Origin of the sequence: Eubacterium ruminantium, assembly GCF_900167085.1 — a bacterium.
GTDB classification, from domain to species: domain Bacteria; phylum Bacillota; class Clostridia; order Lachnospirales; family Lachnospiraceae; genus Eubacterium_Q; species Eubacterium_Q ruminantium.
Genome location: NZ_FUXA01000003.1, coordinates 57,672 through 115,342, shown reverse-complemented (window position 1 = coordinate 115,342; position 57,671 = coordinate 57,672). Strand labels below are relative to the sequence as shown.

53 protein-coding genes, 1 tRNA gene and 1 riboswitch (2 of these 55 cut by a window edge) are annotated in these 57,671 nt (G+C 37.2%); of the genes, 47 read left to right on the top strand and 7 right to left on the bottom strand.

From position 1 onward, the window contains the following. From leuS to B5D25_RS00485, 8 genes are all read left to right on the top strand, one after another. On the top strand, positions 1 to 1,181 hold the final stretch of the coding sequence (gene leuS / locus B5D25_RS00515; protein WP_078785795.1) for a leucine--tRNA ligase. Its footprint begins 1,249 nt before the window's first position; the window shows 1,181 of its 2,430 coding nt (coding positions 1,250–2,430); the start codon falls outside the window, past its left edge; its stop codon occupies positions 1,179 to 1,181. Positions 1,182 to 1,232: 51 nt separating this feature from the next. Next, complete coding sequence (locus B5D25_RS13175) at positions 1,233 to 1,355, top strand: hypothetical protein (RefSeq protein ID WP_278286073.1); 123 nt, start codon at positions 1,233 to 1,235, stop codon at positions 1,353 to 1,355. A 31-nt stretch (positions 1,356 to 1,386) separates the two neighbouring features. After that, on the top strand, positions 1,387 to 1,848 hold the full coding sequence (locus B5D25_RS00510; protein WP_159444040.1) for a phosphatase PAP2 family protein: 462 nt from the start codon (positions 1,387 to 1,389) through the stop codon (positions 1,846 to 1,848). Beyond that, positions 1,845 to 2,237: a hypothetical protein gene (locus tag B5D25_RS00505; RefSeq protein WP_078785793.1), complete on the top strand. Its 393-nt coding sequence runs from the start codon at positions 1,845 to 1,847 to the stop codon at positions 2,235 to 2,237. The genes B5D25_RS00510 and B5D25_RS00505 overlap by 4 nt, the downstream gene beginning before the upstream one ends. A gap of 11 nt (positions 2,238 to 2,248) precedes the next feature. Next, positions 2,249 to 3,910, top strand: coding sequence for an NAD(P)H-hydrate dehydratase (locus tag B5D25_RS00500; protein ID WP_078785792.1), 1,662 nt, complete (start codon positions 2,249 to 2,251; stop codon positions 3,908 to 3,910). A 10-nt stretch (positions 3,911 to 3,920) separates the two neighbouring features. Continuing rightward, complete coding sequence (gene alr, locus B5D25_RS00495; protein WP_078785791.1) at positions 3,921 to 5,096, top strand: alanine racemase; 1,176 nt, start codon at positions 3,921 to 3,923, stop codon at positions 5,094 to 5,096. Next, entirely contained in the window at positions 5,097 to 5,897 is an 801-nt protein-coding gene (locus tag B5D25_RS00490; protein ID WP_078785790.1) for a hemolysin family protein, read from the top strand. It begins immediately after the preceding gene. A gap of 66 nt (positions 5,898 to 5,963) precedes the next feature. Next, positions 5,964 to 6,698: a YebC/PmpR family DNA-binding transcriptional regulator gene (locus B5D25_RS00485; RefSeq protein WP_078785789.1), complete on the top strand. Its 735-nt coding sequence runs from the start codon at positions 5,964 to 5,966 to the stop codon at positions 6,696 to 6,698. 146 nt (positions 6,699 to 6,844) lie between these two features. On the opposite strand, the gene B5D25_RS00480 is transcribed toward B5D25_RS00485, so the two are convergent. Beyond that, a complete protein-coding gene (locus B5D25_RS00480) occupies positions 6,845 to 7,279 on the bottom strand; it encodes a hypothetical protein (protein ID WP_078785788.1) in 435 nt (144 codons plus the stop codon). 131 nt (positions 7,280 to 7,410) lie between these two features. On the opposite strand from B5D25_RS00480, the gene B5D25_RS00475 reads away from it, so the two are divergent. Both B5D25_RS00475 and B5D25_RS00470 read left to right on the top strand, forming a co-directional pair. After that, positions 7,411 to 9,204: a MutS-related protein gene (locus B5D25_RS00475; RefSeq protein ID WP_078785787.1), complete on the top strand. Its 1,794-nt coding sequence runs from the start codon at positions 7,411 to 7,413 to the stop codon at positions 9,202 to 9,204. Between the two features lie 166 nt (positions 9,205 to 9,370). Beyond that, a complete protein-coding gene (locus B5D25_RS00470; protein ID WP_078785786.1) occupies positions 9,371 to 11,464 on the top strand; it encodes a hypothetical protein in 2,094 nt (697 codons plus the stop codon). A 77-nt stretch (positions 11,465 to 11,541) separates the two neighbouring features. Here the strand turns inward: B5D25_RS00470 and B5D25_RS00465 are convergent, their stop codons facing one another. Together B5D25_RS00465 and uvrC are read right to left on the bottom strand one after the other, a co-directional pair. Beyond that, the gene (locus B5D25_RS00465; protein WP_078785785.1) at positions 11,542 to 12,057 is read right to left on the bottom strand and encodes a YqeG family HAD IIIA-type phosphatase; all 516 of its coding nucleotides are present in this window, start codon (positions 12,055 to 12,057) and stop codon (positions 11,542 to 11,544) included. A gap of 82 nt (positions 12,058 to 12,139) precedes the next feature. Then, positions 12,140 to 13,978, bottom strand: coding sequence for an excinuclease ABC subunit UvrC (uvrC, locus tag B5D25_RS00460; protein ID WP_242870150.1), 1,839 nt, complete (start codon positions 13,976 to 13,978; stop codon positions 12,140 to 12,142). Positions 13,979 to 14,445: 467 nt separating this feature from the next. On the opposite strand from uvrC, the gene B5D25_RS00455 reads away from it, so the two are divergent. The 15 genes from B5D25_RS00455 (at position 14,446) to B5D25_RS00385 (ending at position 29,819) form a co-directional block, all read left to right on the top strand. Continuing rightward, on the top strand, positions 14,446 to 14,634 hold the full coding sequence (locus tag B5D25_RS00455) for a DUF4250 domain-containing protein (RefSeq protein WP_078785784.1): 189 nt from the start codon (positions 14,446 to 14,448) through the stop codon (positions 14,632 to 14,634). Between the two features lie 58 nt (positions 14,635 to 14,692). Further along, positions 14,693 to 16,288: a 2,3-bisphosphoglycerate-independent phosphoglycerate mutase gene (gpmI, locus tag B5D25_RS00450; RefSeq protein WP_078785783.1), complete on the top strand. Its 1,596-nt coding sequence runs from the start codon at positions 14,693 to 14,695 to the stop codon at positions 16,286 to 16,288. 192 nt (positions 16,289 to 16,480) lie between these two features. Further along, entirely contained in the window at positions 16,481 to 17,422 is a 942-nt protein-coding gene (hprK, locus tag B5D25_RS00445; protein WP_078785782.1) for an HPr(Ser) kinase/phosphatase, read from the top strand. 70 nt (positions 17,423 to 17,492) lie between these two features. Next, complete coding sequence (locus B5D25_RS00440; protein ID WP_078785781.1) at positions 17,493 to 18,431, top strand: ROK family glucokinase; 939 nt, start codon at positions 17,493 to 17,495, stop codon at positions 18,429 to 18,431. A gap of 19 nt (positions 18,432 to 18,450) precedes the next feature. Beyond that, a complete protein-coding gene (gene murB / locus B5D25_RS00435) occupies positions 18,451 to 19,314 on the top strand; it encodes a UDP-N-acetylmuramate dehydrogenase (RefSeq protein WP_078785780.1) in 864 nt (287 codons plus the stop codon). Between the two features lie 24 nt (positions 19,315 to 19,338). After that, a complete protein-coding gene (rapZ, locus tag B5D25_RS00430; RefSeq protein ID WP_078785779.1) occupies positions 19,339 to 20,220 on the top strand; it encodes an RNase adapter RapZ in 882 nt (293 codons plus the stop codon). Then, complete coding sequence (gene whiA, locus B5D25_RS00425; RefSeq protein ID WP_078785778.1) at positions 20,221 to 21,126, top strand: DNA-binding protein WhiA; 906 nt, start codon at positions 20,221 to 20,223, stop codon at positions 21,124 to 21,126. It begins immediately after the preceding gene. Then, positions 21,123 to 21,416, top strand: a complete 294-nt coding sequence (locus tag B5D25_RS00420) for an HPr family phosphocarrier protein (RefSeq protein ID WP_423230106.1) — start codon at positions 21,123 to 21,125, stop codon at positions 21,414 to 21,416. The genes whiA and B5D25_RS00420 overlap by 4 nt, the downstream gene beginning before the upstream one ends. Positions 21,417 to 21,569: 153 nt before the next feature. Next, positions 21,570 to 24,287 (top strand): tetratricopeptide repeat protein, encoded by a 2,718-nt coding sequence (locus B5D25_RS00415; RefSeq protein ID WP_078785776.1) that lies wholly within the window; start codon positions 21,570 to 21,572, stop codon positions 24,285 to 24,287. A gap of 4 nt (positions 24,288 to 24,291) precedes the next feature. After that, positions 24,292 to 24,437: riboswitch (FMN riboswitch) on the top strand. Between the two features lie 110 nt (positions 24,438 to 24,547). Then, a complete protein-coding gene (ribD, locus tag B5D25_RS00410) occupies positions 24,548 to 25,657 on the top strand; it encodes a bifunctional diaminohydroxyphosphoribosylaminopyrimidine deaminase/5-amino-6-(5-phosphoribosylamino)uracil reductase RibD (protein WP_078785775.1) in 1,110 nt (369 codons plus the stop codon). A 2-nt stretch (positions 25,658 to 25,659) separates the two neighbouring features. After that, positions 25,660 to 26,328, top strand: coding sequence for a riboflavin synthase (locus tag B5D25_RS00405; protein WP_078785774.1), 669 nt, complete (start codon positions 25,660 to 25,662; stop codon positions 26,326 to 26,328). Positions 26,329 to 26,340: 12 nt separating this feature from the next. After that, positions 26,341 to 27,543, top strand: coding sequence for a bifunctional 3,4-dihydroxy-2-butanone-4-phosphate synthase/GTP cyclohydrolase II (locus B5D25_RS00400; protein ID WP_078785773.1), 1,203 nt, complete (start codon positions 26,341 to 26,343; stop codon positions 27,541 to 27,543). 106 nt (positions 27,544 to 27,649) lie between these two features. Further along, a complete protein-coding gene (gene ribH / locus B5D25_RS00395) occupies positions 27,650 to 28,114 on the top strand; it encodes a 6,7-dimethyl-8-ribityllumazine synthase (protein ID WP_078785772.1) in 465 nt (154 codons plus the stop codon). 2 nt (positions 28,115 to 28,116) lie between these two features. Beyond that, positions 28,117 to 28,938: an HAD hydrolase family protein gene (locus tag B5D25_RS00390; RefSeq protein ID WP_078785771.1), complete on the top strand. Its 822-nt coding sequence runs from the start codon at positions 28,117 to 28,119 to the stop codon at positions 28,936 to 28,938. A 14-nt stretch (positions 28,939 to 28,952) separates the two neighbouring features. Continuing rightward, entirely contained in the window at positions 28,953 to 29,819 is an 867-nt protein-coding gene (locus B5D25_RS00385) for a DUF1189 family protein (protein ID WP_078785770.1), read from the top strand. A 3-nt stretch (positions 29,820 to 29,822) separates the two neighbouring features. On the opposite strand, the gene B5D25_RS00380 is transcribed toward B5D25_RS00385, so the two are convergent. Next, a complete protein-coding gene (locus B5D25_RS00380; RefSeq protein ID WP_078785769.1) occupies positions 29,823 to 30,302 on the bottom strand; it encodes a CYTH domain-containing protein in 480 nt (159 codons plus the stop codon). 346 nt (positions 30,303 to 30,648) lie between these two features. Here B5D25_RS00380 and B5D25_RS00375 point away from each other — a divergent pair, with 346 nt between their 5' ends. The 7 genes from B5D25_RS00375 to B5D25_RS00345 all read left to right on the top strand — a co-directional run bounded on the left by B5D25_RS00375 (position 30,649) and on the right by B5D25_RS00345 (position 40,833). Then, positions 30,649 to 31,212 (top strand): DJ-1 family glyoxalase III, encoded by a 564-nt coding sequence (locus B5D25_RS00375; RefSeq protein WP_078785768.1) that lies wholly within the window; start codon positions 30,649 to 30,651, stop codon positions 31,210 to 31,212. Between the two features lie 251 nt (positions 31,213 to 31,463). Further along, positions 31,464 to 32,855, top strand: a complete 1,392-nt coding sequence (locus B5D25_RS00370) for a UDP-N-acetylmuramoyl-tripeptide--D-alanyl-D-alanine ligase (RefSeq protein WP_078785767.1) — start codon at positions 31,464 to 31,466, stop codon at positions 32,853 to 32,855. 189 nt (positions 32,856 to 33,044) lie between these two features. Continuing rightward, entirely contained in the window at positions 33,045 to 33,722 is a 678-nt protein-coding gene (locus B5D25_RS12795; RefSeq protein WP_159444039.1) for a DUF6465 family protein, read from the top strand. A 117-nt stretch (positions 33,723 to 33,839) separates the two neighbouring features. Further along, positions 33,840 to 35,051 (top strand): GH25 family lysozyme, encoded by a 1,212-nt coding sequence (locus tag B5D25_RS00360; RefSeq protein WP_078785766.1) that lies wholly within the window; start codon positions 33,840 to 33,842, stop codon positions 35,049 to 35,051. A gap of 152 nt (positions 35,052 to 35,203) precedes the next feature. Next, positions 35,204 to 37,489 carry a ring-infected erythrocyte surface antigen domain-containing protein gene (locus tag B5D25_RS00355; protein ID WP_078785765.1) on the top strand — a complete coding sequence of 762 codons (2,286 nt, stop codon included), beginning with the start codon at positions 35,204 to 35,206 and terminating at the stop codon, positions 37,487 to 37,489. A gap of 172 nt (positions 37,490 to 37,661) precedes the next feature. Continuing rightward, positions 37,662 to 39,239, top strand: a complete 1,578-nt coding sequence (locus B5D25_RS00350; RefSeq protein ID WP_078785764.1) for a hypothetical protein — start codon at positions 37,662 to 37,664, stop codon at positions 39,237 to 39,239. Positions 39,240 to 39,264: 25 nt separating this feature from the next. Further along, positions 39,265 to 40,833, top strand: coding sequence for an immunoglobulin domain-containing protein (locus B5D25_RS00345; RefSeq protein WP_078785763.1), 1,569 nt, complete (start codon positions 39,265 to 39,267; stop codon positions 40,831 to 40,833). Between the two features lie 87 nt (positions 40,834 to 40,920). Here B5D25_RS00345 and clpX read toward each other — a convergent pair whose 3' ends face one another. Next, on the bottom strand, positions 40,921 to 42,315 hold the full coding sequence (clpX, locus tag B5D25_RS00340; protein WP_078785762.1) for an ATP-dependent Clp protease ATP-binding subunit ClpX: 1,395 nt from the start codon (positions 42,313 to 42,315) through the stop codon (positions 40,921 to 40,923). A 312-nt stretch (positions 42,316 to 42,627) separates the two neighbouring features. Here clpX and B5D25_RS00335 point away from each other — a divergent pair, with 312 nt between their 5' ends. From B5D25_RS00335 to folK, 7 genes are all read left to right on the top strand, one after another. After that, entirely contained in the window at positions 42,628 to 43,374 is a 747-nt protein-coding gene (locus B5D25_RS00335) for a glycerophosphodiester phosphodiesterase (protein WP_078785761.1), read from the top strand. A gap of 13 nt (positions 43,375 to 43,387) precedes the next feature. Further along, positions 43,388 to 43,759, top strand: coding sequence for a hypothetical protein (locus tag B5D25_RS00330; RefSeq protein WP_078785760.1), 372 nt, complete (start codon positions 43,388 to 43,390; stop codon positions 43,757 to 43,759). 156 nt (positions 43,760 to 43,915) lie between these two features. Beyond that, positions 43,916 to 45,397 carry a polysaccharide deacetylase family protein gene (locus B5D25_RS00325; RefSeq protein ID WP_078785759.1) on the top strand — a complete coding sequence of 494 codons (1,482 nt, stop codon included), beginning with the start codon at positions 43,916 to 43,918 and terminating at the stop codon, positions 45,395 to 45,397. A 69-nt stretch (positions 45,398 to 45,466) separates the two neighbouring features. Beyond that, positions 45,467 to 46,891: a bifunctional folylpolyglutamate synthase/dihydrofolate synthase gene (locus tag B5D25_RS00320; protein ID WP_078785758.1), complete on the top strand. Its 1,425-nt coding sequence runs from the start codon at positions 45,467 to 45,469 to the stop codon at positions 46,889 to 46,891. Beyond that, entirely contained in the window at positions 46,884 to 47,366 is a 483-nt protein-coding gene (locus tag B5D25_RS00315) for an HD domain-containing protein (protein ID WP_078785757.1), read from the top strand. Before B5D25_RS00320 ends, B5D25_RS00315 begins: the two co-directional genes overlap by 8 nt. A gap of 32 nt (positions 47,367 to 47,398) precedes the next feature. Further along, positions 47,399 to 48,223: a dihydropteroate synthase gene (folP, locus tag B5D25_RS00310; protein WP_078785756.1), complete on the top strand. Its 825-nt coding sequence runs from the start codon at positions 47,399 to 47,401 to the stop codon at positions 48,221 to 48,223. A gap of 48 nt (positions 48,224 to 48,271) precedes the next feature. After that, entirely contained in the window at positions 48,272 to 49,960 is a 1,689-nt protein-coding gene (gene folK / locus B5D25_RS00305; RefSeq protein ID WP_078785755.1) for a 2-amino-4-hydroxy-6-hydroxymethyldihydropteridine diphosphokinase, read from the top strand. 40 nt (positions 49,961 to 50,000) lie between these two features. On the opposite strand, the gene B5D25_RS00300 is transcribed toward folK, so the two are convergent. After that, positions 50,001 to 50,660 (bottom strand): hypothetical protein, encoded by a 660-nt coding sequence (locus B5D25_RS00300; protein ID WP_078785754.1) that lies wholly within the window; start codon positions 50,658 to 50,660, stop codon positions 50,001 to 50,003. Between the two features lie 275 nt (positions 50,661 to 50,935). Between B5D25_RS00300 and infC the strand changes: the two genes are divergently transcribed. From infC to rplT, 3 genes are all read left to right on the top strand, one after another. Then, the gene (gene infC / locus B5D25_RS00295; RefSeq protein ID WP_078785753.1) at positions 50,936 to 51,484 is read left to right on the top strand and encodes a translation initiation factor IF-3; all 549 of its coding nucleotides are present in this window, start codon (positions 50,936 to 50,938) and stop codon (positions 51,482 to 51,484) included. A 32-nt stretch (positions 51,485 to 51,516) separates the two neighbouring features. Then, positions 51,517 to 51,714, top strand: a complete 198-nt coding sequence (gene rpmI / locus B5D25_RS00290) for a 50S ribosomal protein L35 (protein WP_078785752.1) — start codon at positions 51,517 to 51,519, stop codon at positions 51,712 to 51,714. 93 nt (positions 51,715 to 51,807) lie between these two features. Then, positions 51,808 to 52,164 carry a 50S ribosomal protein L20 gene (gene rplT / locus B5D25_RS00285; protein WP_078785751.1) on the top strand — a complete coding sequence of 119 codons (357 nt, stop codon included), beginning with the start codon at positions 51,808 to 51,810 and terminating at the stop codon, positions 52,162 to 52,164. Between the two features lie 70 nt (positions 52,165 to 52,234). Here rplT and B5D25_RS00280 read toward each other — a convergent pair whose 3' ends face one another. Further along, positions 52,235 to 53,590: an NCS2 family permease gene (locus tag B5D25_RS00280; RefSeq protein WP_078785750.1), complete on the bottom strand. Its 1,356-nt coding sequence runs from the start codon at positions 53,588 to 53,590 to the stop codon at positions 52,235 to 52,237. 245 nt (positions 53,591 to 53,835) lie between these two features. Here B5D25_RS00280 and B5D25_RS00275 point away from each other — a divergent pair, with 245 nt between their 5' ends. The 5 genes from B5D25_RS00275 to B5D25_RS00255 form a co-directional block, all read left to right on the top strand. Further along, a complete protein-coding gene (locus B5D25_RS00275) occupies positions 53,836 to 55,512 on the top strand; it encodes a glycoside hydrolase family 32 protein (protein WP_078785749.1) in 1,677 nt (558 codons plus the stop codon). A gap of 157 nt (positions 55,513 to 55,669) precedes the next feature. After that, complete coding sequence (locus B5D25_RS00270; RefSeq protein ID WP_078785748.1) at positions 55,670 to 56,740, top strand: GGDEF domain-containing protein; 1,071 nt, start codon at positions 55,670 to 55,672, stop codon at positions 56,738 to 56,740. Between the two features lie 14 nt (positions 56,741 to 56,754). Beyond that, positions 56,755 to 57,231 carry a MazG nucleotide pyrophosphohydrolase domain-containing protein gene (locus B5D25_RS00265; protein WP_078785747.1) on the top strand — a complete coding sequence of 159 codons (477 nt, stop codon included), beginning with the start codon at positions 56,755 to 56,757 and terminating at the stop codon, positions 57,229 to 57,231. A 117-nt stretch (positions 57,232 to 57,348) separates the two neighbouring features. Next, positions 57,349 to 57,432, top strand: a tRNA-Leu gene (locus tag B5D25_RS00260). 87 nt (positions 57,433 to 57,519) lie between these two features. Beyond that, positions 57,520 to 57,671 carry the start of an O-antigen ligase family protein gene (locus tag B5D25_RS00255; RefSeq protein WP_078785746.1) on the top strand. 1,447 nt of this gene lie beyond the right edge of the window, so the window shows 152 of its 1,599 coding nt (coding positions 1–152); its start codon is at positions 57,520 to 57,522; its stop codon lies beyond the right edge, outside the window.

Genomic DNA, 57,671 nt, shown 5'->3' with positions numbered 1-57,671 from the left:
GTGACTGGGTATTCTCACGTCAGAGATATTGGGGAGAACCAATTCCTATCATTCATTGTCCTGATTGTGGTGCAGTACCTGTACCTGAAGAGGATCTTCCACTTATGCTTCCTGAGGTTGATAAATATGAACCAACAGGAACAGGTGAATCACCTCTTGCTGCAATTGACAGTTGGGTAAATACAACATGTCCTTGCTGTGGTAAGCCTGCAAAGAGAGAGACCAATACAATGCCTCAGTGGGCAGGATCATCATGGTACTTCCTCAGATATGTTGATGTAAATAATGATAAAGAACTTGTATCAAAGGAAAAGGCTGATAAGTATCTTCCGGTTGATATGTATATCGGTGGAGTAGAGCATGCAGTTCTTCATCTCCTTTATTCAAGATTCTATACTAAGTTCCTTCATGACATTGGAGTTGTCGGATTTGATGAGCCATTTACAAAGCTCTTCAATCAGGGAATGATCTGCGGTAGAGACAGAGAGACAGGAAAGCCTACCAAGATGAGTAAGTCACTTGGTAATATCGTTTCTCCTGATGATATCGTAAATGATTACGGTTGTGATGCACTTAGACTTTATGAACTCTTTGTTGGTCCACCTGAACTTGATTCAATCTGGGATGACGCCGGAATCGATGGTATCTCAAGATTTATCAAGAGATTCTACTCAATGGTAATCGACAATGCGGAGAAAGATGTTGCTGAGACACCTGAACTTCTTCGTCTTAGACATGGACTTATCAAAGATATTACACAGAGACTTGAGAGTTTCAACTTAAATACAGTTATTTCTGCATTTATGGAATATAATAACAAATTCGTTGATCTTACAAAGAGTACAGGTGTAGATAAAGAAACACTTAAGACAATGGTTAAGCTTATTGCTCCATTTGCTCCTCATATTGGAGAGGAACTTTGGGAGGTGCTTGGCGGTACAGATTCAGTATTCCATACAGAATGGCCTGAATTTGACGAGGCTCACCTTAAGGCTGATACAATCACACTTCCTGTACAGGTTTCAGGAAAGACGAGAGTAACTGTAGATGTTCCTGCTGATGCTGATAAGGATACTATTATCGCGCTTGGTAAGGAAGCTCTTGGTGACAGACTTGATGGAAAGACAATAATCAAGGAAATATATGTTCCTGGAAAGATCATCAATATTGTTGCTAAGTAAATAACAGACTTTAATAGCCCCTCGGTTATATCAATAATCCGCAGGGGCTATATGATTTTTTTGAGGGAATATAATGACTGCGGCCGGACAGAATATATTTGGATGATTATAATGGCTATGGTCAGATTGGAGATATTTGATGAAATGGGAAGCGGAGTTTCTTCGGAGTCTTAGCGGACTCCGATGCGGATTCATGGACGCTTTTATGAAGTTCTTTTCGTTTATATGTGATTACGGATGGTTCTTGATAAGTGTAGTTCTGATCCTTCTTATCAACAAAAAAACGAGGCGAATAGGCATCGAAGCAGCGGTAACTCTGATATTTACAGCTTTAATAACAAATGTGATCATAAAGGGATTGGTTCATAGAGTAAGACCGTATGAAGCATATGATTTTATAGAGGTTTTGACCAGGAAACCATTTGATTCCTCGTTTCCTTCGGGACATACATCCAACAGTTTTGCGGTGGCTGTAGCTGTATTTATACACAATAAAAAGATAGGAATACCGCTGATCATACTGTCGGCGGGAATAGCTTTTTCGAGATTATATAACGGAGTACATTACCCGACTGATGTTCTTGCAGGAATAGTCATCGGCGTAACGGTTCCGATTGTAGTTCATATCATAATGAAAAGAATTATGGAAAAAAAGGAAGTTAAATGAGCGGAAATATTATTATAGACAACAGGCTTTTAAAGGCATATGACAGACTTTCCGATATTTCAAAATATACGGGAAAATCAAAAGAATATACAGAAAAATTGTGGGAAATTTTGATCTCAGACCATGAACTTATGGAAGAATTTGTATTTTATCTTGATAATCATACATTCATGGATAAGTACAAAGTAAAAGGTTATGGAATGATAGATCTGTATTTCCTCAACATTAGATATGTCGAAATGCAGCAGGATGTAGGTAAGAATTATTCTGATACGGATAAGGATGCCCTGGCTCTTGATACCTTTATGATGATGGCTGATATGAAAAAGAATCCTGAGATCTATATTAAAAAGCTTGAAGAAGGTCCGGGGATGGACAGATTTATGTAAGGGGTGTTTATATGAAATACTTTACTACAGGGGCAAAAAGCGCATTGATTGACAAAATATCCATCGAAGAAGTCGGAATGCCACAGATGGTACTTATGGAAAGGGCCTCGCTTGGGGTTGCTGGGGCTGCTGCTGAATTTATTAAAGACAAAAAGCAGAAGATACTTACAGTCGTTGAAGGCGGCAATAATGGCGGCGATGGTGTTGCAGCGGCGAGAATCCTTAAAGAGAGAGGATTTAATGTGGATATTTTTTACATCGGCGGTATTAAAAAGACTTCAGAAGCTTTTTTGGAACAGATAAAGATAGCTGAAAATTGCGGCGTGAAGATATATAAGGCTTCGGACGATTACTCCCTTAAAAGCCTTTTAGTGGGCTATGATATAGTGATTGACGGAATATTCGGCGTTGGATTATCCAGAGAAATCGGCGGAGTTCAGGCTGAAGCGATTAATATAATAAATGATGCAAAAGAAGAAAGGCAGAATGATCTGGCGGTCATTTCGATAGATATTCCTTCAGGTGTATCAGCTGATAACGGAGAATTGCTTGGAGTAGCTGTTAAGGCTGATGTGACAGTAACATTTGGATTTACAAAGGTAGGAATGCTTTTTGGAAAAGGCAGAGAATATTCAGGAAAGATAATCCTTAAGGATATAGGGTTTCCTGCCTGTGCAGTGGAGAAAACGGCTCCTGAATATTATGGATTGGATATAGATGATATAAAGAAAATCCTGCCTGTAAGAAAAGATGATTCCAATAAAGGGAATTTCGGAAGGCTTCTTATAGTAGCGGGAAATGATTCTATTGCCGGTGCTGCTGTTATAGCTGGGCAGGCGGCATTTAAGGCGGGAGCAGGCCTTGTTAAGATATTTACTCATAAAGACAACAGAAATATCATAGGAGCGGCTTTGCCCGAAGCTCTGCTTGATGTTTATGAATATAATTCTGATTCGGAAGAATCATCTGATGGGACCAATCATTCTGCAGGAAAATGTTCGGGAAAAATCACTTCACCGGGCGGGGAACAATCGGGAGAAATCATTTCTTCAACAGATATAGAGTCACTCGTTAAATGGGCAACGGCAATTGCTATAGGTCCGGGGCTTGGAACAAGTGAGAAGAGCAAATATCTTCTTAAAGCAGTACTTAAGGCAGCATATGAAAATGATAAGCCGGTTGTAATGGATGCGGATGCCATAAATATCATTTCCGAAGATAGAAGCATTTTAAAAAATCTCAGATTCGAGGAGAAAAAATGGATAATTACTCCGCATATGTTGGAGATGGCAAGACTTATAAAAACCGAAGATGAAAATGCTAAAGATGCTCTCGGAAGGATTTTCAAGGACAGATTTGAAGTTGCAAAGTATGTTTCAAATGAATATAATATTATTTCGGTATTAAAAGATGCGAGGACCGTGGTTTCTGATGGAAGTTCAAGGTGTTTTATCAACACAAACGGGAATTCCGGAATGTCCAAAGGAGGCAGCGGAGACAGTCTGACCGGTATAATCGGAGCGCTTCTTGCAGAGGGAATGAAACCGCAGGATGCAGCGAGAGCCGGTGTATTTATCCATGGGGCAGCGGGAGATATAGCAGCTTTAAAGTGTGGAAGAACAAGTATGACAGTAACTGACCTTAACGGGGTTATAGATATGATTAAAAGATAGAGGCGGGATTATGCGAGATTATAATCGTATTGAGGCAGATGTTGATTTAGATTCTGTAAGATATAACATTGAAAAGATTAAGTCATTAAATCCGGAAGACAGAAAGGTGCTCCTTGTTATTAAAGCTGATGCATACGGACATGGGGCTGTGGAATTAGCTAAGGAATTTGATGATATAGCAGATTATTACGGAGTTGCATGTATAGACGAGGGAGTAGAGCTTAGAAATGCAGGAATTGTTAAACCCATTCTTATCCTCGGAAATACAGATGAATATGATTTTGAAACAGCGATCCAAAATGATATAACAATGGCTGTTTATAATGCTGAAAAATGCAATTTGCTTTCTGAAACGGCTTTAAAGATCGGCAAGAAAGCAAAGGTTCATATCAAAGCTGATTCGGGAATGAGCAGGATTGGTTTTCAGTGTAATGAAGAAGGTGTGGAAGAAGCATCAAAACTCCTTACAATGAAGGGACTCGATATAGAAGGCATTTTTACGCATTTTGCCAAAGCTGATACTGTAGATAAAAAGGATGCTATAGGTCAGAGAGACAGATTCATTTATTTTATAAATGCTCTTACTGAAAAAGGATTTAAGTTTTCTGTAAAACATATAGATAACAGCGCGGGAGCTATGGAGCTTCATTCAAAAGGGTTTGACATGATGCGTCTGGGAATAGTAATATATGGGCTGGAACCATCAGAAGAAATGGACAAGTCGGTTGAGATAAAACCTGCTATGACTTTAAAGGCTCATATTACTCATATTAAGACACTTGAGGAAGGCCGAGGCATAAGCTACGGTTGGACTTATGTGACCGACAAACCTATAAGAGTAGCTACTGTTTCTGCAGGTTATGCTGATGGTTATCCGAGAGCTCAGTCAGGAATTGGAAGAGTTATCATAAGAGGTAAATATGCGCCTATTCTCGGAAGAGTCTGCATGGATCAGTTTATGGTTGATGTAAGTGATATTCCTGAAGCATCTCTTAGGGATGAGGTTATTCTGTTTGGAACAGACGGAGATAAAAGTATCTCTGTGGAAGAAGTTGCTGAGCCTGCAAACAGTTTTAATTATGAGCTGGTTTGTAATGTCGCAAGACGTGTTCCAAGGGTATATTTTAAAAATGGCAGAAAAGTTAAAGAGATAAATTATCTGTTGGGTGAGGTGAAAAGCCACTAGATGTTTAAACGTAAAGATGAAGATAAAGTAGAAGAAGAGATATTATCCATTGTCGAAGAAGGACATGAACAGGGTGTGATTCACGAGGATGAGGCTATTCTGATTAGTAATGTTCTGGAATTTGATGATAAATGCGTCAGGGACATAATGGTAAGCAGGAGCAGGATATTTGCTCTTGATAAATCAGAAAAGATAAATGATGCACTTCCTAAAGTGCTTTTATCCAATTATTCAAGATGTCCGGTTTATGATGCTGAGATAGATAATATCATAGGGGTGCTGCATCTTAAAGATCTTATCGCGGCATATCTTAAGAATCCGGATGATACCATCGAAACTATAGTTAAAGATGTTATTTTCATTCATCCGACTTATGAGATATCAAAGCTTTTGAAAAGAATGCAGAAAGAGAAGAATCATATGGCTGTCGTTATTGATGAATATGGTCAGACAGATGGTATGGTAACTCTCGAGGATGTTATAGAAGAGATAGTCGGAAATATTTTCGATGAACATGATACAGAAGAAGATCAGGTCAGAAAGACGGCGGACAACGGATATGTTGTTGACGGACTTCTCAGCTTAAACGATCTTGAAGAGATACTTCCGGATATTGATTTCCCGGATGGTGAAGTTGAGACACTGAACGGATTTTTATTATATATGCTTGGTCGTCTTCCTGAGGAAAATGACAACATTAAGATCGATTACGGAGGGTATATTTTCATACCTATAACGATCAGAGATAATATGATAATGAAAGTGAAGATTGAAAAGAAGAATGAAAAGATTTCTGAGTAGATAAAAGTTCACTTTATAAATTAAAAACAATAAATCCAAATAATATACAGGATAAGGAGATATAAAATGTCAGGACATTCAAAATTTGCCAACATTAAGCACAAGAAAGAGAAAAATGATGCTGCTAAAGGTAAGGTATTCACAGTCATCGGAAGAGAGATCGTAGTTGCTGTTAAAGAAGGCGGCCCTGATCCAAATAACAACAGAAAACTCCGCGATGTTATCGCTAAAGCAAAGGCTGCAAATATGCCAAATGATACTATCGAAAGAGGTATCAAGAGAGCAACAGGTGATGCAAATGCAGCTAACTATACATACATGACATATGAAGGATACGGCCCTGCAGGAACAGCAATCATCGTTAATGCTCTTACAGATAATAAGAACAGAACAGCTTCTAACGTTAGAAGTGCTTTCACAAAGGGTGGCGGAAGCGTTGGAACAACAGGATGCGTATCTTATATGTTCGATCAGAAGGGTCAGATCATCATTGATAAGGAAGAGTGCAGCATGTCTGCAGATGAACTTATGATGGCAGCTCTTGATGCAGGTGCAGAAGACTTCGCTGAAGAAGAAGACAGCTTTGAAGTTATTACAACACCTGATGATTTCAGTGCTGTAAGAGAAGCTCTTGAAGCAGCAGGAGTAGCAATGGTATCTGCAGAAGTTACTATGATCCCACAGAATTATGTTTCTGTAACAAATGAGGATGATGTAAAGAAGATTCAGAGAATCCTTGATCTTCTTGATGAAGATGATGATGTAGAAGCTGTTTATACAAACTGGGAAGAGCAGGAATAATAGATTTTACATATCGTATATGGATATCATATAGAGTCGTATAAAATATACACAATTATAGCTATAAAGAGTAGTTATAAAAAGTTGTGAAGACAAATAAAAAGACCTCGAAATCAGCAAATTGGCCGGTTTCAAGGTCTTTTGTATTAGTTATTAAATACTGTTTCAGCAGCGTCTTTAATCTCTGCGGCAGCATCAGCTGCAGCTTCTTTAACTTCTTCAGCTGCTTCAGCAACCTTTTCGGAATCGAGAGATACATAATCTCTGTCAGCTGTTTCTCCGTCAAGGATGATTTCATCATCTGCTATATCTTCATCAGTAGCCTTGCTCCATGGAGCTTTTTCCTTGATGGCAGCAGCCTTTTCCTTGATAGTAGCGGTTGTATCTTTAGCTTTATCTTTGATAGTAGCGGTTTTATCTTTGACAACATTTTTTGCCTTTGAGATCTTTTCATCTACTTCGTATTTCTGATATGTCTTTGAAGTCTTGATGTCATCTCTGAAAAGGTAACAAATACCTGAAACTGCAGCAGCAGCGACAGTGAATTTTACGAGTCCCCCTAGTAATCCGTGTTTTGCCATAATACATTTTCTCCTTTTTCGTTTTTTGACTCAGAAAAGCCATAAGTCTAACTAAGATTTTAATACGCATTACCCCAAAATTCAAGTAACTTTTCTTGATAAGATTCAGCAGATGTGTTAAGATTTTCACTATGATAGATGAATTTATAGCGAAGAATAATTTAATAGATAAGGAACTTGGTTCCATTGGTAAAAGATATAATTTTATATCATTTTTGCGTTTTATTTCGTTTTTTGCTTCCGTGATCCTGCTCTATATGGGTTTGTCGGATAAGAAAAATTTATTATCGATTTTGGGTATCTCCGCAGCGGTATTATTTATCGTTTTTTTGAAGATCCATTCTGTTCTTGATGATAAGATGATCAATCTTAAATCAAAGAAAGAAGTAAATGAAGGATATATAGCAAGGTTTGATGGTAAATGGAGAGAATTCTCCGATAACGGAAGTGAATTTCTTGCGAAGGAAGATATGGTTTCCAGAGATATAGATTTACTTGGAAATGCATCCCTTTATCAATTTATTTCAATCGCACATACAGATAACGGTAAGAAGAAACTGGCTGATACAGTCAGTCTTAAAAAGTCTCATATAGATACAGTTAAAGAGAGAAATGAAGCTGTCAATGAGCTTTCGGGAAAGATAGATTTTCTTGTGGGCTTTGAGTCCGTATCAGCAAGAATTTCCAAGAGAAAACGTAGAAAGAGTCTTCAGGAGTTTGAAGAAAAGAAGGAGAAGTGTCCTTTTATCGTTCCGATACTTATGGCACTTATCCCGGTTGTGAATGCAGCTGTTATCATTATGGCAATTGCCGGTAAGGTTGATCCGAAAGTGATCATTTTCACAATGTTCGGATGCCTTTTAATAACAGAATTCTGCAGCGGAATAAGGAATAAATTTCTTTATCCTATTCACGTTCTCGGTAATGGTTCGAAGGATTATTATGCTTTACTTAAACTTATTGATGAAGAAGAATTTGACAGTGAGTTACTTAAGGATATCAAAGACCGTGTAGGTAAGAAGAATGGTATCATTAATGCGATTAAGAGTCTTATAAGATTAAGTGAGGCGGATAATATTTCATTTAATCCTATAGTTCACATGGCGCTTAATGCAACACTGGGATGGGATCTCTGGCTCACAATGTTTGCAGCCGGATGGAATAAAAAATATTCCGGTTCGATAAATGAATGTATGGAAGTTATCGGTGATGTTGAAGAATTATCAAGCCTTTCCATCATTTCTGTCGTAGGAAATACTTGTAAACCGAAAATTATTAAGGCTGATAATGCCGATAAAGACAGCATAATGATAGATGCGAAGGATGTATATCATCCGCTTATCGGTTGCATAAAAGCTGTTGCCAACAGTGCGAGTATCAGTAGAGGCGCAACTGTTATTACCGGATCGAATATGTCCGGAAAGACAACATTTCTCAGAACTCTTGCCATCAATATGGCATTAGCATATATGGGCGCAAATACATGTGCCGAAAGCATGAAACTGCCATTCATGAAGATATTTACTTCTATGAGAGTCATGGATGATGTAGCAGGAGGAATATCAACATTTTATGCTGAGATACTCAGAATCAAAGAGATGGCCGAATATATAGCCTCTTCACCTGAAATACCTGCAGCCTGCTTTATCGATGAGATATTTAAGGGAACTAATTCTGCAGATAGAATAGTAGGTGCGGAGAATGCTATAAAGAAGCTTTCAGAAGGAAGCGGATTCGTGGTTGTCACAACTCATGATTTTGAGTTATGCGAGTTAAAGATGTCTGATGGTAGAGATGTGAAGAATTATCACTTCGAAGAGTATTACGAAGATGATGAATTGAAGTTCGATTATATGATTAAGGATGGAAGATGTACAACAAGGAATGCCATGACTTTGTTAAAAATGGCAGGTTTGGTCTCATAATTTGTGAAAAAAGACGAAAATTTAGTCAAATTGCACATGATTTGTAGAAGATGCACAAAACGAATTATTAATATTCGCCAATTTGACGTTGACTATTCTTTCATAAAATATTAGAATTAATGACAGGGGTTAGGTTTGACCATAAGAATTTAAGGAGGAGATAGATATGGCTTTACCTGCAAATATTACCACAGGTAGTGATAACAATGTACTGTCAATAGCTGCATCTAACAATAAGGGTCTTCTTATAAGATTCCTTAATGAACAGGTTGAAGACGGTTTTTACACCTTGGTTATCGACTATCTGAAGGATAATAATTTCGATCTTAAGACAATGAAGGTTGACGAAGACGTCAAGGCTCAGTGCTCTAAGCTATATGAGCTTGGTGAATTTGTCGACGAGAACATCAAGGCAAAAGAAAAATATGAGATTGATGAGTGGATTGAACCGCTGTTCAATTTTGTATATGGAAATATCGATGCTTCCGACATCGATGCTCCTATTAATACAACAGGTATATATAGATTTAGTATCTGGCTGATTTATCTTTATCAGAGAGAAAAGTTCGGAGATGCAATGAAGCTTATCGGCGAGCGTATCGCACCGCTTCTTATCAACGTAAGTTACCAGATTCTCGAAGATGATGACAGACCAAAGAACTTTGATAAAGCTCTTATGGGATATCTGGATCTTATCAATGTTGTTATGGAGATGGGACTTCCAACTTCCATGGCTAACTCAGAAGCTTATCTCAGCAATCTTGAAGTTCTTTTTGATTATGTGGTTGAAGATCCACATGTCGGAAATGACTACAAGACACAGCTTTCAATCGGTATGTTCAATACATTTATTGCAAATAACGATTATCCGAAGGCATTTGAATTCTATGGTCTTAACTCAGAATTCATCCCTATCGATAATATGGCTGTATATGAGAGCTTTAAAGAACTTATCAGAAATGTCAATAATGCTCAGGATACAAGCGTACTCAGCAGAAATGTTATGACAACCATAACAAAGCAGGAGATTTACAATAAGAGAATTGATACTCTCATCAGTGAAGTATCAGCATTCATCAAGAAGGTTTATCTCTATATCGAAAACGAACCTGACATGAAGAAGAATCTTCAGATACTCGGTGCCGGCGCACAGCTTACCGGTAAGACGAATATCTTTGAAGGACTTTATGAATATAACCTCGTATTCTATGAATGCGGTATCAAGGAAATCGTAAATAGCGATGTTTCTACACGTTCATGGGAAGAGAAGTATGAGATCCTTGAGAAGCTCTATACAACACTTAATGTTGTATTCGATGGATATAACGTATATGAGCTTTCTAACAAGATCGAGCATCAGTATGTTGAACTTACATGGATTAATGATTACGTTAACGCTAACCCTACACTCCTTAAGCTTTTCTTCAGTGTAAAAGAGAAGATCAAAGCATTTAAGGTACGTAAGAATACAATCCTTGAGAAGTCAAAGACAAATTACGAAATCAAGTCAATGATCGATGATCGTCAGAAGACACTTGTATTTATGGCTGCTGAAGATATGATCGTGAATGGACTTAATGGCGGAAGAATCGCAATCATCAATAGTAATTACGATCCTAGAAAGGCTGAGAAATTCCTTCAGAAGGATTATAATGATGTTCCGGTTCCTGCTAAATATAAGAAGTCTGATACAGGAAGCACAGGCGGAAAACTCTTCGGTAGAAGTTCTCTTCCTGGAATGGATACAGATCTTAAGAAACTCCTTGAGGATTCTAAGATTGAAGAAATGCTTCTTAAGTCTGAGTGGCTTTGGTATCAGTATGAGGATAAGGGAGCAGAAAGCCAGACACCATTAGAGGCTACATACAGTGTAATCTGCCTCATCAAGGCTGTTGAAAAACTTCTTGATAAGAAGGGTGCTGGTCCTGTAATCAAGGCTGATCCTACTCCAAATAAGAAGGTGATCATTACTAAGACAGGTAAGGTTATCGAACTTTCAAATGAGGGAAGCTCATCACCGGTATCTGCTAATAAGATCTCTACACCTTCAGTTGTTGAGAATATCAACAATATCCAGAACGCTCTTAAGGATAAGTCAGACGAGAACGTTGAATATGTTAAGTCATATGTAAATGATTGGCTCAACAACGTTATGAAAGTTAAGTTTGACAAGGATACAATGCTTCCTCTCTTTGAAGCTGAAGAGCTTAGAGGAAAGACATTCCAGGTTCTTAAGAAGTTAAGAGCAGACATTATCTAATCAGTAAATGATTTTATAGATAAAAAAACTCAACCATCGAATGGTGGTTGAGTTTTTTTATTATGTCGAAAAAACATTTAACTTCTTTTGGTTTTCATTTTATGTTTCATAAGATATAACCAGATAATCGGTTTTTCGATAAGTCGTTTAAGGACTATCTGAATCTCTTCGTGTTTATCTATAGGTTTAACTAAGATAGAGTGGATACCGGCATTGTTGGCACCCCATATATCTGTATATAACTGATCGCCAACAAATATTGTATTTCCTTTAGTGGTGCCGAGTTTTTCCATAGCTTTTATATATCCTGAAGCTTTAGGTTTACCTGCTTTATAGATATATTCAACCTGAAGAAATTCATTGAAGGAAGCAACTCTTTCTTCTTTGTTGTTTGAAACGAGACAGATTTTAAATCCAATCTCTTTGAGTCTTTTCATAAGCGCAACTGATTTGTCATCTGATGCAAAATTATGCGGTACAAGAGTGTTGTCGATATCGAAGAGTACAGCGCGGTAACCAAGAGAATAGTACTGCTCGAAATCTATAGAATAAGTTGAATCATAATATTCTGTTGGAAATAAAAATTTAGACATAGTATTACCTGCTTTAAAGTATAGATTTTTGTAGATTTATATTTATTGATCCGATGCATTTTCGGATTAATTTATATTGATCTTACTGTTTGTCATTATGGAAGAATTCAAAAATTGATGAAGCTGTATTTTGAGGAATGTCAGGTACAGAGGAAAGTTCTTCCAAAGTGGCATTTCTCAGAGTGTCTATATTCTGGAAATGCTGCATAAGTATTTTTCTTCTTTTCGGACCTATTCCGGGAATGTCATCAAGTATTGAATGCACCTGTTCTTTGCTTCGGAGATTTTTATGATATTCAATAGCAAATCTATGGGTTTCATCCTGAAGGGCAGTGATCATATTCATAGCTTCGCTGCCTTTGTTAAACATGACTTCTTCATTCTTATAATATAAGCCTCTTGTTCTGTGGTTATCATCTTTAACCATGCCGCAAACAGGAATATTAAGACCAAGACTGTTAAGAACAGTTTCGGCGATATTTACCTGGCCTTTACCACCGTCCATCATGATAACGTCAGGAAACGCTCCTAGTTTATCATCTGTATATCTTCTTGACAAGACTTCCTTCATTGAAGCGTAATCATCAGGACCTGTTACGGTTCTGAGACGGAATTTTCTGTATGCATTTTTCTTAGGCTCTCCATTTTCAAAGACTACCATGGAAGCAACCGAAAGATAACCTGAGATATTGGAAATATCAAAGGCTTCCATGCGTGAAGCTTTTTCTATTCCAAGTATTTCCGCGATTTCTTCAACGGCACCGATGGTACGTTTTTCCTTACGTTTAATGCGCTCAATATCCTGTGAGAGAACGAGAGCGGCATTGTCGTGGGCGAGTTCAAGAAGGCGGACTTTCTCACCTTTTTGAGGATTGATTATAGTAACTTTATGGGAGCAACGCTCTTTAAGAAATTCCTCAATAAGCTCAACTTCGGAAACCGGAAATTCAGTTATGATTTCCTTCGGAATAAAAGGAGTGCCTATATAAAACTGCTTTATAAAATCCGAAATAATATCTTTTGAAGTATCTGTTTCATCATTTCTCATATGATGATTCTCGCGACCGATAAGCTGACCGTCTCTGACAAAGAAGATGGAGATTACGGTATCGGCTTTATTTCTTGCTATGGCAATTATATCTTTATCATCGCCGCCTGCGTCTGTTATACGCTGTTTATCCATTATATGCTTAATGCTTTCGATGAGATCGCGAGTCTTTGCGGCCTTCTCAAAATCAAGCTCGGAGGCATACTGCTTCATCTGTTCGGTAAGGAGATTCATCGTTTCCTTGTAGTCACCGTTCAGAAAATCCATAGCCTTTTTGACATTAAGATTATATTCTTCTTCAGAGATCAGATAATTGCATGGACCGCTGCATTCACCAATCTGGTGATAAAGACAAGGCCTTTCCTTCATTGCTTGCTCAGGAAGCTTTTTGTTGCAATGACGTAATTTATATAATTTGCGAAGAAGAGAAACGATATCTTTTACAGCTGCACGGTCGGTATATGGGCCGAAATATCTGGATTTGTCCCTGTGCATCTGATGAACCATGAAAATGCGAGGGATGGCTTCCTCAACTGTAACTTTAATATATGGATACCCCTTGTCATCTGTCATAAGCGTATTGTATTTCGGGCGGTTTTCCTTGATGAGATTGCATTCAAGGACAAGAGCCTCAAGCTCTGACGAAGTAATGATATATTCAAAATATGCAATCTGCGAAACCATTTTGATTATTTTCGGTGAGTTATTGTGACCATGACCATTTCGGAAATACTGTCTTACACGGTTATGGAGATTCACGGCTTTTCCCACATAGAGTATGGCTCCTGTGTCGCTGTGCATGATATAAACTCCCGGTGTTTTTGGAAGCTTATTTAATTCTTCTTCTATATTGAATATCTTCTTATCTGACATGAAAAACCTCATTTATTAAAAAACATCTGATATGAACAAACTCGTTTATTTATAAAAGTATCTGATACGAGTAATCTAATTTATAAAAAAGCTTGCATTGAAAAATCAAATCTGATATTATACTCTATTCCGATGATTTGCGGAATTAAGGTATATATTAATGACGCACCTGCCATTTATATACAAGATTAAAGTATATGTTAATGGTGCGCTTGCCATTTATCAAGTATAACATTGCATTGCGTTATCGGCAAATATTTGCTACAATTATCCCCGGCGTTCAGCCGGTGAAGAATTCATCCGACAGAGACTCTGTGATAAACCGGCGCGAACTATGTCGCACGTCCGACGAAGATTCAGTAGTGAACCGACTGAGAATACCTCGCTCATTCGACAGAGATTCTGTGATAATTCAGCCGATGGGAAGAAATATCGCATTTTGATAAAGGAAATAGGAAGGTGAGAAAATGAATTTACCGAATGATCCTATAATGCTTATGAGTTTTGTGAATACACAACTCAGAGATAATTATTCTTCACTCGATGACCTGACTTTAAGTCTTGGTGTAGAGAAGGAAGAGATAGAAAATAAACTTAAGGCTGCAGGATTTATTTATGATTCGCAACTTAATAAATTTATACAGGGCAACAATTGATTGGGTGTTTTTGACGCCTATAAAATATATAAAGAATTAAATATTTAAAGGAGATTATATTATGAGAAAACCAGTTGTACTTATGGTTCTTGACGGATACGGTCTGTCAGATAATCATGAATCAAATGCAGTTTACATGGCAAACACTCCTGTTATGGACCGCCTTATGGCTGAGTGCCCATTCCAGAAGGGTTATGCTTCAGGTCTTGCTGTTGGACTTCCTGACGGACAGATGGGTAATTCCGAAGTAGGACATATGAATATCGGTTCGGGAAGAATCATTTACCAGGATCTTACACTTATCACAAAGTATATCGAGGACGGCGTTTTCTTTGAAAATGAAGAATTAAATGAAGCAATCGATAACTGTGTAAAGAACAACAGTGATCTTCACGTTTGGGGACTTCTTTCGGATGGTGGTGTACACAGCCACAACAGCCATCTTTATGCAATTCTTGAGTTATGTAAGAAGAAGAACTTCGAGAGAGTATATGTTCATCCATTCTTCGACGGAAGAGATACACCACCTGCTTCAGGTAAGGATTATCTTCAGGAACTCGTTGATAAGATTGCTGAGATCGGTGTTGGTAAGGTTGCATCTCTTTCAGGACGTTATTATGCAATGGATAGAGATAATAACTGGGACCGTGTACAGAAGGCTTATGACAGCCTCGTAACAGGTGAAGGCAATAAGGCAACAGATCCTATAAAGGCTATGCAGGAATCATATGATAATGGTGTAACAGATGAGTTCGTTATCCCAACAGTTATCACAGATGAGAACGGTGCTCCACTTTCGGTAGTTAAGCCAAATGATTCTGTTATCTTCTTCAACTTCAGACCTGACCGTGCAAGAGAGATAACAAAGGCATTCTGCTTCTCAGATGAAGATATCGCTGCTCAGCCTGGTGATGCTTCTGACTCTAAGTCTATTAAGTCACTTAAGAGAGCAAATGGTTATATGCCACTTACATTTGTATGCTTCAAGGATTATGATGAGACAATTCCTAATAAGAAGGTTGCATTCAAGAAGATGGAGATCAAGAATACATTTGGTGAATATCTTGCAGCTAATGGTCTCAGACAGCTTAGAATCGCTGAAACAGAGAAGTATGCTCACGTAACATTCTTCTTCAACGGTGGTATTGAAGAGCCGAATAAAGATGAAATCAGAACACTCGTTAATTCACCTGCAGTTGCAACATACGATCTTCAGCCTGAAATGAGTGCTCCTGAAGTTTGTGAGAAGCTTGTAGCAGCTATCAATCGTGATGAGTTTGATGTTATCGTTATTAACTTTGCTAACCCTGACATGGTTGGACATACAGGAGTTCTCAGTGCAGCTATAGCAGCAGTTGAAAGAATAGATAAGTGTGTAGGAGCTGTTTGTGATGCGGTTAAGGAAAAGAACGGAGTTATGTTCCTTTGTGCAGATCACGGAAATGCAGAGCAGATGGTTGATTACGTAACAGGTAATCCACATACAGCACATACAACAAATCCTGTTCCATTCATCCTTTATAATTATGATGAGAATTATACACTTAAGGAAGGCGGAAGACTTTGCGATATCGCACCTACACTTCTTGAAGTTATGGGACTTCCAAAGCCTGAAGAAATGACAGGTGAGTCACTTCTTGTTAAGAAGAACTAATTAAATATTTAGTCATATATCGGATACCGGCACAAAAAAACTGTGCCGGTATTCTTAAGTTATTCATACAATGTATGGAAATGATTTCGGGAGTATGATATTATATGCTGGTATTCGGTAATAAAACGAGGTTTTTTGATCTTATGAATAATGGTCGTCAGCATTTTGCTGATTTCTTAGGGAGGTACGCTTATGTCAGAAGAATACAGTGTTTCTTTGACTGATTTCATAAAGAAATTAAATTTAAAAAATTATACTCCGGAAATTGATACGGACAAAATAATGATAACAGATCCTGATATTAACAGACCGGCTCTTCAGCTGGCAGGATTTTTCGAGCATTTTGATACTGCAAGAGTGCAGATTTGCGGAAATGTTGAGCATGCATATCTCGCGGATATGCATACCAGAGAGGAAAATATAGAGATATTTGATAAACTCTTCAGTTTCCCTATTCCATGCCTTGTATTCTGTAGAAATATCGAACCATATGATTTCATTATTGAAGCAGGTAAGAAGCACGGAATTCCTGTTCTTTCAAGCGGTTCGGCAACATCAGCATTCGTTCATGAATCTGTTAGATGGCTTCATGAGGAACTTGCTCCGAGAATTTCAATTCATGCAGTTTTGGTAGACGTTTTCGGTGAAGGTGTTCTTATTATGGGAGACAGCGGTATCGGTAAAAGTGAGGCTGCTCTCGAACTTATCAAGAGAGGTCACAGACTTGTTGCGGATGATGTTGTTGAGATTAAGAAGATCAGTGATGATCAGCTTATAGGACAGTCTCCTGAGATAACAAGACATTTTATCGAACTTAGAGGTATCGGTATTATAGATGTTAAGACTATGTTCGGTGTTGAATGTGTTAAGCTTTCACAGGAAATCGACCTTGTTATAAAACTTGAAGAGTGGAATAAGGATGCAAATTATGACAGACTCGGACTTGAAGACAGCTATGTGGAATTCCTTGGCAACAAGATCACAAAGCATTCAATTCCTATCAGACCGGGCCGAAACCTTGCTATCATAGTTGAGTCTGCAGCGGTTAACCACAGACAAAAGAAGATGGGCTACAATGCGGCTCAGGAATTTTACAAGAGAGTTACAGAAAATCTTGCAAAAAATTCTCAGTAATCTTTACCGGTTACAGAGCAAACGGAACATAAATTCATTTTAAATAAATAATTAATTGGAGGACAGAATAATGGCTAAGTATGTATTTGGTGTTGATATCGGAGGAACGACAGTAAAGATTGGGCTTTTCTCAGTAGAAGGAAAGCTTTTAGACAAGTGGGAAATCACCACCAGAACAGATGAGGGAGGAAAATACATCCTTGGGGATATAGCTGAATCTGTTGCAAATAAGATAAATGAAAAGAATATTGATAAGTCGGATGTAGCCGGAATAGGAATGGGTGTTCCGGGACCTGTTAAGGATGACGGAACAGTTATAAAATGCGTTAACCTCGGTTGGGGTATCTTCAATGTTGCTGAAGAACTCGGAAAACTTACAGGACTTCCTGTAAAAGCCGGAAATGACGCAAATATGGCTGCCCTGGGTGAAATGTGGCAGGGTGGCGGAAAAGGCCATGATAATATTGTTATGGTTACTCTCGGAACCGGTGTTGGCGGCGGAATCATCATCAATGGTAAAATGATTTCCGGTGTTAACGGAGCAGGCGGTGAGATAGGTCATATGACTATCGATACTGAAGAGACAGAGTGCTGCAACTGCGGTAAGAAGGGATGTCTTGAGCAGTATGCATCAGCAACAGGTATCGTAAGAATGGCTAAGATCGCTCTTAATAAGAGTGACAGACCATCAAAGCTTCGTGATGTTCAGTATATTTCTGCTAAAGAGATCTTTGATCAGGCAAAGACAGGCGATGAACTTGCTATGGAACTTGTTGATGAACTCGGTGATAAACTCGGCATCGCTCTTGCACAGGTTTCTTGCGTTGTGGATCCTGAAGTATTTGTTATCGGCGGCGGAGTTTCAAAAGCAGGAGATATTCTTATAGATGCAGTTAAGAAAGCATATCAGAAATATGCATTCCATGCTTGCAGAAGTACAGCATTTGAACTTGCTACTTTAGGAAATGATGCAGGTATGTATGGCGGAGCTTATCTTGCTACAAAATAGTTGAGAGGATTATTTCATAATGATAGAGCTTTTTGATGAACCTATGTGTGATCATACAACCTTCAGGGTTGGAGGAAAGGCTAAAAGATTTCTTGTCCCTGAATCGGCTGATGACATCATAGATGCAGTAAAAGAACTTGAAGAGAAGAAAGAAGAATACATTGTTATCGGAAACGGAAGTAATCTTCTTGTATCGGATGAAGGTTTCGACGGAACGGTAATTCTTATTTCTGATAAAATGAATAAGATAACCGTCGAAGGAAATTCGATATATGCGGAAGCGGGAGCTATGCTTTCGGCTGTTGCAAGAGTTGCGAAAGAGAATAGTCTTTCGGGCTTTGAATTTGCATCAGGTATTCCGGGAACTGTCGGCGGCGCCATATTCATGAATGCAGGGGCCTATGACGGTGAGATGAAACAGGTTGTTAATTATGTCGATGTCATCGAAAACGGTATTTTAAAAAAAATGACCTGTGATGAGATGGACTTTGGATATAGACACAGTATTGTTATGGAGAAATCCATGATAGTTGTGGGAACATGTATTGATCTTGTCCATGGCGACGAAGATGCCATTAAGGATAAGATGAAAGATTTAAATAAGAGAAGAGTAGAGAAGCAGCCGCTGGAATATCCAAGTGCCGGTTCGACATTTAAGAGACCGGAAGGATATTTTGCAGGAAAACTGATACAGGACAGCGGTCTTGCGGGTTATAGTGTCGGAGGAGCTATGGTTTCTCCGAAACATTGTGGGTTTGTTGTTAATTATAACAATGCGACAGCTAAAGATATTTACAGACTTATTGAAGATGTAACAAGGATTGTATATGAGAAATATTCAGTCAAGCTTGAACCTGAAGTAAGACTGATAGGGGTGTTTTAGATTTTTTCATAACGAGGTGTTCATATGAGATTTGTCATTGTAACAGGAATGAGTGGAGCAGGAAAAACGACTGCACTCCGAACATTTGAAGATTTTGGGTATTTCTGCGTAGATAATCTTCCGGTACAGCTTATTGAAAACTTTGCCGAGATAGTAGCGGATAAAAGTTTTGACCACGATAAAATCGCCCTTGGTATTGATGCCAGAAACGGGGTTGCTTTGGATGAGCTTTCCGATGTTCTCAGAAAACTTAAAATGAATAAGTTTAACTATGAGATAATGTTCCTTGATGCAAATGATCAGGCACTCCTAAAAAGATACAAAGAAACAAGACGCGAGCATCCTCTTTCACCGAAAGGAATGGTTGAGGACGGTATCAGTCTTGAAAGAAAAAAGATTAAATTTTTAAGAGAAACAGCGGACTATGTTATTGATACAAGCATGCTTCTTTCAAGAGAATTAAAGCATGAGATAGAATCTATATATCAAAAAGATAAGATATACAATAATATGGTCATTAATATAATGTCATTCGGATATAAATTCGGTATTCCTCAGGAAGCCGACTATGTTATGGATGCGAGATTTCTTCCGAATCCATATTATGATACAGAACTTAGACCTAAAACGGGAAATGATAAAGAGATACAGGAATATGTAATGTCAGACGGTAAAGGCGAAAAATTCCTGGACATGATTGTTCAGTTAGTCGATTTTACCGTTCCGGAACTTATAGAGAAAGATGGACGTCATAGACTTGTTATTGCCATTGGTTGTACAGGCGGACGTCACAGATCCGTGACTATTGCAAATCTTCTTGGTGAAAAGCTGAGAGAACTTCCGTATTCTATTCATATATATCATAGAGATATAGCGAATGATAAATACGTTAAGGGAGAAGTATAAATGTCCTTTTCATCAGACCTTAAGACAGAATTGTCCGAAATATATGTCCATGCAGCACATTGCAGGATAGCTGAACTGTCCGCACTTACAAGTCTGTTGGGCAAATACAGTGATGAAAATATAATTATAAAGTCGGAAAAAGAGCAGTGCATTGCCAAAATTTCCAGATTGATCAGAAAAACTTTTGACAACAGCGAAAAAATGATGTATACATCTATCTGTAGCGGTCAGAATGTAATAAAGATAGAAAAATCCCTTGCAAATGAGATGATTTCGACATTGAAATTATCAATAAAAGGGGAAGAAATATATTCCGACGATCAGGTTTTTGAGAAGACCTGTTGCAAAAGAGCATTTATCAGAGGTGCATTTTTAGCTGTTGGTTCTATATCTTCACCGGAGAAAAAACATCATTTTGAGATGGATTATTCCGATGACTTAAGGGCAGAGCAGATAATAAAAATAATAAAAGTATTTGACATATACCCTAAAGTTGTGGTAAGAAGAAACAGTTATGTTGTATATCTCAAAGACGGGGATGAGATAGCAAATATATTAAGTGTGATCGAAGCACCAAATGCTTTGATGACATTTGAGAATTTCAGAATTGTGAAGGATATCAGGAATTCGATCAACCGTGAAGTCAACTGTGAGACAGCCAATATCAGTAAGATTGCAGGCGCGTCGGTTAAGCAGATTGAGGATATTGAATTCATTGATAAACTTAAGGGGAGAGATTTCCTAACGGATTCGCTTAGGGAAGTAGCAGATATTAGGGTTGAGAATCCACTTCTTTCATTGAAAGAACTTGGGGAGATGATGAATCCTCCAATTGGGAAATCAGGTGTAAATCACAGACTTAGACGTATCAGTATTTTAGCTGATAAACTTAGAGAAGAACTGTGATAGTATTTTTACAAAGAGAGGGAAACAAGAAGATGACTACAGCAAAATTTACGGTTAGTTTACCAAATTATGTTGAAGCAAGACCTGTTGCTGAAATCGTTCAGACAGCAAGTCAGTATGAGAGTACAATTTACCTTATTTCAGGTACAAAGAAGATCAATGCGAAGAGTATCATGGGAATGATGAGCCTTGGACTCCACAATAATGAGGAGTTATGTATCGAGGCTGATGGTTCGGATGAGCAGCAGGCAGTTGATGCTGTTATCAGATATATGAGTACAGTTGCATAATTTTTTTGCTCGATTTTCTAATATAACAAGTCATATGCTTTATTGCATATGACTTTTTTTTGTGTTACAATAAAATATACTTGTGGTGTCCCGGATTAGAGGGACATTGCGTATAAAATCAGGAGAATTACTTAGAATACGGAGGGGAATGTAATGGGTTTTTTCAGTAATCTTAAAGAGAAAATTCCTTTTATTTCGAATATCGGCAAGAAGAGGTCTAACAAAAGTAGTACCGAACTTCAGTATGATAAGGCAATGAGTCTTATGGAGAATGCCAACGGTCTTGAAGCTGTTGAGATTCTTGAGAAGATCGCCGATATTGGAATCATGGACGAAAATTATAAACAGCTCGGAACAGACTGTCTTAAAATTCTTGGTGAATTTTACGAGACCGGTAAGTATAGTAATTCGACTACCGATAAAGATCTCAGTAAAGCCGCAGGCTATTATGAGAAATTCACTAATATGACCAATGACGGCGAGATGATTTACAAAGTTGCTAAGATGCATCTTGAGACACAGAATTTTGCTAAGGCGATAACATTCTTCCAGAAAGCAGCTGAGAAGGGAATTAAGCCGGCATACATGAATCTTGGTTCCATATATGAAAATGGTCTTTCAAGAGTTGATCAGTATGGAAATAAAAGTGAAAATGTTATTCCTGTAGATCTTGATAAAGCGATGCTCTGGTACAGAAGACTTGCTGATATGGGTGATGATAAGGCTCAGGCAGCATATGATAGAGTTGATTATGCATCAAAGCATACAGACAGTATCGAGTTCGAAGAGAAAGATAAGATCTATTCTGAAATTTCTGAGAAGCGTAAGGAAAAGGGTAAGGAGCCTAGATTCAAGGCTATCGATCCTGCTAAGCTTCAGTACCAGTATACTTATGTACATAACCAGATTGATGGTTATATCCACAAGCTTCCAAAAGACTGGGTTAAGACAATCAATGAAGAAACAGATGAAGAGTATTATGCTCCGAATATGACATATAAGGATTTCGAGATGTATGTATCTTATGACAGTATCCCTCGTGATTCCAAGAAAACTCTTGAGAATTACCTCAGATATTGTAATGATGCTTTCGATGAAGAGCTTCAGCTTAAGTCATATATCACAGAGTATGCAGACGGTATATGTACAACCTTCTATCATAAGGGAATGAATAAAGGTATCGTTACATTTGCTTTCTATCAGGGAAGACGTCTTGCATGTATGAGATTTGTCTGCGCTACAATGGAGATCATTGAGCAGTACGAAGAGATCATTTTCGAGACAGCAAACTCGTTTGCATTTGTAAATCCTACACGAGTAAGTGATCAGAGTCTTAACCGTAAGGATAATCAGTACTACAGTGAAGCAATTTACTGTTACTACCTTGAAGACTATGAAGGAGCCATGACAGCTGCTAAGCAGGCACTTAAGCTTGGTTCTATCAAAGCAAGTTATCTTCTTATAGATCTTTATTACGATGAAGATTCTCCATATCGTGATATCGAGAAGACTATAAGTTATGCTAAACAGCTCTTTGATGCAACGAAAGATCCGGATCTTGCATTCCTTATGGGAAATATTTACGACCAGCAGCTTAAGGATTACATGAAAGCTCTTAACTGGTATGAGAATGCTGAGAGACTTGGCAACAGAAGAGTTCCATTCTATCTTGGTAGATTTTATTACTATGGTCTCCTTAGAACACAGAGAGATGGTATAAAGGCTCTCAAGTACTTTAAGCAGGCCAGAGATAATGGTATACGTGAAGCAGAACCATATATCAAGGATATTGAAGAACTTAAGGGTGAAGATCTTCAGGCTTCTGTTGAGAAGTGGGAGAGAGCGGTTGCTGCAGGAAGCGGCGCTACAGCACTTAAGGTTGCTCTTATGAAGCAGAGTCAGATATTCTATATCGCAACTAAGTACGATATTGAGAAAGCTTTCCTTGAGGCACTTGGTCTCGGAAGTACACAGGCTGCTTATGAGCTTGGTAAGATTTATCAGGTAAATGAAGCTGATCCTGCATATAAGGGTGAGATGCAGTCACTTAAGTACTTTGAGAAAGCATATGATCAGCACTATGACGGATTTGATAAAGAAAATCTTTTCAAGGTTATCGAATATAAGAGAAGCAAAGGAATCACAGATGAGCAGGCTGTTAATCTCTATCTTGAGAATGCGGCTATGGCTTATGTACCTGCGGTTGATAAGCTTCTTGAGATGGTTAAATATGTTACACCTGCAATTCAGCAGCTCTATGATGTACTCATGGAGACAGCGGAAACAGGTGATGATTCAGCAATCATTTCTATGAACAAACTCGAGAAAGCATTCCCTGAACTTGTTATCAAGGAATCAGGAGATGGAGAGAAAGTAATCGAGAATAAGTTCTTCAGACTTATTGTTCCTAGAGAATGTTCAGCTACTATCAATGATGACGGTGGTACAATTAAGATTGCGGATTCGGTTATCGAATTTGCTGTTGCAGAACTTCCTGTAAAGGTTGCTTCTGAAGATGATTATCTTAAGATCTACAAACTTATCATTTCTGAGTATCTTCCAATCGAAGAAGCAGAGATCATCATTGCTAACAGCCGAATGATCGGTTCAGGAATCAGAGAGACAAAGAAAGAAGTACATTCATTCAGCATACTTCTTATAAGCTCTAAGAACCAGTATATGTTTAAGCTGAGTTCAAGAGACAGACGTCAGCTCCTTCAGTTCAAGGATGAGGTAACAAAGATTGCTAAGTCGCTTGTCGAATCAGGAGAGATTTATGTCGATACAGAAGGAACACGTAAGAATATCGGTCTCGGTGTTCTCCTCCGTTCAAGTGAGGGTGGATTCCTTTCAATCGGTAAGAGCGAATAATTAAATATTTCTTCGGGGCAACGTGTGATTCGTGACCGGTGGTAACCAGTGAGAATTAGAAATTAAAAAGCTGGAAGCCCACGAGCTTTAATTAGCTGATCTGGTGAGATTCCAGAGCCGACAGTATAGTCTGGATGGAAGAGGAAAAAGATTATATGATCTAAGCGGCATTAGAAAATGTTTGCTTATTGATAATGCTATTTTCAGCCCCGGTATTTTTACCGGGGCTTATATCATGTTAAAAGGATGGATTTTTAGAAATGGCCTACGAGAAAAAATATATGGAAAGAGCTATAGAGCTTGCCAGACTTGGTATAGGTGCTGTAAATCCAAACCCTCTTGTGGGCGCGGTCATTGTTAAAAACGGCAAGATCATAGGCGAAGGTTATCATAGAAAATATGGTGATCTTCATGCAGAAAGAGATGCCTTTAAAAATCTTACGGAGAGTGCAGAGGGGGCTGAGATGTATGTTACACTTGAACCTTGTTGCCATCACGGCAAGCAGCCTCCGTGTGTTGAAGCCATCATTGAACATAAGATAAAAAGAGTATACGTGGGATCGGATGATCCTAATCCACTGGTGGCAGGGAAAGGTATCTGGTTTCTGAGAAGCCATAATATTGAAGTTGTAACTCATGTTATGAAGGAAGAATGCGACAAGCTTAATGATGTATTTTTCCATTTTATAACTCACAAAAAGCCATATGTCGTTATGAAATATGCTATGACGATGGATGGTAAGATAGCGACAGAAAGAGGTCTCAGTAAGTGGATCTCAGGTGAAGAATCAAGATATATGGTTCATCAGTTTAGAAATGAATTTTCGGCTATTATGGTTGGAATAGGTACTGTTCTTAAGGATGATCCAATGCTTAACTGCCGTATCGAGGACGGAAGAAATCCAATAAGGATAGTTTGCGATAGTCATTTAAGGATACCTATGAGCAGTTATCTTGTTGAGTCGGCTTCAGAGATAAGAACGTTTGTTGCAGCCATTGAAGAAAATGGAGAGACAAATGCGGAAAAGATCAAAAAGCTTGCTGAAAAAAAAGTTGGTGTTCTTCTTATCAAGGAGAAGAATGGTCATATAGATTTGGTAGATCTGATGGAAAAGTTGGGCATGATGAAGATAGACAGCATCATGGTCGAAGGCGGAGGATCACTTAACTGGAATATCCTTAAAGAAAATCTTGTAAATGAGCTCAGGGTATTTATCGCGCCGAAGATATTCGGTGGAGATGTTGCTCTAACTCCGGTTGGCGGAGATGGAGTTCCGTTCCCTGATGATGCATTTAAGTTTGATATTATTGAGCAAAAAATAGTCGGCAAGGATATTTATATCAGAATGTGCAGAAGAAAGGAATCATAGAGATGTTTACCGGATTGATAGAAGAGATAGGGTGTGTCAGGAAGATAACCCACGGTGCTGCATCTGCAGTCCTTCATATAAAGGCATATAAGATCATGGATGATGTGAAAGTTGGCGACAGCATAGCTGTAAATGGAGTCTGTCTTACTGCTACAAGTGTGACATCTGATGGATTTACTGCTGATGTGATGGCTGAAACATTGAGAAGATCAAGTCTTGGAAAGTTAAGTCCCGGAAGTTATGTTAACCTTGAAAGAGCCATGGCTGCTAACGGAAGGTTTGGAGGACATATTGTTTCGGGACATATAGACGGAACAGGCACCATAAGATCGTTTGAAAAAGAAGATAATGCCATTTGGGTAACCATTGAGGCTGATAAGAATATACTTAGATTTATTGTTGAAAAAGGCAGTATTACTATAGATGGTATAAGCCTGACTGTTGCATATGTGGATAATGAATGCTTTAAAGTATCCATAATTCCTCATACCAGCAGTGAAACCACACTTACAGATAAAAAGGTGAAAGATATAGTTAACCTTGAAAATGACATAGTCGGAAAATACGTTGAGAAACTTCTGGGCATCGATAGCGGTGTTAAGAAGGTTGACGATAAAAAATCCAGCGGAACACTTAATATGGATATACTGACCAGAAATGGTTTTTTATAGAGGGAGGACAAGATGGAAGAGTTTAATACTATTGAGGAGATACTTGAGGATATTCGTGTGGGTAAGCCTGTAGTGATCCTTGATGATGAAGGCAGAGAGAATGAAGGAGACATAATTTTTGCTGCTGAACATGCTACAACTGAGAATGTGAATTTCATGGCTAAATATGCCAGAGGACTTATATGCATGCCTATGGATAAAGAGTATGCGGATAAGTTTAATCTTCCTCAGATGACATTAACAAATACAGATAATCATTGCACAGCATTTACTATTTCAGTCGATCATGTTGATACAACAACAGGTATTTCCGCTGAAGAAAGAGGATATACAGCAAGAAAGTTTGTAGATGATGATGCGAAGCCTGAAGATTTCAGAAGACCGGGACATATGTTTCCGCTCACTGCTGTTGAAGGCGGCGTAATAATGAGAAATGGTCATACAGAAGCTACTGTTGATCTTGTAAAGCTTGCAGGACTTAAGCCGGTTGGACTTTGCTGCGAGATTATGAGAGATGACGGAATGATGGCTCGTAAAGAAGACCTTCTTGCATTTGCAAAGGAACATGGACTTAAGATTTCAACTATTGAGAAGCTTGTAAGATATCGTAAAGAAAGAGAAGTTTTCGTAGAGTGCGTAGCGAAAGCAAAGCTTCCTACAAGATACGGCGAATTCACAATGCATGGATATGTAAATAAGATCAATGGTGAGCATCATGTAGCCCTTACTATGGGAGACATTGCAGATGGTGAGCCTGTACTTTGCAGAGTTCATTCAGAGTGCCTTACAGGAGATGCATTTGGTTCAGCAAGATGTGACTGTGGAGAACAGCTTGATGCGGCTATGAAAATGATTGCTAAAGAAGGCCGCGGAGTACTTCTTTATATGCGTCAGGAAGGTCGTGGAATCGGTCTTATTAATAAGATCAGAGCATATGCCCTTCAGGATCAGGGACTTGATACAGTTGAGGCTAATCTTAAGCTTGGCTTCCCTGAAGATGCAAGAGACTATACTACAGGAACTCAGATACTTGTGGATCTCGGAGTTCATAAGTTAAGACTTCTGACCAATAATCCGCTTAAGATTTACGGACTCAAAGGATTTAATCTTGATATAGTTGAGAGAGTTCCTATCGAAATCGAACCACAGACATTTGACAGATTCTATCTTAAAACTAAAAAAGATAAGATGGGTCATATGTTAAATGATGTATAAAACGGGTATTTTTTAATTTATAAATGAATCATTATTGGATAGGAAAAAATATTTGGATTCATAATAGAATGATCAATTATTTGAAAATAAATGGAGGAATATAAAAATGAAAAAGATTGAAGGAAAAGTTGTTGCAGAAGGAATGAAGGTTGGCATTGTTGCCGCAAGATTTAATGAATTTATAGTTTCCAAGCTTGTAAGTGGTGCTGTTGACGGACTTGTTAGACATGATGTAAATGAAGATGATATAACACTCGCATGGGTACCAGGCGCATTTGAAATTCCTCTTATCGCAAAGAAGATGGCTAAGTCAGGAAAGTATGATGCAGTTATCTGCCTCGGAACAGTTATCAGAGGACAGACAAGTCACTATGATTATGTATGTAATGAAGTTTCAAAGGGGATTGCTCAGGTTTCTCTTGAATCAGAAATTCCTGTAATGTTCGGAATCCTTACAACAGAGAATATTGAGCAGGCAGTAGAAAGAGCCGGAACAAAGGCAGGAAATAAGGGCTATGATTGCGCTCTCGGTGCTATAGAGATGGTTAATCTTATGAGGGAAATGAATTAGTAATGACAAGTAATGATAATACAAAAGTATTATTTTTTGATATTGATGGAACGTTGATAACCGGTGACAGCAGGATGATATTTCCGGAAAGTGCGAAGGAAGCTATAAAACGCACAAGAGAGAAAGGAAATCTTGTATTCATCAATTCCGGAAGGGTTAAATGCAATATAGATGAATTTATACTTTCTGCAGGATTTGATGGTCTTATCTGTGGATGCGGCAGTAATATTATCCTTTTTGATAAGAAAACCGGGGAGAAGAAAGAACTTCTTCACAAGGAATGTTCCAAAGAAAGATGTTATGATATAGCTCTCAAATGCAGAGAATATGGAATGTATTCGCTTTTTGAGTATAGAGATTATACATGCATTGATAAGGAGAATATACTTCCGGAGGCCGACGGCCTTATTGACCGTTTTAAAAATTCAGGCTACAGATTTATTGATGACATAGATGATAAGGATTTTAGATTTGATAAATTTGCAGGCTGGTACCTTGATGGAAGCGATATAGAAGGATTTAAGAAATATACTTCGTCCGAATTTACTTATATCGACCGTGAAGGAAACTTTTTTGAGATGGAACCAAAGGGATATTCCAAGGCCACAGGTATTAAGTTTGTTCTTGACTATTTCAACTTGCCGCTTCATAATGCTTATGTATTCGGCGATGGTAATAATGACCTTGAAATGCTAAATCTTGTTAAGAACAGTATTGTTCCGAAAGCAGGTAGTGAGCTTGCACTTCAGGCAGCGAGTTATATTACCGACGACGTAATTGATGATGGTATTTATAATGCCATGAAACATTTTGAACTTATATAAATGGAGACGGACAATTGAAGGAAGACGATATAAGAAGGCTGGAACCTGATCGTAGTGATGATAATGATTATGATAACGAGAAGATCAGCAACAGTAATAATTTAATACAGATGATCTATCAGGCAATTGCGCAGCCGAAGGGATATAGAGACTTCCTGGACCTAAGTAAGCGTAGATTCAAAAGATTTATTATTATAATAGTTTTTATGGTCGCGCTTATGCTTATGGGACTCAATATCATAATATTCATTTTAAATGTTGGTGGTTTCAAAAATTTCTTTGAAAAAAAGATGCCGGAATTTGTGGTGAAAAATGACCAGATCGTTTCGGAAGGAACCTTTGATATAAGGATGGGAGAATTCAGGATTTATTTTGATACTACTGAAGACTCGGTTCCGATAAGCAAACTTAAAGATGGATATACCTATATTACCATAGGTAAAAGCAAGATCCGTGTTATGAATCAGGGAACAAACGGAAGATATTACAGTTCATTTGCTTGGAATGTATCGGAAATATTTGCAAATGGAACGAATAATAATACCTTTGTGCAGGCAACACCATTTGTATATATAGGACTGATATTAGCATTCATAATAAGAATGGGGCTGGTATTTCTTAAATACTGGATTTTAGCATTCTTCTACGGATTTTATGCAAAGGGATTAAATGCAGTTACAGGAAATATCCACACGGAGCAGGAGATTACGAGAATATGTCTGGTTTCTCAGACACTTGGTATTCTTCTCGTAAATCTGAATCATGCATTAAATGCTCCGTTGCCACCGCTTTTAGTAAGTTTTATAGGTATATTCCTGACATTTAGAAGAATCAGCGCTTATTTCTCGAACTATATCGGAGATAAGGAACTGAATGCCTAGAATTTATAATGATTTGAAAAAGTTTTTGATCTCTTCATCTGACATTGAAGAAAGTGATGAATTCTGATAAATCGAATTATTCGTAACCTCTCTGCCGAAATAAGCAGGGGGGTTATATTTTTGCGCGGATTCAATGTCCGGAAATTCAACTTCGGCATAGATAAGTCCGTCAAACTTTTCCTTAAATATATCCAGTTCGATGGTGAGACCGTCTTTCTCCGGAATCTTATAGCGGATCTTGGAGATGACATTCCCATCAACCTTCTTTGAAAGATTCTCAAACTGCTCAGCGGTTATTTCTGTTTCGAATTCTTCCCTTGCAAGAAGACCTTGGGATTTAACAGTAAGGATATATCTATCGTCGCTTCTTCGGATACGAATAACAGGTGATGTGGATATATAGCCCTGGGAAATAATATGATGAGGGTATGACTCAAAATTTACCGGCAGGTTTTTAACAAGAAATTTACGTTCGATTTCCATATATATATTCTCCTTTATGATTGATTAATAAGTAAATTAATACTTGGTTAATTCTTCTGTGTGTTATATAATCCTTTACAGTGCCGGACAGGCAAAACCGTAAAAACTTATTAGCTACAATGTAATAATTATATTGGCTTAAAAGGTAAAAGACAATATAAGAAAACAAGCATGTAAGATAAATACATAGAGCAAATGTATAAACAAATATGAATCAAATATTTGAAGCAAAAATATAAAGCAAAAATATAAAGCGAAAATATAAAACAAAAATATAAAACAAAAATATAAAGTAAATGTATAAAGCGAATATATAAAGAAAATGTATTAAATAGGAGGGACGAGTATGAGTAAAGTTTATATTCTTGTTGCAGACGGATTTGAAGAGATTGAAGGTCTTACAGTAGTGGATCTTCTTAGGAGAGCAAAAGTAGATATAAAAATGGTATCTATCAAAGATACAAAAGATATTTTAGGTTCACATAATATTGAATTAAAGACTGATCTTGTAATAAATGATATTATCGGTGAAGATGGAGCAGATCTTGCTGATATGCTCGTTCTTCCGGGTGGAAATATCGGAACAAATAATCTTAAAAAGAGTAATGAAGTTGATCAGCTTATCAGAAAATATAATGAGGCCGGAAAGTACCTTGCAGCGGTTTGTGCTGCACCAACAGTTTATGGAGAAAAAGGACTTTTAAATGGCAAGAATGCAACTTGCTATCCGGGACTTGAAAAAGGACTTGTAGGTGCTTGCCCAAAAACTGACAGTGTAGTTGTTGACGGACAATTCATTACAAGCAGAGGCCTTGGAACATCAATTGATTTTGCGCTAAAGATTATCGAAGTGCTTATTTCTAAAGATAAGGCCATTGAGATCGGTAAGCAGGTAGTATATCTTGATTAATGACCAAGATAATCATTATTGATTACCATGATAGTTATGATCAGTAACTGTAATGACGAGTAACCGGGATGGTCAATATTAATAACCGGAATGGCTAGTAACTGTGATGACCATGACTAATAACAGGAATGACTAATAACCGGAATGATCAGTAATGTAATAACTAATGACCGAAATACAATAAATATAATAAATCCCTGGAAGCAATTCCTCGGAATTAAAAGAAAAAGATAGCAGGAGATTTAAACAAAATGAAGAATATGACTGTTGAAGAGATTCTTAAAGCTGTAAACGGAAGACTTCTGGGTGCTGAAGAAGGAAGCAGCGAATATAAAGATATATTAGCTATTTCCGTTGATGACATAAGCATGAACAGTAGGGAAGCCGGAGAAAGGGATATATTTGTACCTTTGGTTGGGACAAACGTAGACGCCCACAGATTTATAGACGGCGCTCTCGAAAAGGCGAATGTAACATTTACAGACAGAGAACTTTCTACATATATTCCGGGTAAGGCTTACATCAAGGTTGAGAATACTATTAAAGCATTACAGATGCTCGGGGGATATATCAGAAAAAAATACGATAAGACAGTCATAGCTGTTACAGGTAGTGTCGGAAAAACAACAACAAGAGAGATGATAACAGCTGCTTTATCAGCAGAGAATAAGGTTTATCATACTGAGAAAAATTTCAATTCCGAGACAGGAGCACCAATAACACTTTTCAAGATGCTCGATAATCCATCGGATTTAGCTGTATTGGAACTTGGTATAAGTGATTTTGGAGAAATGGATGACCTTGCAGAAATCGCACTTCCTGATATTGCTGTTGTCACAGTCATTGGAGATGCTCATCAGCAGTTCTTCAAGACCAGAGAGAATACAAGAACAGAAAAGCTTAAGATAGCTTCACGAATGGATAATGATGGTGTTATTTTCTTAAATGCCGATGATCCGCTTCTTCTTGATGTAAAAGGCAAAATGCCTGTTAAGCAGATTTATTACGGAACAACAGAAGATGCAGAAATAAGAGCAGTTGACATAACACAGACTAAGGCGGGAACATCATTTACATATATTCATGGTGATAAGAAAGTTCCTATTAAGATTCCTGTATTTGGAAAGCATAATGTTATCGATGCAACAGTTGCCATGGGGCTGGCAGATCATCTCGGCTTTGATCTTTCAAAGGCGGCTGAATCACTTTCGAAATTTGAAGGACAGCGACAGAGAGTAGTAAAGGCAAAGACCGGTTTTACTATCATTGATGATACATATAATGCGAGCCCTGACTCAATGAAGGCTGCATTAGAGGTGTTGAAGAATCATGAAACTTCCGGAAGAAGAGTTGCAGTACTCGGTGATATGTTTGAACTCGGAGATAATACTGCAGAACTTCATGCAGGCGTGGGAAGATTTATCGTAAATAATAATATCGATATACTTGTTACAGTTGGAGATCTTTCAAAGAATATAGCAAATGCAGCAAGTGAAGACAAAAATATTGAAATTCACTGCCTGAAGACAATAGAAGAAGCAATAGAATATCTGCAGAATAATCTTTTTGACGGAGATACAGTATTATTAAAGGCATCAAATGGTATGCATTTCAAAGACATTGTAAAAGAAATTGAAGAATAATAGATATGCATTTTGTGCATAATGTCTATAATTGTCAGAATATTTAGTTTAAAAGTGTGTAAAAAAGAGAAAATTTCATAAAGTATTGCATAAATATTAAAAAAAGTTTAAAATTATTCCCGTATTTGTATAATAATAATCAACGTGGTTTACATAACTAAAGTTTTACATTAATGGAGGGAAAATCTAATGGCAGTTAAGAAGACTAGCGCAAAGGACCTCGCAGCCAAAGCAGCAGCAGCTAAAGTGGCAGCTGAGGAGAAGAAGGACGATGTAGTAAAAACAGTTAAGACAGTTGCAAAGAAGGACGAAACAAAAGTTGAAGCTCCTAAGAAAGAAGTTGTAGCAGAAGTTAAAGCTGAACCAAAGACAGCTGAAAAGAAACCAGCTGAAAAGAAAACTGCCGAGAAGAAGGCGCCTGCTAAGAAGGCTGTAGCAAAGAAAGCTGAGCCTAAGAAGGCTGTAGCAAAGAAAGCTGAACCAAAGGCAGCTGAAGTAAAGACAGAAGAGAAGAAGGCACCTGCAAAGAAAGCAGCAGCTAAGAAGACAGCTGAGAAGAAGGAAGCTGTTAAGAAAACAGTAGCTAAGAAGGCTGAGACAGTTAAGGCTGCAGTAAAGGCTGAGGCTAAGAAGGTAACAGCTAAGGTTGCTGAGAAGAAAGCAGCAGTTAAGAAGACTGCATCAAAGACAAAGGTTACACTTTGCATTCAGTATCAGGGAAGAGATTTCACAGATGAAGAGATCGTTGCAAAAGCACTTGCAGCAGCTGATAAGAAGTCTATAAAGGATCTTAATGTATATTATCAGCCTGAAACAGGTAAGGTTTATTATACAGCTGATGATATCAAGGGAGATTTTGATCTGTAAATTAAACTATACTGAATAGTTATATAAATTATATTATAGCCTGAAAATGGTTTATCTAACTGTTTTCGGGCTATAGTATTATCAGGGTTTTTTCGATTTAATGTGCGGGGATTTACAATGGATAGACTTAAGAAAGTGTTCTTGATCATCGTGGAAATACTTCTTGTGGCAGGATTCATATTTGCTGTTATGATTTACATTTTTCCGGATGTTTTTTCCAAAAAGAAAGATAAAAATGATAAGGCTTACGACAGTTCAGTTGTTGAAGTGATAAGTACGGAAGGAACTACCGAGGAAACTACAGAAGGAACTACCGAAGAAACTATCGAAGGCAATGACTCTTCCGGTGATAAAAATGGATTATCATCTGAGGATAAAGATATTACAACAGAAGAATTGATCGAAGAAACATATGAAGATAATGATGCACCATTTTTCTTATCATTTGATTCATCTCCTGTTATTGAAGTGGGAGACAATTTCGATATAGATGATCATGTCGGATATGCGGATGACGTTGACAGAGATGTTGATATAAAGATTGTCGGAGAATTTGATAATTTGGTCGAAGGAGTATATCCTTTGGAAATCGTTATAACAGATGATGCGGGCCATAGCTCATCCGAGACAATGGAGCTTAATGTTGTTTCGAGTATTACTGAAGATGAAAATGTATATAGCGGTTATCAGGAGGAGTTTTCTGATTTTATAAATGATTACAAAACCGATAATAGTGCTGTTGGAATAGATATTTCCAGATGGCAGGATGCTGTTGATTTTGATGCTGTAAAAGCAGCAGGATGTGAATTTGTTTATATAAGACTCGGTGGATATGATGACGGCGAATTATATACCGACAGATATTATATCGGAAATATAGCCGGTGCAAAGGCAGCCGGGCTTAAGGTGGGTGTGTACTGGCATGCTGAAGAGAAAAATGCAGAAGAAATCAGAAATAGCGTTGATTATCTTGTGACAGTTCTTGGTGATGATGAACTGAATCTGCCGATAGCATATGACTGGGAAGATTTTTATGACTTCGAAAGATATGACATGAATATCCATGACATAAATACTAACTTTAAATTATTTGCAAAAGAACTGGAAAATAGGGGCTATGAAGCCTGCCTTTACGGAAGCAAATATTATCTTGAAAGTATCTGGAAATATAATGATGATCAGCCGGTATGGCTTGCGCATTATACATCCGAAACATCATATTCAGGACACTTTTTTATGTGGCAGCATGGATGTACGGGACGTATTGATGGAATAGACGGAGATGTGGATCTGAATATTCTTTACAAAGATAAATATGAAATGAAGTGATATAATTCTTGTCTTGTGATTTTATTGGTCAAATTATACTAAAATCGTGTCTAAAATTGGTTATATTATTTGACATTGGGGGTAATTACATAGTAGAATATAGATTGGAATCGCTGTAGCAAATCTTGTATTTGATCAGGGGGAGGTTATAAGTGGAAAGGGAGAATTCTTTTCAAAAAAATGCCAAGATAGTCATGTATATGCTTGGCGTGTTTTTTCTGGTAAGCCAGTTGATGATAATATTTTCCGATAATGTATATAAGTCGGGAGCTTTAAAATTTTTTGAGTTTTTAAGTCATCTTTCTGGAATTCTTTGTGTAGCATTTATCGGTTACTTATTTTTTACAAATCATGAAGAGAAAGAAGTTTATAGTACATATGCAATAGGCATATATTCATTGATGAGTGCAATTAATTGCATTTCACTTTTAATTCTTTATATCGGACGTATAAAGAATACCGGAGGCAGATTCGCAGGAGTATTAGCACTGACTGTTGGTGTTGTACTTGCATTGATATTTATGGGAGTATCATTTGTCTGGTACGGTATGGACAGGATAACATGTGTTATTCCACTTCTTGTATCATGTATTGCTCCTGTATTTCGTTACATCGTACTTATGAGAATAGACAAGAATATGCTCAAGTATACTCCGAATATCGTTAAGGAATCAGCAATGACTGTAGCGGTATTTATCGAGATGCTGTTTGCGGTTTTATTCTTTGTCAGCGTTGTTATTATTCAGGATTACAGATTTATTGTTGAACTTAAAGAAAATCCAAAGAAGATTTTCACTAAAGACTGCCTGGTAGGAACATATAAAAATCTTTATGAGGAAGTCGAGAAGAATTATGTTTCTTATGAAAATGGAAATGGCCTCAGAGATGTTTCTCAGAAGATTGAAGTTGATGAAAAGATAATTAAAGACAGTAATGAAGAGGCTGATATAGATTCTTCATCTGATGAAGAAGTTGAAAGTCTCGTTAATCTAGTAGCTGCAGCTGTCAGAGATGAGAAGAATGGTAGACCTATTAACCGTAAGGTGGCTGAGGAAAAACCAAAATATTCTCTCAAGGGTGATGACAGCGTTTCAAAACTACTGAAAGAATCTATCGATGAAGTAAGAGGACCGGTAAAGGACGAAGAGCCTGCCGATATCTCAATCGATGATTTATTATCATCAGAAAGAATGTCATTCAGTGACAGACTTTTCTCAGATGATGCACCATTATCACAGATAAATGGTGAAAATAAATCCGATGCTTCTGCAAAGGATGAAGCAGAAAAGACAAGCATTGAAGAGAATAACATTGAAGAGAATAACATTGAAGAGAAAGAGACAGATAATACAAATGTTAATTTCGTAATGGTAGAACCGGTTGCATCGGAAACCCAGGTTGAAACTGTAGTTACTGATAATTCGGCTGAATCAATTAGTTCATCAGATTTGGTTGAAGATTTATCAGATCTTCTTGATGCTGAAGACAGTATTTCTGATTCAACAAGCGGTGAAGATCAGGTTTCATATAATGCTGATGATGCATGGGCGAAAATTATGGAAGAAGCCCAGAAGCTTTATGAAGAAAAATACAAAATGGCTGATTCGGATACTTCAGATGCTAGTATTGATGAAATGGCAGAAAATATTGTTAAAGAAGTTCTCGGAGAATCTTTATCAGAATCTGCAGAGGTTACTGATAACTCTGAAGTAATAGTAGACGAGGTAGAAAAAACTGCCGAGTCAGAAGTGATAGTAGACAAAACAGAAGAAACAGAAGAAACTACTTCTGTAGACAATAGATTTTATGATATGGAAGCCAGAGTCTTCAATCTTTCATTTGATAAATTCGCTATCGACTACGTATATAGCAGAGAAGAAGATAATAGACAGTTTGACAGAATTGTTGATATCGTCAAATTTATGAGTGATGAGGATAAGATCAAGATAGCTCATAAACTCAATGGATTTATTTATTATAATTATAATCAGATTCTTAAAGATAAGTTTGATAAAACCGGAAGCCTCATAGATTATACGATTATGATATCATGTCTTGAATCATTTAAGCCTGATGAAATACCGGTCAATAAGATTCCGGTTGGGGTTCAGAAAAAGATAATCATGTGTTATGATGGCTTTTTCCCTGATGATTATATGAAGATAACATTTGATGGACTAAGACAAAGAAAGAGAGATTTTTATCAGGAGGTTGAAAAACTGTATACCCAGGCGGGAAATGTTCTCTTAATACCGAACAGTCTTGGAAATCAGTTCTTAAGTGCTAATTTTGTTGTAATGCTTCTCATGGCATCTCTTGGTGGAAAGTATGATAAAGCACTCAAAATGATAAAGAATCTTAGAAATGAATGTCTTAACTATTTATCTACAGATGATATTCAGGATGATATGTTTGTTTTAAAACTTTCTAATTTCTAAATAAAATAATTGTGTTAGTTCCCCGTTATATTAATGCTTTGAAGAGTTTTGTTGATAGGCTGGATAACGGGGAACTTTTAAGTCAGAGATTAATTGGTTAGCCGGATTATTAGAAATAATATATCGGTTAACCGATTATATATATAAAAAGTAAAGGTTAAAGGTGAAAAAAATGAGAAAAAAGGATTTGAGGAAAAGGGTGCTGACAGGTACTGTTGCAGCGGCAACTGTGATCGGTAGTGTATTTGGAAATTCTGTAAGTACAGTACATGCTGAAGAAGCAGAAGTAGCAACTGAAGAAGTAGCAACTGAAGAAACAGCAGCTGAAGAAACAGCAGCTGAAGAAATAGCAGCTGAAGAAACAGCAGCTGAAGAAGCAACAAACGAATCTGGGGACGAGGATGAAGAAGTATATACTGCATCAGAACAGCAAAGTGAAGATTCTATTAATGATGAAACTATCATAGAAACTTCTGAAGAAAATGCTCAGGAAGAAGCAGATCAAACAGAAAATACAGATGATAATTTATCAGGTGTTAGAAAGGGCGGAGAACCTGTAAAGGCAACTGATATACAGATTGATGATGAGGCTGAAGTTGATACAAGAAATACAATTACTGCAGATTTAGTATGGGTAAACAAAAGGCCTTTTCCTAATGTGGGCGATGTAGCGGAATTAAGAGTTGATACCATAGGAGAAAATAATCTTAAATATCAATGGATGTACAGTAAAGATGGTGGAGCAACCTGGGATTATAGTACGTGTCAGGGTAATAAGACAAACTCAATTAAGGTTATAGTTAAATGCGCCTATGATAAGGAAATAAAATATAGATGTAAAGTATATAATTCGAATGAAGCTGTTTATACACGAGGAATGTCGATTAGCGGAAGCAGCCTTATAGGAGGTGGGGCTAATTATGGTATAGAACACCCTTCGGGTGTAAAATCTCATATTAAATTAGAAGTTGATGTACCGGAAGAAACTAAATACGAGTGGCAAGTAAGTAAAGATGACGGAAAAACATGGAAAAAGAGTAAATATAAACATGTATTAGAAGAAGATACAAGTTTTGGTGGAGATGCGCTATGTTGTATTGAGTATGTTATGAGAACAGATATGGACGGATGGGAATATCGTCTTAAAGCTACAAGAAATAGAGTAACGGAGTATTCGAAGCCATATAAGTTGAAATTACTTAAGCGAAAAGTATTCGGTACCGGGGCAGAATTCTATGGTGATTATATTAGTTTGAGCATAGACGGATCATATGGAGATGAGTTTTCACATGTTATTTGGCAATATTTTGATGGAAAAAAATGGGTTAACAGTAAGATAAAACCAGATTTCGATAACGGGCGTACCATTGAAATTTTAGCAACGTCAAAAAATAATGGAAAAAAATATAGAGCAGTAGTAGTTATGAAGAATGGTACAAAGCATTATGATGCCGAAGCATATACATTAAAAACACAATCTAATGTAATCAGCCAGCCTGTTTCAAAAACAACTCAGGCCGGGAAAACGGTTAATTTCAGTGTTAAAGTCGGGGGACGGGAAGCTAAATGTCAGTGGCAGGTAAGTAAAGATAACGGAAAAACTTGGGTTAATAGTAATGCGGCTTATAATAAAGATACAAAAGTCTCAATTAAAGCAGAAAAAAGAATGAATGGATTTTTGTATAGATGTGCTGTGAAAAATGGAGATATTACAACATATTCTAAACCGGCAAATTTAACTGTTAAATAGTTGACATTTAGTGAAGGAGTTATATATGTATAGAAAAAGTATTAAAAAAAGAATAGTTTCAAAAGCTATTATTACAGCATTAATGGTTGGATGTGTATTTAGTAATCCTCTTAATTATGTTTCTGCCGAAGAAGCCGGAACTGAAGGAGTAACCGAAGAAACCTCGGAGGAAGTTATAAATGATACCTCAGAAGAAATAAATGAAGAAAATACGTATAATGAAGTATCAGAAGAAATTAGTGAGAATGTTACAGAGGATGTAACTGAAGATAATATTGAAGAGATTACAGAAGATTCAGTTGAAGTTCCCGATAGTTGTGTAAGTACAGAGAAAAAATCAGAAGCTGTAAATAATACGGAAGTTACAAATGATATATCAGAAGATAAGATCACCCAAGATGTATATGAAGAAAAAGAAAATATAGAAGTAATACCTGAAGATGAAGCAGATATTGCGAATGGTTCAAAGATTATTATAAATTCGGATAATGAATTGTTTTATGAATATGCTGCATATGGTGAAAAAGTAGTATTTACAACAGCAGCTACAGGACCGAATATAAAATATCAATGGGAAGTTAGTCACGACGATGGAAGATCATGGAGTAACAGCTCAGCAACGGGTAATAAAACAAATCGTTTGACAACATATGCAACTCCAAAGTATAAGGATCTCTATTATCGTTGCAAAGTATATAACACAACTGAGTTAGAATATACACATATATATACGATACAAAGTCATTTTGATTACTCTTCTATATCCGTGGGTGTAGTGGGCAGACCGGGAGATATTGTGCGTGCATATAATCTAGGGGTTATTGCTGATAAAACTATTTGGGAATATAGTAAAGATGGTGGCAAAACATGGCAAGTAAGTAAAAGTAAACAGGTTGATGAAGAGGGTAAAGATGGTGGCGATCATTATATATATATAATTGTTAAAGATTATATGAACGGTTGGTTATTCAGACCTAAATATAAAAGGAACGGAATTGTTTTTTATGGTCATGACGTAGAAGTTGCCGTGAAAGATAAAAGCATCAATGCTTTTAAGAAAGATAAGATTTTTTATGGTGATAATGTTGATTTTGGCAGTAGTAGTAGAAATGTATCTAAATATGTTTGGCAAATGTATAAAAATGGTACTTGGACGAACTGTGATGATAATGATGACAATCATGATTATACGATGAGTATTCCTGCATTGCCAAAATATATTGGAGTTAAGTTTAGGAGGATTGATTATATAGAATTCGATGGTCTTAAGTCCAAGGTTGTTTCCGAGCCGTTTTCATTAGATGCTAAAGAAGTACGGGATATAATCGTTAATAATCCTGTATCGAAGTCTGTATCCGTCGGTAAAACTGTTAATTTCAATATTAAAGGTGGTGGATACAATGGTGTGACTTATCAGTGGCAGATAAGTAAGGATAATGGAAAAACCTGGAAAAATAGTGGTGCCATGGGTAGAACAACCGAACAGCTGACATTTAAGGCTGAGAAGAGAATGAATGGATTTAAGTACAGATGTATAGTTACAAATGGGGATTATAAGGCTATAAGTAACGTTGTTACACTTACCGTAAAGTAAATAAAAATTCATATCATAAAACAAAACCGAGAAGAGCATTCTTCCCGGTTTTTTGAATTATATTCTTATTGACGATTTGCAGGTTGTTTATATATCGGTTCCACGGAGTTTAATAATAGGTGATCCTTTTTTATTTATGTAATCCCCGGTTATTACAACGCATCCAATGGAGTCGTCTCTTGGAATCTGATACATTATATCAAGCATGAATTCTTCTATGATGGATCTGAGAGCTCTTGCACCTGTATTTCTTTCCATGGCCAAATCTGCGATGGCTTCATAAGCTGAATCATCAAATTGAAGATCAACTTCGTCTAAAGCAAGAAGCTTCTTATACTGTTTAAGTATAGCATTCTTTGGCTCTTTGAGTATTTTAACATACATGTCTTTATCCAGTGACTGAAGAGTATAAATAACAGGAAGTCTTCCGATAAATTCAGGTATCATTCCGAATGCTCTAAGATCTTCATTTGTAACCTTTGAGAGGATCTGAGGATCATTTTCATATGTATCTCTAAGCTCTGCACCAAAACCGATAGAAGACATTTTGGTAAGTCGGTTTGTGATTATTTCTTCAAGATCCGGGAAAGCACCACCACAGATAAATAATATATTTCGTGTGTTCATAACTGTTGTAGGTGTCATGGCATTTTTACTGCCGGAACCTACAGGGACTTCAACATCAGCTCCTTCAAGAATTTTTAAGAGACCCTGCTGAACAGCTTCACCACTTACATCTCTTGAATGAGTTTCTTTTTTCTTGGCGAGCTTATCAATCTCATCTATGAAAACTATACCTTTTTCGGCTTTTTCAACATCATTTCCCGCAACAGCAAGAAGCTTAGATAAAATGCTTTCTACGTCGTCACCGATATAGCCGGCTTCAGTGAGTGAAGTAGCATCGGTTATGGCAAGCGGTACATTTAAAAGCTTTGCAATGGTTTTTACCATATATGTTTTTCCGGAACCGGTAGGGCCAATCATGAGCATATTTGATTTCTCAATCTCGATATCGTCCATAGTGTTGGTAAGAACTCTTTTGTAGTGATTATATACAGCTACCGAGATGACCTTCTTGGCATATTCCTGTCCGATAACGTATTCATCAAGCATTTCCTTGATCTTGTGAGGTGCAGGTATCTTATCTAATGTAAGATTGGCGAAATCATCCTCATCCTTTTTATCGGTATCTTCACTTGATTCGTCTTTTTCTTTCCTTTTTTTGACTTTCTGCGAATTAGGGATATTGTTCATATTCATGAATGTGTTCATGTTATCGAATCCCGGAAATTTAGAAAAGTCCATAAATTGGAAGTTATTATTACTGAGACTGTTGAATGCTTTCTGAAGACAGTCCGGACAAATATACAAATTTTCGGCCATACCGATTAATTTGCCTGTTTCGGATTCGGGTCTTCGACACATATAACAGTATCTTTCGAATTCATCATCATTATTATTGTTGTTTATATTATCTGGCATTTAATCCTCCTAAAATGTATCCGACAATATTATGGTTTGTCGGAACGAAAAATGATATTTATAATCTGCTTGTCATTATATCAAAAGCGGAGATAAAAATAAATTAGTAATATTTAATCATAAGAAAATTGAACCGAAAAAATGTCATGGTAATTTTAATGGTCATACTTTCGGATGAAGATAAAGATTTGTAAGTTTTAGATAATTGAATATTAAATAAAAAGTATTACAATATATTTAGATTTGTGAAAAAGAGGCAAAAGAGTTTTATATTTTTACAGTTTTTTGTATTAATTAAGAAGGGGATGTATCGTGATACAGTTTTTAAACGGGAAGAAATCAAAAACAAAAATAATAGCTCACAGAGGCGCTTCATTTCTTGCCAGCAGAGAAAATACAATGGAATCTTTTGAACTTGCCATCAAACTTAAGGCTGATATGGTTGAATTTGATGTTAGAGAAACAAGAGACAAAGAACTGGTGGTTTTCCATGACAGTATTTTCAATGAGATGCCTATAGCATGGCAGAATTACGAGGATATGGTCAAGGCAGCGGGAGAAAGAGGTTTCGAGATCCCGAGACTTATCGACGTTGTTAAACTTTGCCATGGTAAGATTAAGATGGACGTTGAAGTCAAAGAAACGGGTTATGAAGAAAAGATAGTTAAACTTCTTCAGGAAAATGCTGATTATGATGAATATTCCGTAAAATCATTTAAAGATGAGGTTATAAGAAAAGTCAAAGAACTGGACAGTAATATCACAACGGGCCTTCTTATAGGAAAGAAACATGCGAAGTTTTGGCGTATGCTTAAGGATTATTATCCTGAGAAACGTATTAGGGCTGCTCATGCCGATTTTATCTCGCCTGCCCAACATCTGGTAAGATATACATTTTTAAGAAGGATGAGAAAAAAAGGATGTCCTGTACTTGTTTGGACTGTTAATGATAAGAAAAAAATGTTAAAATATATTCGTATGGGAGTGAACGGTATTATCACAGATAAACCGGATGCTGCTCTCTATGTAAGAAAGAAAGCTATAGGTAATAGTTTATAGAGAGGCATAGATTATGAAGAGACGAATATTAGCATATTTGGATTATATAGACGATATACTACAGAATGATGATTCGAATGATAAAGAGCACTGGGATAAGGTGATCAAAAAGCATTTGGATCAGATAAGTTTTTTTGCTCACGAGAGATTGATCCATCTTATTGTATTTGCTCTTGTTGCTGTATGTACAGTCATAAGTATTATGACGGTTATTGCCACAGGTAAGCTTGAGATAATTCCGCTTATCATTTTATTATTTGTGCTTCTCATTCCGTATTGTGCACATTATTATCTTTTGGAAAACAGTGTTCAAAAGATGTATGAACAATATGATGAGATGATAGGGAAAACAGAAAGTTATTTTAAGGTAAAAAAGAAGAAATAATAAGAATTTTCACGCAGCAAAAAAGTATACGTTTGGTCGTTGACAAAGCTGTTGAATAAAATTATAATTGGGAATGCGCCGCTGAAAAGTGACGCATTTCCGCTATTTTACGGACAATTCGCTTATTTTGCGTTTAATATAAATGAGGCACAAGATATGGACAAAAGAAGAAAAAGATACAATTTAAAAGTTGCATCTGAAGATAAGGCTGAGGCTGTTGATACAGTTAAAGATGTTGAGATTGAGGATAAGGTTGAAAATGCGGGAGATGCAGATTCAACAGATAAGACTCATGCAATCGATACATCAGGCAGTGAGGACAGTAGTTTGGATGATTCTTCAGAGAGCAATTCTGATAAAGAAAGTTTCGGCAGTAAACGTCAGGATGAAAGAAAAGATCTTGAATCCGGAGATACTGTGGAAAGAAATCATACTGTCAGAGATAATGGTTCAGGATATGACTTAAATGAAGATTTTGATGACGACCAGGATGATGACGATGATGATCAGGATGAAGAATCAGTCGGTTTTAACAGGGCGAATGTTAATAGGATCAAGAAGATGATCCTTGCTACAGTAGCAGCTCTTATAATAATACCGACCGTTATTTCAATCTGTCTTTTTGTAAAAGTCATGAGACTTGAGAAAGAACTCGATGATTATAAGAAGAGAGCATATGCCGAAGAGGTTAGTGAGGAAAATGACCTGGCAGTCGCAACTAAAGCTGACGCTGAAAGTGCTGACAATAATCCATCGGGCGGACAAGATACCGGGTTCGGCAGTCTTCATCAAAAGAGTCTTGATGAACAGATAAGTATGTATTCCGAAGTTAAGAATGACCTTCTTCAGAGTAATGAAGCAGGAAATACATCTGAACTTCAGATAGTAGATAGAGATATTACGGAAAACGTTCTTGAAGATACTTCTTCAACAGAAGAGATATCAAAGGAAGCGGTTGAGAAAGAAAGTGTTCTTTCATCAAAGGAATTGGTTAAACCTCTTAATCTTAACGGTAAGAAGGTATATATAACATTTGATGACGGCCCATCTTACTGCACAGGAGAAATCCTTGATATTCTTAAGGAGAAGGATGTTCAGGCGACATTCTTTGTAGTAGGAAAAGACGAAAAGTTTTATCCTGAATATCAGCGTATCGTTGATGAAGGACATACACTTGCAATGCATTCTTACACACATGATTATGATAAGATTTATGCATCCATTGATGCATTTAAAGAAGATGTAGAAAAGCTTCATAAACTGCTTCTTGATGTTACAGGATATGATGCGAAATTATACAGATTCCCGGGTGGTAGTTCCAATGAAGTTTCTTCGGTTGATATGAAGAAATGTGCGGCTTACCTCAAGGAAAAAGGTTATATTTATTTTGATTGGAATGCTCAGAATGGCGATGCTGTAGAGTATTATATATCACCTGAAGAACTTAATCAGAATGTTATGGGATTTGTCAGAAGCAATGAGGGGGATTCGGTTATCCTTATGCATGATCTGGATACTCATCATAATACTGTAGAAGCTCTTCCGGATCTGATCGATCAGCTTAAAGCAGAAGGTTATGAGATCCTTCCGCTTACAACTGATACAACACCGGTCAGACATAGAGACCTTGATAAATAAAAACTAAAGATATTAAGATATCCTGCGGTTGATACTTGCAGGATATTTTACTTTTAAAAGGAGCAGATCATGAATTACAACGAGGTTGTGGCTTACATAGAAGAAAGAAATAAAATGGGCAGTGTTCTTGGATTGCAGAATATAATCAATTTACTCGGGAGATTGGGAAATCCTGAGAAAAAGATACCTGCATTTCATATAGCAGGCACCAATGGCAAGGGCTCTATCATGGCCTATGTGGAGACTGTGCTTATTAGGGCGGGGCTTAAAGTCGGAAGATATATTTCTCCAACCATTTACGAATATAGAGAAAGATGGCAGATAAATAAGGAGTATATCTCTGCTGAAGAATGCAGTAGCATTATGACTGATGTTATAAATGAAACAAATAAAATGGATGAGGAAAATGCAGGAAGTCCGACTTCTTTCGAGATAGAAACAGCTGCGGCATTTCATTATTTTGCAAAGAATAAATGCGATGTTATTTTGATTGAATGCGGAATGGGTGGAAGGCTTGATGCGACAAATGTATTTGGATCAACTCCTATAGATGTTATCGCTTCCATTAGTTTTGATCACATGCAGTTTCTTGGTAATACCTTGGAAAGTATTGCAAATGAAAAACTGGGGATAGTAAAAGACGGTGACATTTTGGTTTCGTATCCTCAGAATGAAGAGGTTGAAAAAATCATTGATGACTTCGCAAGAAATACCGGAAGAACAGAAACAAGAACAGAAATAAGAAAAGAAGCAAGAACAGAAAAAACAGGAAAAGAGACGGAAAAAGAAACAGAGAAAGAATCAGTGGAAGAAGAAAAATCCGTTTCTTTGAAGAAATATTATAAAGCAGACAGATCAGCATTAAAGGTCATTTCCCAGGATCTTAAAGGAAGTGCGTTTTATTATAAGGGGGATAATTATAGTATCTCACTTGTGGGATCCGTGCAGATAATGAATGCTATCACTGCTATAGAAGCCATTAATGCATTTAATCAGATAGCAAAAAGTTATGGGCTTAAGAAGATAGACAGAGAGACTGTGATTGAAGGCCTTAAAGATACGAAATGGGATGGAAGATTTACAGTACTTGGAGAAAAGCCGCTTTTTATAGCAGACGGCGCCCATAATGAAGAGGCATGGATCAGGCTTGCAGCGGATATTAATAAGTATTTTACAAACAGGAAGCTTATATTTATAATAGGTGTGTTGAAAGATAAAGAATATGACAAGATGCTTAATCTTTTGACAAAATACATGTATCATGCGATAACGATTACCAGCAGCAGTATAAGAGCTCTTGATGGAAAATATCTTGCTGAACTTATAAATGAAAGAGGAGTTTCGGCGGAGTTTATCGGAAGTGAAGAGGAAGCTGTTGATAAAGCTGAATCATTAGCAAAAGAAGTGGGGGATGACAGTGTGATCATTGCCTGCGGTTCGCTTTCATTTATCGGTGATATAATAAGGATCAAGAAGGAAAAAGATAATGAATAAGGTTGATGCTATTCTTAAGGATAAACAGTTTCGTGCCTTATCAGAGATGATAAAAGAAAAAGAGTTTGACAGAATATTCTGCAGGCATAGTCTCGGACATGCATTATCTGTTGCAAGGATTGCCGAGATCATAAATCTTGAAGAAAATTTGGGGCTTGATAAGGAATTGATCTACGGCACAGCTCTTCTTCATGATATCGGAAGATATTCAAAGGAAGAAAAGGAAGGAATGTCTCACCATGAAGCAGGTGCCATAGTTGCGAGACCTATTATGGAAAGAGCCGGCTTCACTGAAGAAGAGATAGAACTTATGTGTAATGCTATCAGAAAGCATAAGAAAAAGAGCGATTCCCAGGGTGACCTTTCGGATGTTTTATATAGAGCAGATAAACTTTCAAGAAACTGCTTTATGTGTGAAGCAAAAGATGAATGTTATTGGGATGAAAATAAAAAGAATAAAACAATAATCTATTAAATGACGTGAATTAAAGGACAGGTGATTAAAGTATGCATATTATTGACAGTATTCGTAAAGATGAGAAGCCTATAGTTATGGGAATATTAAATGTTACTCCCGATTCATTTTCGGATGGCGGCAGATTTAATGATAAAGATAAAGCTCTCCGCCACGTTGAAGAGATGATAAAAGATGGGGCTGATATGATAGATATAGGCGGTGAGTCTACAAGACCGGGATATACATTTGTTGAACAGAAGGAAGAGATTGAAAGAGTATGTCCTGTTATAGAAGCTGTTAAAAGTCATTTTGATATCCCTGTCTCGCTTGATACATATAAAGCTGAGGTTGCAGAAGCGGGAATTAAAGCCGGTGCAGATTATTTGAATGACATTTGGGGTTTTAGATGGAGCGAAGAGGTTTATGAGAAGAGTATGGCTGAAGTATGTGCTGAGTCAAAAGTCGGAGTCATACTTATGCATAACAGAGAATCAGCCGAGTATAATGATTATATAAATGATGCAATATCGGATCTTGAAAAGTCGGTGGAAATAGCATTAAATGCAGGGATACCTGACGATAAGATTGTTCTTGATCCGGGAATCGGTTTCGCTAAAGATCTCAGTCAGAATCTTATTATGATGAACAATCTTGAAAAGATATGCAATCTGGGATATCCGGTTCTCCTCGGAACTTCAAGAAAGAGCATGATCGGATTGACATTAGACCTTCCTAAGGATGAGAGAGAAGAAGGAACTATAGCAACATCTGTATTTGGTTTAATGAAAGGATGCAGAATATTCAGAGTTCATGATGTTAAGAAGAACAGAAGAGCTCTTGATATGACATTTGCAATGATGACCGAAGGTAAATAATGTTATTACAACGGGAAGAAAAGTTTTTACAGCGGGAGCGGAGAGATAATGGATAAGATACTCATTAAAAACATTAATATATTTGCTTATCATGGTGTATTTGAAAAAGAAAAGAAAGAAGGACAGTTGTTCAGAGTATCTGCAGAACTATATCTTTCTGTAAGAAAGGCAGCTCAAAAAGATGATATCAACCTTGCGGTTAATTATGCAGAAGTTGCCGAATTAATAGAAAATGTTGTAACAAGAGAAAAGTGCGACCTTATAGAGACGGTTGCTGAAAATATAGCCTCAGAGATACTTATCGGTTTTGAGGCAATCGAAGGCGTGAAGATCAAAGTAAGTAAGCCGAATGCTCCTATTGATCTTGATTTTGAAGATGTGGCTGTTGAGGTTGAAAGAAAGAAACATACAGTTCTTCTTGGCCTTGGATCAAACCTTGGAGATAGAGAAAAATATATAAGAACAGCAGTGGACCAGCTGGGAAAAGATGATTATATCAAGGTCCTTAAGGTTTCAGGTATGATAGAAACAGAGCCATATGGTCCTGTGGAACAGCCTGATTTTATGAATGCTGCAGTACTTATAGAAACATTATATACACCTGATGAACTTTTGAGTGTAACAAGTGATATAGAGCAGGATGCCGGAAGAGAAAGAATCATCCATTGGGGACCTAGAACACTTGATATAGATATTCTTCTTTATGATGAAGAAATCATTTCAAGTGAAAAGCTCATTATTCCGCATAAGGAAATGCATTTGAGGGATTTTGTGCTTAGACCGGCTGAGGAAATCGCGCCATTTATGATGCATCCTGTATTTAAGAAGAATATACGGACACTTATGGAAGAATTATCAGCTGAAGCTGAAAATGCAGCCGAGCCATATTTTGATAAATCATATAAGATAGTAGATGAACTCTGTATCAATGAGAATAGCAAAGTGGTCTATGCAGGCGTTCCGGGAGCTTATGCTGAAATGGCAGTTCATAAGTTCTTTGGCGACGATGTAAAGGTTTACAATGTTAAATCATTTGATGACATAGTAAATGATGTTATTAACAAAAAAGCTGATTATGGTGTCATTCCTATTGAGAATTCGTCTGCAGGATTTGTGAGCGGTAATTACGATATAATCCGTAACAGCGGTGTTGTAATAGTAGCTGAGGTTGTTCTTGATATTGAGCATTCTCTTCTTGGACTTCCATCAGCAGGTATAGAAGATATAAAGAAAGTTTATTCTCATGCACAGGGAATAATGCAGTGCAAAGAATTTATTGATAAAAATGGTTTTACAGCCGTCAGCGTAAATAATACCGCCGCGGCTGCAAAAAAGATCAGAGATGATAACAACCCTGCAAATGCTGCTATAGCAAGTGAGAGGGCTGCGGAATTATATGGTTTAAAGGTTCTTGCAAAAGGTATCAATACATCCAATGATAATTCTACAAAATTTGTTATAGTCACAAAAGATAAAGTCGCTCTTAAAGATGCTGACAGTATAAGTCTTTGCTTTAAGACAGCCCATAAGGTTGGTGCGTTATTTAACATCATGAAGCACTTTAACAGTAATGGCCTTAATATGACAAGTATTGAATCCAGACCGAGTCTTAGAAAGAAATGGCAATATTATTTCTATGTGACATTTGATGGACGTATTACTGATAAAAATGTAATGAAGGCTTTAGGCGAGATAGCTGCCGAAACCGATGAAATGGATATTCTGGGAACGTATTGATCATCCGATCATCACATTTTTAACAGGGATATTTTGGCGATCAATCGCAATACTCCTCGTCATCAATATAGATAGGATCAGGACTTGCCGGGTGCGGACGATTAATTGTTGATTTTGTCATATTTGACATATCATAAATTATCAAATTGTTTTTTATGGTATAAAAGTCATCTAAATCGATATTTATGGTATGGCTACGTGTGGTGAAAATAGACTGAGTTGAAAGATGATGATAAAATTTTTCCGCATCCTTGGCGCTATCAAATATTAAATATGTTTTAAAGTTGTTTTTTTTGTTTGAGCGATCGTTATCATGTAATGATGTATAATGAATAGAAACGAAACCCTCAGTCACTGTATCCGGTATATTTACGTCCTGTTCTTTGGATTCAGGATTACGTATCTCATATTTATCTATTACTGTGTCTTTTGTGTAAAATGTATTAGAAGTATGATTATTTTTTTCTTTAGCACCTATATAAAGTGATGCAAGCGCGATGGTGACGGCAAGCAGTGATAAAAGACATGTTACGAGTATCGGAGTTTTATATATTCCTTTTGAACGTGCCTTTGTTGCTTTATAAATATCAACTTCAGATGGTGAAAAAGGATTATCGTAATTGTTAGCTCCGATAGGCATATCGTTAATCTGAGAAATGTTACTGTTGAATTGATTTTCATTTGGTAAGTTGCTGTTCATATAATTGTCCTCCATATAAATCTTCACTAATATTGATAAGTACTATTCGCCCCTGTTTACTTATCGTTATATTTGTTATACGAATCGTATTGAAGGATTTATGGAAAAAAATAAAAATATTTTCTGGAAATATTTAAAAATCTATTGACACCATTATATATGTGTGTTAACTTTATGCATGTTGAAAACAAAGTAGAGTATCCACTCTCACCTTAGCATTTGGATGACTTGGGTTAAATAACAGAGGATTTTGAAGATATTTCAATTTTTTGTTAATGGTGGATGCTGTCCATCATTTTTTTTGTTTGGAGGGAAAAACAATAGAGTACTTAATTAACGAACAGATCAGAGACAAAGAAGTTAGAGTTATCGGAGCTGAAGGTAATCAGCTTGGGGTTTTGTCTATTAAGGATGCGCTTGCAGCAGCTGAAGAAGCAGAGTTGGATCTTGTAAGAGTTTCACCTAATGCTAAACCGCCTGTATGTAAGATCGTAGACTACAGCAAGTTTCTTTATGAATTAAAGCGTAAGGAAAAGGAACAGAAGAAGAAGCAGAAGATAGTAGAGATTAAGGAAGTAAGACTTTCACCAAATATTGATGTGAATGATCTTAATACCAAGATGAATATGGCTCGTAAATTCCTTTCAAAGGGTGACAGAGTCAAAGTAACACTTAGATTTAGAGGTAGAGAGCTTGCGTATGTAAATCAGAGTAAGAAGATTCTTGATGATTTTGCAGAGCAGCTTTCAGATATATCTACCGTCGATAAGGCGGCGAAGTTTGAAGGCAAAAGCATGACAATGTTTCTTGCTGCAAAACACTAATTTTGCTAGATGCATTTAAGGAGGATAAAATAATGCCAAAGTTAAAGACTAAGAAGGCTGCAGCTAAGCGTTTTCAGAAGACAGGTACAGGAAAGTTAAAGAGAAATAAAGCTTATAAGAGCCACATCCTTACTAAGAAGACTACTAAGAGAAAGAGAAATCTTAGAAAAGCAACTATTACAGATAAGACAAACAGCAAGGTAATGAAGAAGATTTTACCATATATCTAATTTTGTTTGTTATATTTCTGGAATTAATGGAAGGCTTTGCCGGATACTTAGGCAAGGTGAGGATTGTATAACAGTTTAGGAGGATAATTTAAAATGGCTAGAATTAAAGGTGGCGCTAATGCCAAGAAGAAGCACAACAGAACACTTAAGCTCGCTAAGGGCTATAGAGGAGCTAGATCAAAGCAGTATAGAGTAGCAAAGCAGTCAGTAATGAGAGCACTTGCTTCATCATTTGCCGGCAGACGTGAGAGAAAGAGAGATTTCCGTAAGCTTTGGATCGCTCGTATCAATGCAGCTGCACGTATCAATGGTATCTCATACAGCAAACTTATGTATGGTCTTAAGCTTGCAGAAGTTGATATCAACCGTAAGATGCTTTCAGAGATGGCTATAAGTGATCCTGAAGGATTCGCTAAGCTCGTTGAAGTAGCTAAAGCTAAGATTGCTTAGTTTAAAAAAATACCTTTCGATGAATATTTCATCGGAAGGTATTTTTTTTATGTATTTACATGGAAAGTATTTAACTGAAGTTAGTAACCAGAGCGGCTATTCTAAGAGCAAATAAGATAAATACGCACCACATAACAGGAGATACATCTTTAGCCTTCTTGGTAAATACCTTAACGATTACCCATGAGATTATAGCGAACATGATACCATTTGCAATTGAATATGTAAGAGGCATCATGATGATTGCCATATAAGCGCCTATAGAATCGGCAATATCGCCGTCGAATTTAATCTTAAGTGTGGAGCTGAACATGAGCATTCCGACATATATAAGGGCCGGAGCTGTTGCGAAAGATGGGATAGCAAGGAATATAGGACTTAAAACGATAGAAATAAGGAACATAAATCCTGTAACAACTGATGAAAGTCCTGTTTTTCCTCCTGCACCTACACCGGCTGAAGATTCAACGAAGCTTGTTACTGTTGAAGTACCAAGACATGCACCTAAAGTTGTTCCTACTGCATCAGCCATGAAAACTTTTCCAACTCGTGGAAGCTTACCGTCTTTATCAAGAAGACCGGCTTTATCGGCAACGCCGACTACTGTACCAACTGTATCAAAAAGGTCTACAAAAAGGAAACTGAAGAGAATAGCGATGAACTGAACAATATGTTCGCCAACCCATGAAAAATTGAATTTGAATGCAGTTTCACCGAGACCGCTGAAATCAACAAGTCCATTTGAAAAATCAGGGAAAACGCTTACTCCGTTATACCATCCGATACCTTCAGCGCCCATTCCGAGGATCCATGTTGCAAGTATTCCGATAAGAACGGCTCCTTTTACCTTGTAGTGGCTAAGAATAACGATTACAAGTATTCCGATGAGGGCAAGCACCATTTCAGGTTTTGAGAAATCTCCCAGATCAACGAGAGTTGAGTCTGAAGCTTTTGCGATACCTGCACCCTGTATACCGATGAATGCGATGAAGAGACCGATTCCGCCGGTAATACCGAATTTTAAGTTCTGTGGAATTCCATTGATGATCTTTTCACGGAATTTAAAGAGTGATATGAATATGAAGATAAGACCTTCACAGAGAACTGCCGTAAGAGCAATCTTAAATGCATCTGCTCCTTCACTGGCAAGATCACCCATACAGACTGAAAATGCAAAATATGCATTAAGTCCCATTCCGGCTGAAAGTGCGATAGGGTAGTTGGCAAGAAATGCCATGATAAATGTTGCGACAGCCGAAGCGATTGCTGTTGCAAGGAATACACCGTTCTGGTTCATAACCGTACCAAGGATGCTTGGATTAACTGCCAGAATATAAGCCATGGCCAGAAATGTTGTGAGTCCCGCAATGATTTCGGTTTTAACATTGGTGCCGTGTTCCTTGAGTTTGAAAACTTTTTCTAACATGTTTCACCTTCCCTTATTTTTCATTCGTTCCATTCTGGAAGAAGATATTTTGTCGGACAAAATTCGTGCGAAAATCTTGCCTGTATCAGTTGATTTTCGTAAAGTTTTGCCTCTAGTAAGAGAGTATCACAGGCGGGAATTTAAAACAAGAACTTGAATATAACTTTTGGGGTATTATGTGTGATAAATATTCAGGAACGTGATAATATTATTTATAGATTTATTGATTCAGAAAGGCTGTATATATGAGATTTGATATTTCAAAAAAATATATATTATTTGCGGTTGATAAAAACTGCGAAGAGAGAAAATTGCATTTCTATATAGATGATAATAAGTTTATGGAATTTGATATACGTCTGGCTGAGGGCGAGGCGAAATATTATTTTCCTATGGATGTAAGTAATTTTTTTGGACGGGTTATCGATATCAGGGTCGGTTGTGGTAATTCAGAGTCTATTAATTGCGGCGACGGAGAAGAAACTGCAGAGAAAGTAGATATAGAGTCGGATGCAGATGAAAAGGTATTAAAGGCTTCTGTCGGCTTGAGCGATGAAAAGCCTCGTTTGAATTATAAATATCGTCCGAGGCTGCATTTTACGGCGGAAATGGGATGGATAAATGATCCTAATGGGCTTATCTATAAAGATGGTTTGTTCCATATGTATTATCAGTGGAATCCTTACGGAATTGACTGGGGAAATATGCACTGGGGACATGCTGTCAGTAAAAATCTGATAGATTGGGAGTGTCTTGATACGGCATTAACTCCGGATGATTACGGAACCGTATATTCAGGCTGTGCTTTTTCGGATGATAAAAATGCAGCCGGATTCGGAGCGGGCAGCATTATTTATTTTTATACTGCTTCCGGCGGACGGAATGAATGGTCGGCATCTAAGGGACGAAAACATGTTCAAAGGATAGCTGTATCAAATGATAATGGTTATACACTCCGAAAAAAATGTACTGTTGTTGAGCATATTGCGGATGAAAACAGAGATCCGAAGGTCTTTTGGCATGAGGAGAGTAAAGCGTATATCATGATTTTATATCTTGAGGGGAATGATTTTGTGATCCTTCGTTCGGATGACCTTATTCACTGGAAGGAAAGCTGTAAGTTTACTGCGGACAAAATGTGGGAATGTCCGGACCTTTTTAAATTAAAGGTTGAAGGAAGTGATGAAACAAAATGGGTATTTTGGTCAGCTGACGGATATTACATGATAGGAGAATTCGACGGCTATACTTTTAAGAAGGAATCGAATATGCTTTTTGCATATGGTTCAAAGCTTGGTTACGCTGCTCAGACCTTTGCCGGTATAGATGATAGATGTATAAGTGTTGCCTGGCTGCGCACAGAGAACGATAAGGGCGGTTTTAGAGGAATGATGGCTATTCCCATGGAAATGTCGTTAAAACGCACGGAGAAAGGCTATAGGATAAATATAAAGCCTGTAAGAGAGTTATGGGACCGTTTTAAGACGGTTCGTGAATTTAAAATCATAGAAAGATTCGAAGAAAAGTTAAATGATAAGCCTGTGGCTATTGTTGTCGATTGGAATGATAAGCCGCAGGAGTTGGCAGAGAATACTGAAGATGTTGAGGGTACCCGAGTTGGTATGGATGAAAATTACTGTAATATGAGGAATACTACAGACAGTAAAAGGGATAGCATTGATGAGTGCTGTAGTAAGATTAAGAATTCCGGTACTGTTACAACCAAGAAGATAAGAATCGGAGATATTGGTTTAGATATAAATGAGAGTGATCATAAAATGGTTATTATAATCGATAATGGCATAATAACTTATATTTCCAATGATGGTGAAAGATATACTGAGATAGAAGCGCCGGAAGATATATTATCGAAGAATTTATCCATAGAAGGCATGGAAGGGATTATCAGGATATATGAATAAAATTGTAGATAAAACGTTTTATATATAGATGAAAAATCAGAAAAATAAGGCTTCGGATCGTAACATTATTTTATGGATAATTGCGGGTGAAACATAAATGTAATATAATAAATATAGAGTTTGATCTTTGTTTTTTTTCGGAGAAGAGAGGTCGCGTATGGGGTTAAAAAATTTTATTTGTAAAGATGTAAGAAATCAAAATGAACCTAAACGCGGAATCGTAACGCTTCGTATCATTTATATCGTTATGATGGTTGCGTTTTTACTTGATCTTGTTATAGCCGGGTGGGGAGCGGTTAAGTATTCACCGTACAAGATCGGTCTCATTTTTGCGGCCATTATTATCCTTTTTGCAATAACATATAATTCAAGCACCAAAGTGTCGCTGACATTATTTTTGATGTTCACATTTATATTCAGTCTGTCGCTCATTCCTTGTTTCGGATGGAGTGCCGGAATGCAGAATTATTTTATCACGATGCTCATGATGTGCTATTTTGCGGTTCATGCCGGAATGGCATTCAAGATAGTTCTTACACTTTTGGTGCTGTGTGTAAGAATTGTAACGATATTTATTTACAGTGGAACTCTTCCTGAAACAGAGATAAGTGAAGTGTCAGGAAAAATGATACAGAGTGTAAATATTTCGGCTGTATTTCTTTTGACGGTCATAATATCATATATTTATTCTCATAGAGAAAATATCGAGGAGAGTAAGCTTATGAAGTATAATGACAGCCTTGCCAGAGAGGCGAATACAGATAGGCTTACGGGGCTTTACAACAGAAGATATGCGTCGGACTATCTTGACAGTGTTAAGAAGGCCGGTACCCTTGGGGCAATCAGTATTTGTATCGCAGACATTGATTTCTTTAAGAAAGTCAATGATACATACGGACATGATGCCGGAGATCTGGTGCTTAAGAGTATGGCGGAAATACTAAGAAATGAATGCGGAGAAAATTGTCTTGTTTCCAGATGGGGCGGCGAGGAATTTCTCCTTATATTCAGCGGTGTAAATGGTGATGATGCATTTACTATGCTGGATACGCTGAGAAAAAAGATAAAGAATCATGTATTTACATTTGGAGAACAGGAGATAAGCGTTACCATGACATTCGGGCTTACGGAATATGATTTTAGTGGAAATATCGATAAAACCATTAAGGAAGCTGATGAAAAGCTTTACAGAGGTAAGACCGGCGGACGTGACAGAGTTGTATATTAGATATGGAGAATAAAATGTCAGAAATAGATAATCTTAAGGAAATAGTTAAAAGGCTCAGGGCTAAAGATGGATGTCTATGGGACAGAGTACAGACACATGAAACTTTGAAGGCTGCATGCGTTGAAGAAGCAGCGGAAGTTGTATCGGGGATCAACATTCTTGAGAAGACCGGTGATCCGGGCAATCTTAAGGAAGAACTTGGAGATCTGCTTCTTCAGGTAATGTTCCATGCGGTGATAGCGGAAGAAGAAGGTTATTTCACTTTTGATGATGTGGCAGCAACTGTTTCAGAGAAAATGGTTCGTCGCCATCCACATGTTTTCTCTGGGATTAATTATGAATCGGATGAGGAGAGACATGCTGCGTGGGAAGAAATAAAGAAGAAAGAAAAAGAAGGCAAAGAGTGGCAGGGAGATTATCTGAAAGATGCGATGAATGAGACGACATTTTTGATTGAAAAAGCCAAAAAAAGAAAGGGTTTTTCTGACTGAAAATAGGCTCGAAAAAAAATAAAAAAATTTTTTTTAAAAAAGTGTTGACATTACCTATACCTCATGATAATATAATCAACGTTGCGGGTGATAAACACACACGAAACAAGCAAATAAGCGGGAATGCTGGAATTGGCAGACAGGCTAGACTAAGGATCTAGTGATGGCAACGTCGTGAGGGTTCAAGTCCCTTTTCCCGCACGAAAGATAAGCTCTGGAATATTCTTCCGGAGCTTTTTTCGATATAAGGGTATTTATTTTTTTAGAAACTTTTTTAAGAGGTTAGTTATGGGAAAGGCTAAGAAAAAAAATTCACTACATCAATTTAGAGATATACCTGTATACATTGCGACCAATATCTATTTGGCATATCTTTCAACTTTTTATCTTTTATTTTTTCATGATCTTTATTTTGATATAACAAAGACGAGAGCTTTTTG

Coding starts and splice junctions, on each gene's coding strand:
- B5D25_RS00350 (WP_078785764.1), top strand. CDS start 37,662: ATGAGAAAAAAGGATTTGAGGAAAAGGGTGCTGACAGGTACTGTTGCA.
- whiA (WP_078785778.1), top strand. CDS start 20,221: ATGTCCTTTTCATCAGACCTTAAGACAGAATTGTCCGAAATATATGTC.
- rpmI (WP_078785752.1), top strand. CDS start 51,517: ATGCCAAAGTTAAAGACTAAGAAGGCTGCAGCTAAGCGTTTTCAGAAG.
- hprK (WP_078785782.1), top strand. CDS start 16,481: ATGTCAGAAGAATACAGTGTTTCTTTGACTGATTTCATAAAGAAATTA.
- B5D25_RS00315 (WP_078785757.1), top strand. CDS start 46,884: ATGAATAAGGTTGATGCTATTCTTAAGGATAAACAGTTTCGTGCCTTA.
- B5D25_RS00475 (WP_078785787.1), top strand. CDS start 7,411: ATGATAGATGAATTTATAGCGAAGAATAATTTAATAGATAAGGAACTT.
- murB (WP_078785780.1), top strand. CDS start 18,451: ATGATAGAGCTTTTTGATGAACCTATGTGTGATCATACAACCTTCAGG.
- B5D25_RS13175 (WP_278286073.1), top strand. CDS start 1,233: ATGATTTTTTTGAGGGAATATAATGACTGCGGCCGGACAGAATATATT.
- folP (WP_078785756.1), top strand. CDS start 47,399: ATGCATATTATTGACAGTATTCGTAAAGATGAGAAGCCTATAGTTATG.
- ribH (WP_078785772.1), top strand. CDS start 27,650: ATGAAAAAGATTGAAGGAAAAGTTGTTGCAGAAGGAATGAAGGTTGGC.
- B5D25_RS00465 (WP_078785785.1), bottom strand. CDS start 12,057: ATGTCTAAATTTTTATTTCCAACAGAATATTATGATTCAACTTATTCT.
- B5D25_RS00400 (WP_078785773.1), top strand. CDS start 26,341: ATGGAAGAGTTTAATACTATTGAGGAGATACTTGAGGATATTCGTGTG.
- B5D25_RS00375 (WP_078785768.1), top strand. CDS start 30,649: ATGAGTAAAGTTTATATTCTTGTTGCAGACGGATTTGAAGAGATTGAA.
- B5D25_RS00440 (WP_078785781.1), top strand. CDS start 17,493: ATGGCTAAGTATGTATTTGGTGTTGATATCGGAGGAACGACAGTAAAG.
- clpX (WP_078785762.1), bottom strand. CDS start 42,315: ATGCCAGATAATATAAACAACAATAATAATGATGATGAATTCGAAAGA.
- ribD (WP_078785775.1), top strand. CDS start 24,548: ATGGCCTACGAGAAAAAATATATGGAAAGAGCTATAGAGCTTGCCAGA.
- B5D25_RS00325 (WP_078785759.1), top strand. CDS start 43,916: ATGGACAAAAGAAGAAAAAGATACAATTTAAAAGTTGCATCTGAAGAT.
- B5D25_RS00265 (WP_078785747.1), top strand. CDS start 56,755: ATGTCAGAAATAGATAATCTTAAGGAAATAGTTAAAAGGCTCAGGGCT.
- B5D25_RS00405 (WP_078785774.1), top strand. CDS start 25,660: ATGTTTACCGGATTGATAGAAGAGATAGGGTGTGTCAGGAAGATAACC.
- B5D25_RS00345 (WP_078785763.1), top strand. CDS start 39,265: ATGTATAGAAAAAGTATTAAAAAAAGAATAGTTTCAAAAGCTATTATT.
- B5D25_RS00380 (WP_078785769.1), bottom strand. CDS start 30,302: ATGGAAATCGAACGTAAATTTCTTGTTAAAAACCTGCCGGTAAATTTT.
- uvrC (WP_242870150.1), bottom strand. CDS start 13,978: ATGTCAGATAAGAAGATATTCAATATAGAAGAAGAATTAAATAAGCTT.
- folK (WP_078785755.1), top strand. CDS start 48,272: ATGGATAAGATACTCATTAAAAACATTAATATATTTGCTTATCATGGT.
- B5D25_RS00390 (WP_078785771.1), top strand. CDS start 28,117: ATGACAAGTAATGATAATACAAAAGTATTATTTTTTGATATTGATGGA.
- infC (WP_078785753.1), top strand. CDS start 50,936: ATGGTGGATGCTGTCCATCATTTTTTTTGTTTGGAGGGAAAAACAATA.
- rapZ (WP_078785779.1), top strand. CDS start 19,339: ATGAGATTTGTCATTGTAACAGGAATGAGTGGAGCAGGAAAAACGACT.
- B5D25_RS12795 (WP_159444039.1), top strand. CDS start 33,045: ATGGCAGTTAAGAAGACTAGCGCAAAGGACCTCGCAGCCAAAGCAGCA.
- B5D25_RS00480 (WP_078785788.1), bottom strand. CDS start 7,279: ATGGCAAAACACGGATTACTAGGGGGACTCGTAAAATTCACTGTCGCT.
- B5D25_RS00415 (WP_078785776.1), top strand. CDS start 21,570: ATGGGTTTTTTCAGTAATCTTAAAGAGAAAATTCCTTTTATTTCGAAT.
- B5D25_RS00510 (WP_159444040.1), top strand. CDS start 1,387: ATGAAGTTCTTTTCGTTTATATGTGATTACGGATGGTTCTTGATAAGT.
- alr (WP_078785791.1), top strand. CDS start 3,921: ATGCGAGATTATAATCGTATTGAGGCAGATGTTGATTTAGATTCTGTA.
- B5D25_RS00370 (WP_078785767.1), top strand. CDS start 31,464: ATGAAGAATATGACTGTTGAAGAGATTCTTAAAGCTGTAAACGGAAGA.
- B5D25_RS00300 (WP_078785754.1), bottom strand. CDS start 50,660: ATGAACAGCAACTTACCAAATGAAAATCAATTCAACAGTAACATTTCT.
- B5D25_RS00455 (WP_078785784.1), top strand. CDS start 14,446: ATGAATTTACCGAATGATCCTATAATGCTTATGAGTTTTGTGAATACA.
- B5D25_RS00320 (WP_078785758.1), top strand. CDS start 45,467: ATGAATTACAACGAGGTTGTGGCTTACATAGAAGAAAGAAATAAAATG.
- B5D25_RS00505 (WP_078785793.1), top strand. CDS start 1,845: ATGAGCGGAAATATTATTATAGACAACAGGCTTTTAAAGGCATATGAC.
- B5D25_RS00275 (WP_078785749.1), top strand. CDS start 53,836: ATGAGATTTGATATTTCAAAAAAATATATATTATTTGCGGTTGATAAA.
- B5D25_RS00490 (WP_078785790.1), top strand. CDS start 5,097: ATGTTTAAACGTAAAGATGAAGATAAAGTAGAAGAAGAGATATTATCC.
- rplT (WP_078785751.1), top strand. CDS start 51,808: ATGGCTAGAATTAAAGGTGGCGCTAATGCCAAGAAGAAGCACAACAGA.
- B5D25_RS00470 (WP_078785786.1), top strand. CDS start 9,371: ATGGCTTTACCTGCAAATATTACCACAGGTAGTGATAACAATGTACTG.
- B5D25_RS00280 (WP_078785750.1), bottom strand. CDS start 53,590: ATGTTAGAAAAAGTTTTCAAACTCAAGGAACACGGCACCAATGTTAAA.
- B5D25_RS00270 (WP_078785748.1), top strand. CDS start 55,670: ATGGGGTTAAAAAATTTTATTTGTAAAGATGTAAGAAATCAAAATGAA.
- B5D25_RS00360 (WP_078785766.1), top strand. CDS start 33,840: ATGGATAGACTTAAGAAAGTGTTCTTGATCATCGTGGAAATACTTCTT.
- B5D25_RS00330 (WP_078785760.1), top strand. CDS start 43,388: ATGAAGAGACGAATATTAGCATATTTGGATTATATAGACGATATACTA.
- B5D25_RS00485 (WP_078785789.1), top strand. CDS start 5,964: ATGTCAGGACATTCAAAATTTGCCAACATTAAGCACAAGAAAGAGAAA.
- B5D25_RS00500 (WP_078785792.1), top strand. CDS start 2,249: ATGAAATACTTTACTACAGGGGCAAAAAGCGCATTGATTGACAAAATA.